Annotated in this window: 45 protein-coding genes (2 of these 45 running past the window's edge); 23 read left to right on the forward strand and 22 right to left on the reverse strand. The window is 72.3% G+C overall.

Going from position 1 to position 57,671, the window contains the following annotated elements; all coding sequences use genetic code 11:
* Together J421_RS23830 and J421_RS23835 are read right to left on the reverse strand one after the other, a co-directional pair.
* Positions 1 to 301, reverse strand: partial view of a hypothetical protein gene (locus J421_RS23830; protein ID WP_025413625.1) — the 5' portion only. It extends 74 nt beyond the left edge of the window; the window shows 301 of its 375 coding nt (coding positions 1-301); the start codon lies at positions 299 to 301; its stop codon lies beyond the left edge, outside the window.
* A 107-nt stretch (positions 302 to 408) separates the two neighbouring features.
* Complete coding sequence (locus tag J421_RS23835; protein ID WP_025413626.1) at positions 409 to 1,200, reverse strand: hypothetical protein; 792 nt, start codon at positions 1,198 to 1,200, stop codon at positions 409 to 411.
* A gap of 58 nt (positions 1,201 to 1,258) precedes the next feature.
* Here J421_RS23835 and J421_RS23840 point away from each other — a divergent pair, with 58 nt between their 5' ends.
* Together J421_RS23840 and J421_RS23845 are read left to right on the forward strand one after the other, a co-directional pair.
* Positions 1,259 to 3,010: an AMP-binding protein gene (locus J421_RS23840; RefSeq protein WP_025413627.1), complete on the forward strand. Its 1,752-nt coding sequence runs from the start codon at positions 1,259 to 1,261 to the stop codon at positions 3,008 to 3,010.
* A gap of 50 nt (positions 3,011 to 3,060) precedes the next feature.
* On the forward strand, positions 3,061 to 4,032 hold the full coding sequence (locus J421_RS23845) for a threonine ammonia-lyase (RefSeq protein ID WP_025413628.1): 972 nt from the start codon (positions 3,061 to 3,063) through the stop codon (positions 4,030 to 4,032).
* On the opposite strand, the gene J421_RS23850 is transcribed toward J421_RS23845, so the two are convergent.
* From J421_RS23850 to J421_RS34105, 3 genes are read right to left on the reverse strand one after another with little or no spacing between them, the layout of a single operon-like run.
* Positions 4,015 to 5,037: a hypothetical protein gene (locus tag J421_RS23850; protein ID WP_025413629.1), complete on the reverse strand. Its 1,023-nt coding sequence runs from the start codon at positions 5,035 to 5,037 to the stop codon at positions 4,015 to 4,017. The genes J421_RS23845 and J421_RS23850 overlap by 18 nt on opposite strands.
* A gap of 21 nt (positions 5,038 to 5,058) precedes the next feature.
* Positions 5,059 to 5,865: a CHAT domain-containing protein gene (locus J421_RS23855; RefSeq protein WP_236646370.1), complete on the reverse strand. Its 807-nt coding sequence runs from the start codon at positions 5,863 to 5,865 to the stop codon at positions 5,059 to 5,061.
* Positions 5,841 to 8,165, reverse strand: a complete 2,325-nt coding sequence (locus tag J421_RS34105; RefSeq protein WP_025413631.1) for a hypothetical protein — start codon at positions 8,163 to 8,165, stop codon at positions 5,841 to 5,843. Before J421_RS34105 ends, J421_RS23855 begins: the two co-directional genes overlap by 25 nt.
* 245 nt (positions 8,166 to 8,410) lie before the next feature.
* On the opposite strand from J421_RS34105, the gene J421_RS23860 reads away from it, so the two are divergent.
* Positions 8,411 to 11,563 carry a SusC/RagA family TonB-linked outer membrane protein gene (locus tag J421_RS23860; protein WP_025413632.1) on the forward strand — a complete coding sequence of 1,051 codons (3,153 nt, stop codon included), beginning with the start codon at positions 8,411 to 8,413 and terminating at the stop codon, positions 11,561 to 11,563.
* A gap of 23 nt (positions 11,564 to 11,586) precedes the next feature.
* The gene (locus tag J421_RS23865; RefSeq protein ID WP_025413633.1) at positions 11,587 to 13,089 is read left to right on the forward strand and encodes a SusD/RagB family nutrient-binding outer membrane lipoprotein; all 1,503 of its coding nucleotides are present in this window, start codon (positions 11,587 to 11,589) and stop codon (positions 13,087 to 13,089) included.
* 113 nt (positions 13,090 to 13,202) lie between these two features.
* Here J421_RS23865 and J421_RS23870 read toward each other — a convergent pair whose 3' ends face one another.
* The 3 genes from J421_RS23870 to J421_RS23880 form a co-directional block, all read right to left on the reverse strand.
* Positions 13,203 to 13,646: a hypothetical protein gene (locus tag J421_RS23870; RefSeq protein ID WP_025413634.1), complete on the reverse strand. Its 444-nt coding sequence runs from the start codon at positions 13,644 to 13,646 to the stop codon at positions 13,203 to 13,205.
* Positions 13,647 to 13,657: 11 nt separating this feature from the next.
* Entirely contained in the window at positions 13,658 to 14,410 is a 753-nt protein-coding gene (locus tag J421_RS23875) for a DUF4159 domain-containing protein (RefSeq protein ID WP_025413635.1), read from the reverse strand.
* Positions 14,411 to 14,616: 206 nt separating this feature from the next.
* Positions 14,617 to 15,882: a multidrug effflux MFS transporter gene (locus J421_RS23880; RefSeq protein WP_025413636.1), complete on the reverse strand. Its 1,266-nt coding sequence runs from the start codon at positions 15,880 to 15,882 to the stop codon at positions 14,617 to 14,619.
* A 245-nt stretch (positions 15,883 to 16,127) separates the two neighbouring features.
* Between J421_RS23880 and J421_RS23885 the strand changes: the two genes are divergently transcribed.
* From J421_RS23885 to J421_RS23895, 3 genes are all read left to right on the forward strand, one after another.
* Positions 16,128 to 17,012 (forward strand): LysR substrate-binding domain-containing protein, encoded by an 885-nt coding sequence (locus J421_RS23885; RefSeq protein ID WP_025413637.1) that lies wholly within the window; start codon positions 16,128 to 16,130, stop codon positions 17,010 to 17,012.
* 26 nt (positions 17,013 to 17,038) lie between these two features.
* Complete coding sequence (locus J421_RS23890) at positions 17,039 to 17,533, forward strand: DNA polymerase ligase N-terminal domain-containing protein (RefSeq protein WP_025413638.1); 495 nt, start codon at positions 17,039 to 17,041, stop codon at positions 17,531 to 17,533.
* Positions 17,534 to 17,620: 87 nt separating this feature from the next.
* On the forward strand, positions 17,621 to 18,592 hold the full coding sequence (locus tag J421_RS23895) for an alpha/beta fold hydrolase (protein ID WP_104023227.1): 972 nt from the start codon (positions 17,621 to 17,623) through the stop codon (positions 18,590 to 18,592).
* 249 nt (positions 18,593 to 18,841) lie between these two features.
* Here J421_RS23895 and J421_RS23900 read toward each other — a convergent pair whose 3' ends face one another.
* Together J421_RS23900 and J421_RS23905 are read right to left on the reverse strand one after the other, a co-directional pair.
* Positions 18,842 to 20,005, reverse strand: coding sequence for a DUF2911 domain-containing protein (locus tag J421_RS23900; protein WP_025413639.1), 1,164 nt, complete (start codon positions 20,003 to 20,005; stop codon positions 18,842 to 18,844).
* Between the two features lie 252 nt (positions 20,006 to 20,257).
* On the reverse strand, positions 20,258 to 22,525 hold the full coding sequence (locus J421_RS23905; RefSeq protein WP_025413640.1) for a transferrin receptor-like dimerization domain-containing protein: 2,268 nt from the start codon (positions 22,523 to 22,525) through the stop codon (positions 20,258 to 20,260).
* A 128-nt stretch (positions 22,526 to 22,653) separates the two neighbouring features.
* Here J421_RS23905 and J421_RS23910 point away from each other — a divergent pair, with 128 nt between their 5' ends.
* Together J421_RS23910 and J421_RS23915 are read left to right on the forward strand one after the other, a co-directional pair.
* Positions 22,654 to 23,334, forward strand: a complete 681-nt coding sequence (locus tag J421_RS23910) for an SGNH/GDSL hydrolase family protein (RefSeq protein WP_025413641.1) — start codon at positions 22,654 to 22,656, stop codon at positions 23,332 to 23,334.
* A gap of 186 nt (positions 23,335 to 23,520) precedes the next feature.
* A complete protein-coding gene (locus tag J421_RS23915) occupies positions 23,521 to 24,405 on the forward strand; it encodes a hypothetical protein (RefSeq protein ID WP_025413642.1) in 885 nt (294 codons plus the stop codon).
* A 281-nt stretch (positions 24,406 to 24,686) separates the two neighbouring features.
* On the opposite strand, the gene J421_RS23920 is transcribed toward J421_RS23915, so the two are convergent.
* Positions 24,687 to 25,730, reverse strand: a complete 1,044-nt coding sequence (locus tag J421_RS23920) for a serine hydrolase domain-containing protein (protein ID WP_236646356.1) — start codon at positions 25,728 to 25,730, stop codon at positions 24,687 to 24,689.
* 44 nt (positions 25,731 to 25,774) lie between these two features.
* Entirely contained in the window at positions 25,775 to 27,757 is a 1,983-nt protein-coding gene (locus J421_RS23925) for an alpha/beta hydrolase domain-containing protein (RefSeq protein WP_025413644.1), read from the reverse strand.
* 147 nt (positions 27,758 to 27,904) lie between these two features.
* Between J421_RS23925 and J421_RS23930 the strand changes: the two genes are divergently transcribed.
* From J421_RS23930 to J421_RS23945, 4 genes are all read left to right on the forward strand, one after another.
* Entirely contained in the window at positions 27,905 to 28,618 is a 714-nt protein-coding gene (locus J421_RS23930; RefSeq protein ID WP_025413645.1) for a dienelactone hydrolase family protein, read from the forward strand.
* A 200-nt stretch (positions 28,619 to 28,818) separates the two neighbouring features.
* Positions 28,819 to 29,196 (forward strand): PadR family transcriptional regulator, encoded by a 378-nt coding sequence (locus J421_RS23935; RefSeq protein WP_104023228.1) that lies wholly within the window; start codon positions 28,819 to 28,821, stop codon positions 29,194 to 29,196.
* Between the two features lie 20 nt (positions 29,197 to 29,216).
* Positions 29,217 to 31,904, forward strand: coding sequence for an ABC transporter permease (locus tag J421_RS23940; protein WP_025413647.1), 2,688 nt, complete (start codon positions 29,217 to 29,219; stop codon positions 31,902 to 31,904).
* 258 nt (positions 31,905 to 32,162) lie between these two features.
* On the forward strand, positions 32,163 to 33,056 hold the full coding sequence (locus J421_RS23945; RefSeq protein ID WP_025413648.1) for a DUF5602 domain-containing protein: 894 nt from the start codon (positions 32,163 to 32,165) through the stop codon (positions 33,054 to 33,056).
* A gap of 118 nt (positions 33,057 to 33,174) precedes the next feature.
* Here J421_RS23945 and J421_RS23950 read toward each other — a convergent pair whose 3' ends face one another.
* Entirely contained in the window at positions 33,175 to 33,966 is a 792-nt protein-coding gene (locus J421_RS23950) for a 3-keto-disaccharide hydrolase (protein WP_025413649.1), read from the reverse strand.
* Between the two features lie 333 nt (positions 33,967 to 34,299).
* On the opposite strand from J421_RS23950, the gene J421_RS23955 reads away from it, so the two are divergent.
* The 3 genes from J421_RS23955 to J421_RS23965 are packed head-to-tail and all read left to right on the forward strand — an operon-like array spanning position 34,300 to position 38,574.
* Positions 34,300 to 35,985 carry a GMC oxidoreductase gene (locus J421_RS23955; RefSeq protein ID WP_025413650.1) on the forward strand — a complete coding sequence of 562 codons (1,686 nt, stop codon included), beginning with the start codon at positions 34,300 to 34,302 and terminating at the stop codon, positions 35,983 to 35,985.
* A 53-nt stretch (positions 35,986 to 36,038) separates the two neighbouring features.
* On the forward strand, positions 36,039 to 37,718 hold the full coding sequence (locus tag J421_RS23960; RefSeq protein WP_025413651.1) for a GMC oxidoreductase: 1,680 nt from the start codon (positions 36,039 to 36,041) through the stop codon (positions 37,716 to 37,718).
* A gap of 43 nt (positions 37,719 to 37,761) precedes the next feature.
* Entirely contained in the window at positions 37,762 to 38,574 is an 813-nt protein-coding gene (locus J421_RS23965; protein WP_025413652.1) for a gluconate 2-dehydrogenase subunit 3 family protein, read from the forward strand.
* Between the two features lie 135 nt (positions 38,575 to 38,709).
* On the opposite strand, the gene J421_RS23970 is transcribed toward J421_RS23965, so the two are convergent.
* A complete protein-coding gene (locus tag J421_RS23970) occupies positions 38,710 to 39,255 on the reverse strand; it encodes a GNAT family N-acetyltransferase (RefSeq protein ID WP_104023229.1) in 546 nt (181 codons plus the stop codon).
* Between the two features lie 228 nt (positions 39,256 to 39,483).
* Complete coding sequence (locus J421_RS23975; protein WP_025413654.1) at positions 39,484 to 40,317, reverse strand: sugar phosphate isomerase/epimerase family protein; 834 nt, start codon at positions 40,315 to 40,317, stop codon at positions 39,484 to 39,486.
* A gap of 152 nt (positions 40,318 to 40,469) precedes the next feature.
* On the opposite strand from J421_RS23975, the gene J421_RS23980 reads away from it, so the two are divergent.
* Positions 40,470 to 42,476 (forward strand): serine/threonine-protein kinase, encoded by a 2,007-nt coding sequence (locus tag J421_RS23980; protein WP_104023230.1) that lies wholly within the window; start codon positions 40,470 to 40,472, stop codon positions 42,474 to 42,476.
* 90 nt (positions 42,477 to 42,566) lie between these two features.
* Complete coding sequence (locus tag J421_RS23985; protein ID WP_025413656.1) at positions 42,567 to 45,140, forward strand: protein kinase domain-containing protein; 2,574 nt, start codon at positions 42,567 to 42,569, stop codon at positions 45,138 to 45,140.
* Between the two features lie 17 nt (positions 45,141 to 45,157).
* Here J421_RS23985 and J421_RS23990 read toward each other — a convergent pair whose 3' ends face one another.
* The 3 genes from J421_RS23990 to J421_RS34110 form a co-directional block, all read right to left on the reverse strand.
* Positions 45,158 to 45,916, reverse strand: a complete 759-nt coding sequence (locus tag J421_RS23990; protein WP_104023232.1) for an amino acid ABC transporter ATP-binding protein — start codon at positions 45,914 to 45,916, stop codon at positions 45,158 to 45,160.
* A gap of 210 nt (positions 45,917 to 46,126) precedes the next feature.
* A complete protein-coding gene (locus J421_RS23995; RefSeq protein WP_236646357.1) occupies positions 46,127 to 46,783 on the reverse strand; it encodes an amino acid ABC transporter permease in 657 nt (218 codons plus the stop codon).
* Entirely contained in the window at positions 46,714 to 47,640 is a 927-nt protein-coding gene (locus tag J421_RS34110; RefSeq protein WP_104023371.1) for a substrate-binding periplasmic protein, read from the reverse strand. Before J421_RS34110 ends, J421_RS23995 begins: the two co-directional genes overlap by 70 nt.
* Before the next feature lie 46 nt (positions 47,641 to 47,686).
* On the opposite strand from J421_RS34110, the gene J421_RS24005 reads away from it, so the two are divergent.
* On the forward strand, positions 47,687 to 49,351 hold the full coding sequence (locus J421_RS24005) for an ABC1 kinase family protein (RefSeq protein WP_025413658.1): 1,665 nt from the start codon (positions 47,687 to 47,689) through the stop codon (positions 49,349 to 49,351).
* A gap of 174 nt (positions 49,352 to 49,525) precedes the next feature.
* Here the strand turns inward: J421_RS24005 and J421_RS24010 are convergent, their stop codons facing one another.
* From J421_RS24010 to J421_RS24025, 4 genes are all read right to left on the reverse strand, one after another.
* Complete coding sequence (locus J421_RS24010) at positions 49,526 to 51,007, reverse strand: potassium/proton antiporter (RefSeq protein ID WP_025413659.1); 1,482 nt, start codon at positions 51,005 to 51,007, stop codon at positions 49,526 to 49,528.
* Positions 51,008 to 51,047: 40 nt separating this feature from the next.
* The gene (locus tag J421_RS24015) at positions 51,048 to 51,317 is read right to left on the reverse strand and encodes a hypothetical protein (RefSeq protein WP_148306512.1); all 270 of its coding nucleotides are present in this window, start codon (positions 51,315 to 51,317) and stop codon (positions 51,048 to 51,050) included.
* Positions 51,318 to 51,378: 61 nt separating this feature from the next.
* Complete coding sequence (locus J421_RS24020) at positions 51,379 to 51,741, reverse strand: hypothetical protein (protein ID WP_025413661.1); 363 nt, start codon at positions 51,739 to 51,741, stop codon at positions 51,379 to 51,381.
* A 222-nt stretch (positions 51,742 to 51,963) separates the two neighbouring features.
* Entirely contained in the window at positions 51,964 to 52,728 is a 765-nt protein-coding gene (locus tag J421_RS24025) for a 5'-methylthioadenosine/adenosylhomocysteine nucleosidase (RefSeq protein WP_025413662.1), read from the reverse strand.
* 368 nt (positions 52,729 to 53,096) lie between these two features.
* On the opposite strand from J421_RS24025, the gene J421_RS24030 reads away from it, so the two are divergent.
* From J421_RS24030 to J421_RS24045, 4 genes are all read left to right on the forward strand, one after another.
* Entirely contained in the window at positions 53,097 to 54,899 is a 1,803-nt protein-coding gene (locus J421_RS24030; RefSeq protein ID WP_025413663.1) for an ABC transporter ATP-binding protein, read from the forward strand.
* A gap of 181 nt (positions 54,900 to 55,080) precedes the next feature.
* Entirely contained in the window at positions 55,081 to 56,880 is a 1,800-nt protein-coding gene (locus J421_RS24035; RefSeq protein ID WP_236646359.1) for an ABC transporter ATP-binding protein, read from the forward strand.
* Between the two features lie 25 nt (positions 56,881 to 56,905).
* Positions 56,906 to 57,091: a hypothetical protein gene (locus J421_RS24040; RefSeq protein WP_025413665.1), complete on the forward strand. Its 186-nt coding sequence runs from the start codon at positions 56,906 to 56,908 to the stop codon at positions 57,089 to 57,091.
* Positions 57,088 to 57,671, forward strand: the beginning of a protein-coding gene (locus J421_RS24045) for a WD40/YVTN/BNR-like repeat-containing protein (RefSeq protein ID WP_025413666.1). It continues 2,851 nt past the right edge of the window; 584 of the gene's 3,435 nt are visible here — the first part of the coding sequence; the start codon lies at positions 57,088 to 57,090; its stop codon lies off the right edge, out of view. The genes J421_RS24040 and J421_RS24045 overlap by 4 nt, the downstream gene beginning before the upstream one ends.

A 57,671-nucleotide genomic window follows, 5' to 3' on the forward strand; every position in this document is an offset into this window, starting at 1 on the left:
GCCCGGTGGCGGCGTCGCGCTGCAGCGCGTGCAACAGCGCGCCCAGAAGCATCGTCCCCGCATGGTCGGCGGGGGGCGCATCGTAGCGCAGGACGACGTCGCCACGCGCGGGGCTCGGTACGGCGTCCGGTGGGACGATCCACAGGCGGCCCGGCAGCCGCGCCAGCTCGGCGAGCGCGCCACGCCCCGCGGCGGACAGGGCGAGCGCGGCGAGCCGCAGCGCGACGGTCGCGTTGTACGCGCGGTCGAGGCGCGGGCCGCCGTCGATGAGGATGTTGGTGCCGAACCTGGCGACGCTCATCGTGTTCTCCGGAGTGGTCGGGTACCCTCCTTCTCGGAGAACCGTCCGGAGACCGGACATGTGCGACGTCGACGAGCGTCCGGCCGCGCGACGCGATCGATGCGCGTCTAGTAGGTGGTGCCGAAGAACAGATCGGCGAGCGTCGGCGTGGCGTACCGCGCGAACAGGTTCTCGGACACGTCGACGCGCGCCAGCGCGTTCGTCAGCGCGGGCATCTCCGCCATGGTGCCGAGGAGCGTGTGCCGGAACTCCGGCGTCCCCATGCTCGCCCTGTAGTTGGGGATGCTGTTGGCGTTGTGCCCGGCGCGGAGCGGACGCGTGCGCTCGACGTTGTACAGGTTCGCCACCGCGATCGCGATGAGCTCCTCGCGCGTGTCGTAGCCGAGCCCCATGGGTCGGGAGTGCCGAACGCCGAGCAGGTCGCGGTACGCGTGCACGAGCTCGTGCAGCAGCACCTCGCCGCGGTCGTCGCCCGGGGCGGGCGGCGGGTGTCCGGTCACCGTCTGCCAGATGCGGCGCGTGTCGTACGACCAGCCGCCAGCGTCCGACTCCCACCGTAGTGGCGAGTACCGGATGACGGCGTCGCTCCCCACGCCGGTGCCGCGCGGACCGACGACGGGACGGCCGGTGCCGTCGAGCGGCTGCAGCCCGCGCGGCGTGGCGTCGGGCAGGGACACGGCATCGGCGTCCGCGTTGAGCGCCTGCGCGGTCCACGGGACGATGCGGACGCGGCGGGGAGACGGCTGCCGGAACAGCGCCCAGATCGCGTTGATGACGATGCGTCCGGTCTCGAACATGAGCAGCTGGCGGAGCTGCTCGGAGACGTCCCGCTCGAAGGCCGCGACCTTCGGCGGGGGACCGCTGCCGACGACGTCGATGTTGTCCCCGAAACGGCTCATGGCTGCCTCCTGCGACGGGCTACATACTCCCGTACGCGAGTCTTTCCGGGGACCGATCATGAGCGACGCACACGAGTTCCTCGCCGCCCGCGACTTCCTGCTCGCGCACCGCGAGCGGTACGACGAGGCGTACGCCACGTTCCGCTGGCCGCGCCTCGCGCGCTTCAACTGGGCGCTCGACCACTTCGACGCGATGGCGCGCGGCAACGGCCGCACCGCGCTGTGGATCGTGCGCGACGACGGCGACGACGTCCGGCTGTCGTTCGCCGAGCTGTCGGCGCGCAGCGACCGCGTGGCGAACGCGCTGCGCGCGTTAGGCGCCCGCCGCGGCGACCGGCTGCTGCTCATGCTGCCGAACGTCGCGCCGACGTGGGAGACGCTGCTCGCGTGCATGAAGCTCGGCGTCGTCGTCGTGCCGGCGACGCCGCAGCTCGGACCGACGGACCTCGCGGACCGCTTCGCGCGCGGCGGCATCCGCCACGTCGTCACCGACGCCGACGGCGCGCCGAAGTTCGACGGCCTCGCCGGCGACTACACTCGGCTCGTCGTCGGCGCCGAGCGCGCGGGGTGGACGCGCTACGAGACGGCGTACGACGCGCCCGCCGCGCTCGATCCCGACGGCGAGACGCGCGCCGACGATCCGCTGCTGCTCTACTTCACGTCGGGGACGACGGCGAAGCCGAAGCTCGTGCTGCACACGCACGCGAGCTATCCCGTCGGCCACCTGTCGACGATGTACTGGATCGGCCTGCGCGCGGACGACGTGCACTGGAACATCAGCTCGCCCGGCTGGGCGAAGCACGCGTGGAGCTCCGTGTTCGCGCCGTGGAACGCTGGTGCGACGGTGTTCGTGTACGATTACGCGCGCTTCGACGCGCGCCGCGTGCTCGACACGATCGTGGGGCGCGGCGTCACCACGCTGTGCGCGCCGCCCACGGTGTGGCGCATGCTCGTCGGCGAGGACCTCGGCGCGTACGCGGTGCGGCTGCGCGAGGCCGTGAGCGCGGGCGAGCCGCTGAACCCGGAGGTGATCGAGCGCGTGCGGCACGCGTGGGGACTGACGATCCGCGACGGCTACGGGCAGACCGAGACGACGGCGCAGGTGGGCAACCCGCCGGGGCAGCCGGTGAAGCCCGGCTCGATGGGGCGCCCACTGCCCGGCTATCGCGTCGTGCTGGTCGACCCCGACGGCCGCGAGGCCGACGTCGGCGAGATCGCGCTGCCGTTAGGCGATCGGCCGATGGGCCTCATGGCCGGCTATCTCGACGCGTCGACGACCGCGCAGGCGATGGACGGCGGCTACTATCGCACGGGCGACGTGGCCGAGCGCGACGCGGACGGATACGTCACGTACGTCGGGCGGGCGGACGACGTGTTCAAGAGCTCCGACTATCGCATCAGCCCCTTCGAGCTGGAGAGCGCGCTCGTCGAGCACCCGCTCGTCGCGGAGGCGGCGGTGGTGCCGAGCCCCGACGCGATGCGGCTCGCCGTGCCGAAGGCGTTCGTGGCGCTGCGCGGCGATGCGCGTCCGTCGGTCGACGTGGCGCGCGAGATCTTCCGCTTCGTGCGCGAGCGGCTGCCCGCCTACAAGCGCGTGCGCCGGCTCGAGTTCGCGGAGCTGCCGAAGACGATCTCGGGGAAGATCCGGCGCGTCGAGCTGCGCGGCCTCGAGGAACGGCGGCACGGCGGCGGCACCCCGGCGGATCGCGCGCCGGGCGAGCACTGGGAGGAGGACTTCCCGGAGCTGCGAGATGGCGGGACTCGGGACTCGGGAGTCGGGACTCGGGACTCGGGACTCGGGACTCGGTAGCTTAACGGCGCCCGAGTCCCGAGTCCCGAGTCCCGAGTCCCGACTCCTTCATGACCACCCCCACCCTCGACGCGCCCACGCCACGCGAGATCCGCGACGCCGCCGATCGCGTGCAGGGGCTCGCGGTGCGCACGCCGCTCGTCCGCCTGCACGTGGATGCGCCGGTGGAGATCTGGCTCAAGCTCGAGAACCTGCAGCCGATCGGGTCGTTCAAGCTGCGCGGCGCGGCGAACGCGATGCTGACGACGCCGCGCTCGATGCTCGACCGCGGCGTGTACACGGCGAGCGCCGGCAACATGGCGCAGGGGGTCGCGTGGGTGGCGCGCGAGCTCGACGTGCCGTGCACGGTGATCGTCCCCGACCACGCGCCGGCGACGAAGCTCGCCGCCATCGAGCGACTCGGCGCGCGCGTCGTGAAGGTCCCGTTCGAGCGGTGGTGGCGCGTGCTGCAGGAGCACGAGTATCCGGGCATGGACGGCCTGTTCGTGCACCCGGTGTCGGACCGCCGCGTGATGGCGGGGAACGGCACGGTAGGCCTGGAGATCGTCGCCGATCTCCCCGAGGTCGACGCGGTGCTCGTGCCGTTCGGCGGCGGTGGGCTGTCGGTGGGGATCGCGGCCGCGCTGCGCACGGCACGCCCGTGGGCGCGCGTGTGGGCGTGCGAGGTGGAGACCGCGGCGCCGCTGCGCGCCTCGCTCGCCGCGGGCGAGGCGACGACGTGCGACTACGTGCCGAGCTTCGTGGACGGCATCGGCGGGCGCAGCGTGCTCGCGGAGATGTGGCCGCTCGTGCGCACGCTGCTCGCGGGGTCGATCACCGTGACGCTCGCGGAGGTGGCGGCGGCCGTGAAGCTGCTCGCGGAGCGCGCGCGGGTGGTGGCGGAGGGCGCGGGCGCCGCCGCGGTGGCGGCGGCGCTGCGCGGGGTGCCGGACGGGGCGCCGAAGCGGGTCGTGTGCGTCGTGTCGGGCGGGAACATCGACGCGGACAAGCTGGGGCGGATACTGTCAGGCGGGGTGCCGTGAGGCGTTAGGCCCCTCGGACGGGCCGCTCGCCGGCGCGTACGCATCGTACGCATCGATCGTGAACTTGCCCGACACTCCCGTGGGCCCGCAGTCATCCGGGTCGCCCGTTCTGGTCCGTATGCACTGCGGTACCGGAAGCAGGTTGCCCGCGAGCAGGTCGTCCCACGACCCGGTCCTCGGCTCGAACAAGTGGTAGAGCCACTTGAAGTCGAGGTCCTCGGTCGGCGACGTGTGCACCTTCAACGACTCCCACTCGAGCGGGTTGTTCGCGCACAGGTTCGCGATGCGCACGTTGATCTCGCCTCCCACCGGGCGAAGCGGCACGCTCTGACGCAGAGTGCCGTCGAAGTTCCGGATCATGAGCGTGATGATCGGTTGCTCGCCATCCGGCACATCGACTTCCAGCGTACGGACCCAGTTGCGGTAGCCCGACTGGTCGAACACGACGACTTCCTGCGGCTTGTTCTTGAGCGTGCCGGCGATCAGCCACTTCTCCTTGGATGTCGACGGCTCCAGCGTGCCTTCCTGCAGAACTGTGCGGCAGATCAGCTTCTCCTTGGCGGGACTCGACGTCACGGTCTGGTGCAGCAGGTCATCGATCAGCTTCAGGTCGGGGGCATAGTCGTCGGTGTACGGTGCGTTGATCACCGGTCGTCCGTCCGTGCGCGACGCCTTCGACACGGGAAAGCCGAAGTCCACGAACGCGTGGTCGAGCTCATACAACACCTCCCAGACGGGGCGTCCCTCACCGTCTCGCGAGATCGACCCCGCGGCGACGCGCGTGCCTCCGGCGAGCGCCAGGTTCGCGAGATCGACTCGGAGATAGCACGCGTGCGGCACGCCGTGGGACTTGTCCGGATGCTCGGACCACCGCTTCCACTCTGCCTCGTCGGCACGGTGCCGCGCGTCGGGGAACAGCACGGCCACCTGCAGGTAGTCTTCGTGTGGGACGTACACGGCGAGACCCGTGATCGTGACGCGCAGCGTGACGCAGACTTTAGGCATGCTCTAAGGATTGGTGGTGGCTCAGGGCCCGGAGTACACGAACGCCGCCCACACCCGCGGCGCCCGCGTCTCCGGTCGGTCGGACTCCAGTGCTTCGAGCTGCGCGGCGCGGAGCGCCTCCGCCGCGCCCATGCCGCCGGCGGCACGCCGGTGAAACGCCACGAGCAGCGGCGTCGTCGCGTCGTCGTTCACGTCCCACAAGGAGCTGAGCATCGCCGGCACGCCCGCGCGCAGAAAGCTGTACGCCAGTCCCGCGATCGGGCCCGCGTGCGTCGCGCGCGCGCCGAGCGTGTTGCACGCGGAGAGCACGACCATGCCGAGATGTGAGAGCCGGAGCGCGCCGATTTCCCGCGCGCGCAGCAGGCCGTCGTCCGCGCCGCCGGCGACGAGCGCGAGGTACGAGAGCTCCGGCTGCTCGGAGTTCGCGACCGCGTGCCCCGCGAAGTGGAAGATCGAGGACGACGGCAGCAGCGCGAGCACGCGCCGACGGTCGGCGTGCGCGCCGACGAGCAATCGCGCGCGCGCGTAGAGCCGCGCGACCTGCGCTGCCTCCTCCGCGGCGCCGCGCAGCGCGACCGCTCCACGCGTCGCCAGCGTATCGGCTGCCGGGTCGCCGACGACGAGCGCGCTGCCGCCGACGCCGTGTCGTGCCATGCCGGCCGCGCCGACGAATCCGGCGCTCGGCAGCGTGCGCACCGGATAGGCCTGCACCACGTAGCGCCCGGCGCGCCCGTCCCACAGCGCGGCGAACGGGACGCTCGACAGGTCGCGGTCCGGGACGACGACGAGCTCCCGCGCCGCCGTCAGCTCCGGGGCGACCGGGCGCAGGAGAACGTCGAAGAGTCGCGCGCGCGCGCGGCGGTCGCTGCCGGGTCGCCGAGCTCCGCGTGGAAGCGAGCGACCAGCGCCGCGATCGAGTCGCGCGGGACCGGCAGCGAGATGCTGCGCCAGGCGCTGCGCGACACGGCCCACACGATCACGCGCTCGCGCAGCAGCGCGTACTCGATGACGAGCACGCCCGCCGGAAGCCGCGTCCGCAGCGCGGGGACGCCGATCGGCGCGTCGCGCGCCGTACCCGCCCACACGGCGGCACGCGAGCGCTCCAGCAGCTCGAACGCCTCCGACGCATCGCCGCGCGCGAGCGACAGCTCGATCATCGCGTCGTAGACGTTCTCCGTCGTCTCGTAGTAGCTCGCGCGCACCTCCGCCGACGGGAACAGCGCGCGGCGCGACTCGATCGCGGCGACCGCCTCCGCCAGCGCCGCGCGGGCTCGTGCCGTGTCGCCGACCGCGCGCGCCGCGAGCGCCGCCTGGTAGAGCGCGTTCGGCAGGTTGATCTCGTCCCGCGCCGCGCGGTAGCCGCGAACGACGGCCTCCAGCTCGTCGCGCGCCGCCGCCGGGTCGCCGGCGAGCGCGACCTGCGCACGGACGAGCCCCACGTAGGCGGCGAGCCGATCGCGCGACACGCCGGGCGGGACGCGTGCCATCCATCGCTCGGCCTCCGTCAGATCCGCTCGCGCGACCTCCGCGCGGCCGGCGGCGAGGGCGGTGCGCGCGCGCTCGCGGTACGCCCACGCTACCGACTGCGGACGGCCCGACGACCGGGCGACCGCGAGCAGCTCGTCGGCCACGTCGAGCGCGGCGAGTGGCACCCGATCGGCGCGCGCGTACCCGCCGAAGACGCTGATGTGGTTCGCCATGAAGCTCGACGCGCGGAACGGCGCCAGCAGATGCATCCCGCGCAGCGCCTCGTCGTGACCGGCCGCGGCCTGCCCCGCGAAGTTCAGCGCCTCGGCGCGGAGCGACGACAGCATGCCGAGGTTCTCCGTCTCGCCGAGCCGCGCGAAGTACGGCTGCGCGTCTCCATACAGGCGCGCGGCGGCCTCGTAGGACCCGCGTCGGACCTGGTTGAGGCCGAGGGTCCAGAGGATCTTGCCCACCAGCGCCGGCTCGGCTGGTGTCGCATCCGCGAGCGCGCGTCGCAGCACCGCGTCGGCACTGTCGCGCGCCCCCCGGTTGAGCAGCGCGAGCGCGCGATACACCGCGGCCCACCGCGCCGCGGGCGTGCCGGCCTCGCGCATCGCGCGCTCCGCCCGCCCCAGCTCGCGCGCCGCGTCCTCGTACGCCGCGCGGCCGTAGAGCGCGAGCCCGTCCGCGAACGCCGCGTGCGCCGCCGCGAGCGTGCGCACGCGCGACGGCGTGCGCTGCGCTGCCTCGATCGCGCGTACCGCGAGCGCGACGCTCCGATCGGCGCCCGCCGCATCCAGCTCGGCGCCGAGCGCGCGCGCCGAATCGAGGTCGCGGCGGGCACCGAGCGAGTCGCCGAGGGTCACGGCCCGTCCCCAGGTGCCTAACGCGGCGAGTCCCGTCTCCCGCGCCGTCTGTGGGGTGCGCGGGCTGCCCGCCGCCAGCCGCGCCAGCCGCTCCCGATGCGCCGCCCCCTCCCGCCGCCACGCCGGATCGTGCTCCGCGGCGACGTACGCGTCCCATGCCCCGCGCGCCGTCTCCACGAGGTAGAGCCGCTCGAGCAGCAGCGCGCGGTTGAACAGCGCGACCGGCGACGCGTCACCCGCCGCGCGCGCCCGTTCCACCGCGTCGAGCGCCTGCAGCAGCGGCCGGAGCTGCTGGTCGCGCTCCGCGCGCGCGAGGTAGGCCACCGCGAGGTCGTTCAGCACCCGCGCATCGTCGGGCGCTCGGCTCCGTGCCCGCTCCAGCGCGGCGATGGCGCGGTCCACGCCCGCCGCGTCCGTGTCGCGCCACCGGAGGTCGACGAGTGCCGCGGCGCGCAGCACCGCCGGCGACGAGTCCGACCGGAGGCGCGGCAGCACCACGCGCGACGCGCGCCCGATCGCCGCGAAGCGACGCGACCCCGGCGCGGGCGGCGGCGCGCAGCGCAGACGGGGCACGAGCGCCGCCGTGTCGACGACCGCGCAGCCGCTCCATGCCGTCTGGCCCGCGAGCCGGCCCGCCGTGAAGCGCTCGCCGAGGAGCATCGACTGCAGCTGCCCGACGTCTCGTCCCACGTCGGTCGCGTCGGCGCGGGCGCCGCAGCCGGTGACACTCGACACGCCGGATGCGGTGAGGGCGAGCGCGGCGAGCAGGCGAGCCAGGCGGCAGGGCGGGCGCATGGCGGCCGATGATACGCGCCGTTCTCGCGCCGGGCGACGGCCAGGGTGACGAACGCGAACGTGGTGGGGTCACCCGTCACGATCGGTGACGGCCCGCGCGCTAGGCAGGACGAGCCGTACTTGCGCATGCGGGGACGCCCACCAGTATAGCCTCGTCCGCCCGACCTCGCGGCTTGCGTCCGGCCCTCTCCGCCGACCACGGAGCCGCATAGTCCTCACCCCCAGTCCCAGAGGACACCGTCCCCATGACCACTTCCTGGCGCCGACTTCTCAGCGCCGCGCTGACGGCCACCGTGCCCGCGGTGCTCGCGGCGCAGCAGGCCACCACGGTCTCCGGAGTCGTCCGCAGCGACGCGAGCACGCCACTCAATGGCGCGAGCGTCTCGATCCCCGGTCTGCAAGTCGGTGGCGTGACCAACGCCGACGGGCGTTACACGTTCACCGTCCCGGCGAACCGCGCGTCGGGCACCGTCACGCTCAGCGTCCGGCGGCTCGGCTACACGCCGCAGACGGCGACTGTGACGCTCGGCCGCGGGCCCGTGACGCAGGACTTCACGCTCGTGCAGTCGGCCAGCCAGCTCACCGGCGTCGTCGTCACCGCGCTGAGCCAGCAGCGCGAGAAGCAGACGATCGGCACGTCGCAGCAGCAGATCGGCGGCGAGGAGCTGACGCGCGTGAAGACGCCGAGCCTCGTCAGCGCGATGTCGGGCAAGGTGAGCGGCGTGCAGATCGCGCAGAGCGGCAACATCGGCGGGACCACGCGCATCGTGATCCGCGGGCAGGGCTCGATCCGCGGCGAGAACCAGCCGCTGTTCATCGTCGACGGCATCCCGATCTCGAACCGCGACTTCTCCACCGCGTCGGCGGGCGGCGGCCGTGACTACGGCAGCGCGATCCAGGACATCAACCCGGACGACATCGCGAGCATCACGGTGCTCAAGGGGCCGAACGCCGCCGCGCTCTACGGCTCGCGCGCGTCGAACGGCGCCGTCGTGATCACGACGAAGACGGGGCGCAACGCGGCGGCCGGGACGCGGATCACGCTGACGAGCCGCTACATGGCCGACAACATGTCGATCTTCCCGAGCTACCAGAACCAGTACGGTCAGGGGTTCGGCGGGGAGTTCCAGTACGTCGACGGCGCGGGCAGCGGCGTGAACGACGGCGCCGACGAGTCCTGGGGCCCGAAGCTCGACGGCCGCCCGATCGACCAGTTCAGCGGCAAGGCGCAGCCGTGGGTCGCGCACCCGGACAACGTGAAGCAGTACTTCGACGTCGGCCGCACGGTGTCGAACAACGTGAACGCGAGCGCGTCGGGGCAGAACATGGGCGCGCGGCTCTCCGTCACGCGTGATGACATCAACGGCATCGTGCCGAACTCGCGGCTCGGCCGCACGGCCGCGTCGCTGAACGGGAGCGGTCAGATCCGGAAGCTGAACCTGAACGGCTCGCTCAACTACACGACGAGCAACGGCAATCGCCCCGAGAACGGCTACACCGAGGGGAACCCGTGGATGACGTTCACGTGGTTCGGCCGCCAGGTCGACGTCGCGGGGCTGAAGAACAAGTACTACAACACCGCCGACAACCCCTACGGCCTGCCCGACGGCTCGCTCTACAACTGGAACGACAACTACCACCGGAACCCGTACTGGCAGGTCTACGAGAACACGGCGCCGGACACGCGTGAGCGCGTGATCGGGCAGCTCAGCGCGCAGTACGAGTTCGCGCCGTGGCTGCGCGGCACGCTGCGCGGCGGCTCCGACTCGTACCGCAACACCGCCGACGAGCACTTCGCGAAGGGGAACATCGACCGCGCGAACGCGTCGTACAACGGCGCCTTCACGAGCAACACGCTCCGCGCGCGCGAGACGAACTTCGAGGCCATCCTCACCGCGCAGAAGAGCGTCAGCATGTTCGACGTGACGCTCACCGGCGGCGGCAACAAGCGCCGCAACGACGGCTTCGCCGACGGCTACTCGACGCGCGGCATCCTCGTGGCGGGGATCTACAACCTGGCGAACGCGGGGATCACGCCGACGTTCACGAACTCCGAGGCGCACTCCGCGGTGAACTCGGCGTACGGCTCCGCCGTGATCACGACGCACAAGGTGTGGACGGTCGAGGTCACGGGGCGCAACGACTGGTCGTCGACGCTGCCGAAGGAGAACGCGTCGTACTTCTATCCGTCGGTCAGCTCGTCGCTGATCCTGAGCGACCTGGTCCCGGCGCTCCAGGAGCACACGCCGATCTCGTTCCTCAAGCTGCGCGGCGGCTGGGCGCAGGTGGGCGCCGACGCGTCGCCGTACCAGCTTCAGACGGTCTACAACGGCTCGTCGAACAAGTTCGGCGGGCTCGCCTTGTACTCGCTCGACAACTCGTCGGCGAACGCGGCCCTCAAGCCCGAGCGCACGTTCGGCACGGAGGGCGGCCTCGAGCTGTCGCTGTTCAACGACCGCGTGACGTTCGACGGCACGTACTACCTCAAGCGCACGCGCGACCAGATCATCCCGCTCACGATCTCGCCGGCGACCGGCTTCAGCTCGACGGTCATCAACGCGGGCCAGATCACCAACCGCGGCATCGAGGCGATGCTGACCGTCAAGCCGATCGACCGCGGCAACCTGCACTGGTCCACGACGTTCAACTGGACGCGCAACCGCAACCGCGTCGACGAGCTGGCGCCGGGCCTCTCGACGATCGTCATCGCGTCGCAGTGGCAGGCGAACATCGAGGCGCGCGTCGGGCAGCCGTACGGCATCCTCTACGGCTTCGGCTGGCAGCGCGACTCGGCGACGGGCAAGATCCTCACGGTCGACGGCCTGCCGCAGCAGGACAAGAACAAGAAGATCCTCGGCGACGTGAACCCCGACTGGGTCGGCGGCTGGGCGAACGAGATCCGCTACAAGCGGCTCACGCTCAACACGCTGCTCGACGTGCGGAAGGGCGGGAAGAACTTCTCCATCGGCAACTGGTGGGGGATGTACGCCGGCATTCTCGAGTCGACGCTGAAAGGGCGCGAGATCGACTGGAACAAGCCGGGGCTCGTCGTCGACGGCATCGACGCGTCGACGCACCAGCCGAACACGACGGTCGTCACGGCCGAGGATTACGGCCACAATCTGTACCCGACGCACGAGCCGGCGATCTTCAACACCGGCTTCGTGAAGCTCCGCGAGGTGCAGCTCTCGTGGAACGCGCCGCAGCGCTTCGCGCGCCGCGTCTACGCGTCGGAGCTGAACATCGGCCTCGTCGGCCGGAACCTGCTGACGTGGACGAACTTCCCGAACTACGACCCGGAGAACGCGACGAACGCGGGCAACGGTGGGCAGGGCTTCGACATGGGTGCGATGCCGACCACGCGTAGCATCGGCTTCAACATCTCGGTCACGCCGTGACCCCCACCCGGGAGACTGATTCCATGCGACTCACACGCATCTCGGTCGCCGCGGCGGTGGTGGCCGCGGCGATCACGGTCGGCTGCTCGAAGGACCTGACGTCATTGAACGTCAACCCGAACCAGCCGACCACCGCGCCCGCGTCGGCGCTGTTCACGAACGCGACCGTCTCCACGGTGCAGCGGTTCAACGGGTCGTTCAACACGCTGTCGATGACGGAGCTGTTCGCGCAGCACATCGCGCAGGTCCAGTACATCGACGAGGACCGCGGCCACATCCGCTCCACGACGATCGACGCGCTCTTCACGGACGCGTACCGGAACGAGCTCGAGGACTTCCAGAAGATCATCGACCAGGGCGTGGCGGCGAAGGCGGCCGGCATCTCCGGGCCCGCGCAGGTCATGCAGTCGTGGGTGTTCCAGCAGCTCACCGACCTGTGGGGCGACATCCCCTACAGCGAGGCGCTCAAGGGCGACATCCCCGGCTCGAGCTTCACGCCGAAGTACGACGCGCAGAAGGACATCTACTACGGTCTGCTGAAGACGCTCACCGACGCCTCGAGCGCGCTGAAGAGCGCGACCGACGCGGGCCTCGGCTCGGCCGACCCGATCTACAAGGGGAACGCCGCGCAGTGGGCGAAGTTCGCCAACTCGATGCGCGCACGGCTGGCGATGCGCATGAGCAAGGCCGACCCGACGAAGGCCGACGCCGAGCTGCGCGCGGCGATCGCGGCGGGGCTCATGACCTCGAACGCCGACAACGCGCAGCTCAACTATCCGGGTGACGGCGTGTTCGACAACCCGTGGTCGTCGAACTTCGCGGGGCGCGACGACCACCGCGTGTCGAAGACGCTGCTCGACACGATGAACACGCTCGCCGACCCGCGCGTGAAGATCTACGCGCAGCCGACGAAGGCGGACCCGAACGTGTACGCGGGGCTGCAGAACGGTCTCGACAACGCGACGGCGAGCGGCGCGCTGTTCAACACGACGTCGCGGCCGGGAGCGATCTTCTACCCGGGCACCACGACGTACGGCACGTTCGGCACGTCGGCGGGGCGCAAGACGCCGAACTACCTGCAGACGTACGCCGAGGTGCAGTTCATCCTCGCCGAGGCGGCCGAGCGCGGCATGGCCGGGCTGAGCGCGGGCGCGGCGAAGGGCTACTACGACGCCGGCGTGCGTGCGTCGATCACGCAGTGGGGCGGCTCGAACGCCGACGCCGACGCGTACCTCGCGCGCAACGGCGTCGCCTACCGCGGCGGCGCGCAGGGGCTCCAGCAGATCGGGCTGCAGAAGTGGATCGCGGAGTTCACGCAGGGCCTCGAGGCCTGGAGCGACTGGCGCCGCACCGGCAACCCGGCGTCGATCAAGCCGGGCCCGAAGCAGTACCCGGACGTGCCGGGCATTCCGCGCCGGCTCATCTACCCGAGCAACGAGCAGTCGGTCAACCTCAAGAGCCTGACGGACGCCATCGCGCGGCAGGGGGCGGACAGCTACCTGACGCACGTGTGGTGGGACAAGTGAGATCTGCTGCGTAGCTGCGTAGCTGCGTAACGACCGACGCCCTTTCCCGTTCGCTACAGGGAAAGGGCGTCGGTCGTTATGCAGCCACGCAGCACGCAGCCGCGCAGCAGCCGTTACATCGTCTTGATCAGGATCACCGGTCCCTCGTGCGCCGAGCCGCCGAACTTCTGCATCGCGGCGGCGGCGTCGAGGAAGCGGATCTCGGTGACGTTCGCGATGTGCATGGTGTTGATCTCGGAGAGCGACACCACCGGGTTCCCGTCGACCGATGCGTGCACCTTGCCCGACTCGGCGTCGTTGGCGCTGCACACGCCGAGGCAGCTCTGCGTGCCGCGCACGTTGAGGAAGTTCGGGCGGAGCCGCCGGATCACCTCGAGGACGCTCTGCGCCTGCAGGTCGGGCGCCGCGAGCTCCTCACGCGTGATGAGGTAGCGGTCGCGGCGCGCGGGGCGCGCGTCCTTCACCGTCTTCGTGGCGGAGTCCTGCGCGGCGGTGGGGCGCGCGGCGACAGGAGCGGCGACGAGCAGCGCGAACAGCGCGAGTCGGTGCGGGGACACGGGTCTCCTCCTCAGTGTGTGAGTCCGTAGATGATGTAGTCGATCGCGATCTTGTACGCATCGTTCGTCACGTTCACCGGGAACCAGCCCTGCCCGGACCACTCCATGAAGTCGCCGACGTCGGTGTTGTAGTCGATCACCACCATGAGGCGCTTCGACGGGTCGTTGTCCTCGTAGATGCCGTAGAACTCGCCCCGCAGCTCGGTCGCCTGCGGGTGGTGCAGCGTGAGCGAGTCGATGTGGAAGAACGCGTTGTAGATCGGGTGCGACGGGTCGAGGCGCACGAACCGCGCGTCGGGGAGCACGAGGCGGATCTGGCGCTCGAACTGGACCCACTCGTCGCGCATGAAGTCGTCGACCCACAGGAAGCCGCCCTTCGCGAGATAGTTGCGCAGCCCCTCCGCCTCCTTCGGGTTCAGGTACCACCCGCCCGGCTCCGACAGGTACGCGATCGGGAACTTCAGCAGCTCCGGATCGTCGAACGTGTGGATGTTGCTCTCCTCGGTGTGCGGCCGCAGCGTCGTCAGCTCGTCGGTGAGCTTCATGAAGTTGCGCTCCATCGCCGGGTAGTCGAACTCCCACCCGCTGCGCCAGCGCACGATGTACTTCACGCGCACGAACGTGAAGCGCCCGTCGTACGCCACGTTCGGATCGAAGCGCATGTAGCGCTGCGCGCCGAGGGGGCGGACACGGAGCACGCCCACGAGGGCAGCGACGACGATCGTGACGGCGGCCGCGAGCAGGGCGATGCGGCGGGAGCGCATGGCTCGATGATACGCCGGGGACCGCGGGCCGGCAGGGGGGGCGCGCGCTCGGGACTCCACGTACGAGTTTCTATAGGACTGAAGCAGGACTGAAGGAGGACTGAAGAAGGACCAACAACACTTTGTTGGTGTTTCCTCCTTCAGTCCTCCTTCAGTCCTGCTTCAGTCCCACGCACACACGTACGTGGAGCCCCGCCGGGCGCACCTCAGGCCGCCGCCACCTCGGCCCCACCGACGCGCGGGTCGTCGAGCGGGACGCGGTGCGGGTGCGGCAGCCGTTGCTCGGCGGGGCGCACGACGAGCGCGTAGATCGATGCCGCGCCGACGGCGCAGACGACCATCGTCGCGGTCATGGCGCGCGCCGAGTGGCCGTCGAACAGCGCGGCGGCGATCGCGCTCGCGCCGGCGCCGACGAGCATCTGCAGGCCGGTGAGCACCGCGCTCGCCACGCCGGCGATGTCGGGCATCGGCTCCAGCGCGCCCTGCGCGGCGTTCGGGCGCACGACGCCCTGGCCGATGTGGCTCACGACGATGAGCGGCACGAGCAGCCACGCGCGCAGCAGCCCGGTCGCCGCGAGCGCCAGCGCCACGATCGCCGTCGCGACGATGGCCACGAGGCCGGCGGAGATCAGCCGCGCGTGCGGCACGCCGCGGCGGCTCAGGCGCGCGTTCGTGAGCGAGCCGGCCATGAGGCCGAGCGCCGTCGTGGCGAACAGCACGCCGTACGTGCGCTGCGAGACGCCCATCAGCCCGATGAGCACGAGCGACGAGCCGGAGACGTACGCGAACAGGCAGCCGAAGTTGAGCGCGACGACCGACGCATAGCCCATCGTGACCGGGTGGCGCAGCACGCGCGCGTACGAGCGGAGCGTGCGGCCTAACGACTGCGCGCCGCGCGCGGGGGGCGCGGACTCGTCGAGCCCGAACGCCGCGGCACACAGCAGCGCGACGCCGGCGCCGGCGAGCACGCCGTAGATCGCGCGCCAGCCGCCGAGCGCGGCGACCCACACGCCGGCCGTCGGCGCGATGATCGGCGCGATGCCGGCGGCGAGGTTCACGTACGACTGCTTCGCGCGCGCCTCGGCCCCGGTGAAGTGATCGCGCACGGTGGCCAGCACGAGCACCTGGGCGGTGCCGGCGCCGGCGCCCATGACGAAGCGCCACAGCAGCAGCAGGTCGAGCGAGCGGGCGAACGCGCCGAGCGCACCGAACAGCGCGAACACCGCGCACGCCGCGAGCAGCACCGGCCGCCGCCCGCGCCGGTCGGAGATCGGCCCGAAGACGAGCGGCCCGAACGCGAACCCGGCCATGAACACGCTCATTGTCAGCGCCGCCGTCGCCGGCGTGACGTGCAGCGACGCCGCGGTCTGCGCGAGCACCGGCAGCCCCATGTCGGTGGCGAACGACGCCAGGGTGACGAGGGCGCCGAGCAGGAGCGTGAAGGCCGCGGAATGGGGGTTCAGACGTCGCATTCCGGAGGTTACCGGGTTCCGGGAATCGAGTCCAAGACTTTATGGCGACGCTGTGATATCTGTTGCTTATCATTCCCACCGCAGGGGGCCGCAGAGAACGGCAACTTCAACTGCTTTTTACCACAGAGGACACAGAGGACGCAGAGGAGAACCCTTTCAAGAAGTTGGTGTCCTCTTGTCCTCCGTGTCCTCTGTGGTTCGATCCAAACAGGCAGTCCTCTGCCGGCTCGAACGCATCGCCAAGGATGGAGCTCCGCCACCTCCGCTACTTCGTGGCCGTCGCCGAGGAGCTGCACTTCGGGCGCGCGGCGCAGCGGCTCCGGGTCGCCCAGCCGGCGCTGAGCCAGCAGATCAAGCAGCTCGAGGCCGAGCTCGGCGTCACGCTGCTCGCCCGCACGCGGCGGCGCGTGGCGCTCACCGAGCCGGGGCGGCTCTTCCTCCCCGAGGCGCGGCGCACGCTGGCGCACGCCGCCGCGGCGGCCGAGGTGGCCCGGCGCGCGGCGGTCGGCGAGGCCGGGCGGCTCCGCATCGGCTACGTGGACTCCGCGCTCTGGGGATTGCTGCCTGCGGTGCTCGGCGCGTACCGCGAGGCGCACCCGGCGGTGAAGCTGACGATGCTCGAGCGGCTGCCGGCGCAGCAGATCGTGGGGCTGCGCGCGGGCGACCTCGACGTCGGCGTGGGACCGCCGCCGCCGCCGGTGCGCGAGCTCGCGACCGAGCCGATGACGGAGGAGCGCATCGTGCTCGCGCTCCCCGCCGCCCACCCGCTCGCCGCGCGCGACGCGATCGACCTCGTGGACCTCGCCGACGAGCCGTGGGTGCTCGTGTCGGCGCGCACGCCGAGCCGGCTGCGCGACGCCGCCGTGGCGGCGTGCGTCGCGGCGGGGTTCACGCCGCGCGTCGCCCAGGAGGCGCGGCAGCTCGACGCGCTCGTCGCGCTCGTGAGCGCGGGCCTCGGCGTGACGTTCGTGCCGAGCACCGCCGAGCGGATGCCGCGCGCCGGCGTCGCGTTCCGGCCGCTGCGCGGCGTCGACATCCCGTTCCGACTCGTGGCCGCGTGGCGCCGCGGCGACATGCCGCCCACGGTGCGATCGTTCCTCGACGTCATGCGCACGGTCGTCGGGCGGTAACGCTCTCTCCTCGACAGGTGACACGGATGCCCCTCGTCTTCGTCGTCCAGAAGCACGACGCCAGCTCCCTCCACTTCGACTTCCGCCTCGAGATGGGCGGCGTGATGAAGAGCTGGGCGGTGCCGAAGGGACCGAGCCTCGATCCGTCGGTGAAGCGGCTCGCGATGGAGGTCGAGGATCATCCCATGAGCTGGAACGCGTTCGAGGGGACGATCCCGGCGCGCCAGTACGGCGGCGGCACGGTGATGCTGTGGGACCTCGGCACCTACACGGGCGCGAACGGCGCGGACGAGCGTGCGCTGCTGCACGCTCACGCCGAGGGGCGCGTGGACTTCGTGCTCGACGGCACGCGGCTGCGCGGCGAGTGGACGCTCGTGCGCATGCGCCGACCCGGAAAGCCGCAGTGGCTGCTCATGAAGCGCGCCGACGAGCACGCGACGCCGGACGTCGACGTGGTGGCGGAGCACATGACGTCGGTCGCGACGGGACGCACGATGGAGGAGATCGCGGCGGATCGGTGACGCGCCCCGCGGACACGACTCGTCCCGCCGTGGCGCGACGCGCACCGCGCGGGATGCGCTCCGCCGCGCCGTCGCGCATCGTGGCGCATGCGTTCACTCCCGTTCGTTCTCGCCGCCGCGCTGCTCCTCCCGCCTAACGGCGACCCGACGCCGCCGGGACGCCTCGTCGACATCGGCGGCCAGCGCATCCACCTGTACTGCACCGGCCGCGGCGCGCCGACGGTGATCCTCGAGTCGGGGCTCGGCGACGCGTCGCCGATCTGGTCGCTCGTGCAGCCGTCCGTCGCGGCGACGACGCGCGTGTGCAGCTACGATCGCGGCGGCTACGCGTGGAGCGATCCGGGCGCGCGTCCGCGGTCGTTCGCGCAGCTCGCGCTGGAGCTGCACACCGCGCTCGTGCGCTCGGGCGAGCGGGGTCCGTTCGTGCTCGTGGGGCAGAGCTACGGCGGGCTCGTGGTGCGCGGGTTCGCGGCGCGCTACCGCCGCGAGGTCGCCGGCATGGTGCTCGTCGACGCGGTGCACGAGGACGAGCACATCGTCTACGGCGGCGCGCCGCACCGCATCCGCGACGGCGCGCGCGGCCGCGTCGCGCCCCCGCCGCGCATCGCGCTCGACACCGCGACGCTGCACGCGAAGCCGGCGGCGACCATTCCTGCCGACGTGCCGCTCGAGCCGCCGCTCGACCGCCTGCCGGCATCGGCGCAGCGCGTGCTGCGGTGGGCGCTCGCTCGGCCGGCGCTGCAGGCGACGTGGGCCGCGGAGACCGACTGGTCGCCCGAGGAGCTCGCGCGGTTCCACGCCGAGCGCCTAACGGATCGCGCGACGCTCGGCGGCGTGCCCCTCGTCGTGCTCGCGCGCACGCACGGCGGCTACGAGAGCGGCATGGCCATCTCCGCCGACAGCCTGGAACGCGAGCGCCTCGCGCTGCAGCGCGACCTCGCCGCGCTGTCGCGGCGCGGCCGGCTCGTCGTGGCGCCGAACGCGGGGCACAACATCCACGTCGAGGACCCCGGGCTGGTCGTGCGCGCGATCGCGGAGGTCGTGACGCGGGCGCGATGACGTGCGTGGCACGCGGCGGCGCGGAGGACTGAAGTGGCTGTGCATTTGAACCGCAGAGGGCCGCAGAGGGCCGCAGAGAACGGCAACTGCTTCAACTGCTTTTTCACCACAGAGGACACGGAGGACACGGAGGAAACCAAACAAGAAGTGGCTCTCCTCCGTGTCCTCCGTGTCCTCTGTGGTTCAATTCAAGAGGCCAGTCCTCTGCGGCCCTCTGCGGTCCAAGTGTCGTCGCCGTGCCCGTTGCGCCTAACGCCCCGCCGGCGCGATCGGCACCTCGTAGCCGCCGTCGTCCCACAGCATGCGGAGCCGCCCGCCGTCGACGAGCACGCGGAAGCGCTCCTCGCGCGGCGCGACGTTCGTCACGCGCGCGACGGGGATGCGCACGAGGTCCTGCGACGCGTCGTACATCGTGCCCCACTGGCCGGTCTGCCGGTTCACGATGAGATACGATTGCGCGGCGCTCGGCAGGAGCCACAGCGAGTAGGTGCCCGCGGGAACGGTCGTGCCGCCGATGTCGAGCGCGGCGTCGGTGCGGAACTGCGCGGCGGCGTTCGCGCCGAAGCGCCAGACGGTGTCGAGCGGCACGAGCGCGCCCCAGATGGCGCGCCCGCGCTTCGCCGGGCGGCCGTAGTCGAGCCAGAGCTGCGCGCCGCCGACCGTCGCCGTCACCGTGTCGCGCGTCGAGGGCACGCCCATCCCCTGGCCGCGCGCGTCCATCGCCGCCCATGCCGTCGCGATCGCCGCGAGGTCCGCGCGCTCCAGCGGCTCGATGACGAGCTTCACCGTCGTGCGCGCGCCGTCGCCGCGCACGATGCGGCCGTCGCGCGCGACGCGGTACGCGCGCGGGAAGCCGCCGGCGACGATCTCCACCGAGTCGGCGCCGATCCGTCTCACCGGGATCACGCTCGCCGTGTCCTGGCCGGCGGCGAACCCGATGAAGCGGAAATACGGCGTGCCCGCGCGGCGCGACTCGGCGATCGCGAGCTCCTGCCAGTACGGTGACGTGCCGCCGACGGCGGGAAGGGTGCCGCGCGGCGCGAAGCCCCGTCGCTCCACGACCGCGCCGCCGCGCGTCACGCGGCGAATCACGCTGTCGCCGACGAAGCGCATCGACAGGCCGGTCTGGGCGGTGCCGTCGGGCGCATCGGGCAGCGGCGAGCCGTCGGCGCGGTACACGCCCTCGTCGTAGCTCGCGACGGTGCCGTCCGGGTTCAGCGCGAGCGTGTAGCGGAGCACGCTCGTCGCCGGCGTGTGTCGCACTACGCGTCCCTCGACGACGTTGCCGTGGCGCGCGATCCACTCGACGGCGACCGTGTCGACACCGAGTCGCGCGATGTAGCCGCGGGACTGCGCGGAGAGAGGCGCGAGCGGGAGAAGGCTCGCGGCCAGGATGAGGAGGTGAGGTCGCATGCGGCGACGATGGCGGCTCGGCCGCCGGCCGTCGCCGTCGCTGGGCGGACCCGCGATCAGGCGGATGCGAACCGTGGGGCGCGCCGGCTCACGGCTCCTCGACGCGCGGTGCTCCCTGAGTACTTGGACGCGGATTTCGCGGACACATCCGGATAGGAGTCAGTGAGGATGTGTCCGCGAAATCCGCGTCGAAGAACACGGCGGCCCTGTCGGAGGAGGAGTCGCGCCCGGCGCGCCGAGGCGTGGCGCGCCTCACCGCCCCCCGCCTAACGCATTCGCCAGCTCGGCGACGAGCGTGGCCTCGCGCGTGAGCGCCGCCGCGACGCGCGCGAGCTCGGCGTCGGCGTCCGCCCACCGGTCCTCCTCGATCGCCTCGCGCGGGCCCGGCATCGTCTTCACGCCGTAGCCGGTGTACCAGCCCGGCGCGTACAGCAGGTGCGTGAACCACGGCCGCCGCGCGAGCCCCTCGGGCGCCGTGAGCGCGCGCTCGGCCTGCACGAGGCGCGCGTTGATCGCCGCGAGCCCGTTAGGCGCCGAGCCGCCGTCGGTGGCCGAGGCGCCGCGCTCCGCGAAACGCGAGTACGCGCGCTCGTAGCGCGCCGCGGCGTGCGACAGCGAGTCGAGCGCGTTGTCGAGCGCCGCGAACTCGAGCCGCGGCGGCGCCGCGAGCACCGGCGGCGCGACCGTCGGCGCGCGCGGATCGCTCGACGCCGCGTACACGCCGTCCTCGACGTCGCGCCGGCGGTCGGCGAGCTGCTCCGCGCGGCGGTCGCGCAGCGTCTGCAGCTCGCGCGTGTAGCGCTGCGCGGTCTCGGCCAGGTTCGTGAACGCGAACGGCAGCAGGTCGGCGCTCCCGAGGCGCATCACCGCGGTGCCCATCGTCTGCGCGAGCGCGCGGCCGTAGACGAACGACGTGTCGCTGAAGTGCGTGTACCAGTAGAAGTCGTCGTAGATGGAGTGGTAGATGCCGCCGTCGTCCTCGCCGCCGAACCCGAGGTTCATCGACGCCACGCCGAGGTGGTCGAGGAACGCCGTGTAGTCGGACCCGCTGCCCAACGCGCCGATGCGCAGGTCGCCGCGCTCGCGCGCCTCGCGCCGCGCCTCGGGCGTGCCGCCCTGGAGCGCCGCCGCCTGCTGGCGCTTCCACACGCTCACGTGTGCCTCGGGATCCTCGACGTCGCGCGCGACCTCGTTCACGAACTTCTCGAGCGTGTGCGACCCCTCGACGCCGAGGACGCCGCGGCCGTTCGTGTCGGTGTTGAGGTACGCGACGGCACGCTGCCGCAGCTCGTCGGCGTGCGCCTCGGCCCACTCGGTGCTGCCCAACAGCCCCGGCTCCTCACCGTCCCAGGCCGCGTAGACGATCGTCCGCTTCGGCCGCCATCCCTGCGCGTACAGCGCACCGAGCGCGCGCGCCTCCTCCAGCTCGGGGACGAGGCCCGAGATCGGATCCTCGGCGCCGTTCACCCACGCGTCGTGGTGGTTGCCGCGGATCACCCACTGGTCGGCCTCGGTGGTCCCCGGCAGGCGCGCGATGACGTCGTGCAGCGGCTTCAGGCCCCACTCCGACTTCACGACGAGGTGCACGCGGGCGGGGCCGGGACCGAAGCGGTAGGTCTGTGGCAGCCCGCCGCGCCATGGCCCGGGGACCACCTGGCCGCCTAACGCGGCGAGCAGCGGCGCGGCGTCGGCGTACGAGATGGGGAGCACGGGGATCGTCGTGAGGACGCCCGACTCCTCCTTCGTGAGGCGCTTCGCGTCCTTCGTCGCGCCGATGCCCGGGGTGAGCGGGTCGCCGGGGTGCGTCGGCATGTCCATCACCGAGCCGCGCTGCACGCCGTCGGCGGGACGCATGGGACCCGCGGGGAACACCGCGCCGCCCGACCAGCCGTCGTCGCGCGGGTCGGAGTAGATGAGGCACCCCACGGCCCCGTGCTCGGCGGCGACCTTCGGCTTGATGCCGCGCCACGACGCACCGTAGCGCGCGATGACGATCGCGCCCTTCACCGACACGCCGTGGTGCGCGAGCTCCTCGTAGTCGGCGGGGATGCCGTAGTTCACGTAGACGAGCGGCGCGGTGACGTCGCCGTCGGCGGAGTAGGCGTTGTACGTCGGCAGCTGCTCGTCGTGCTGCGCCGTCGTCGGATCGCCGGCGACCGTCGGCTCCTGCAGCCGCGCGCGGAAGCGGCTCGGTGCGACGAGCTCCACGACGCGCTCGACCGGCGTGGGGAAGAGCACGTCGAACGTCTCGATCTCCGCCTGCCAGCCGTACGCGCGGAACTGGTCGCGGATCCACTCGGCGTTCGCGCGGCCGGCGGCGGTGCCGACGTGGTGCGGACGCGCGGCGAGGAGGCGCATGTGCTCGCGCATGCGCGCGGGATCGGGGATCGCCTGCAGCTTCGTCTCCCACGCGCGCTCGGCGCGGCTCGACTCGGCGGTGAAGCCGCGGATCGGTGCCGGGTCGGCGACACGCGCGGTGGCGAGCATGCCGGTGGCGAGGACGAGAAGCGGTGCGCGCATGGGAGGGCTGGTGGGGGTGACCGGGCGAATCTCCGCGCGCGGCGAGCGCATCGCCAGGGGCGCCGCGCCGCGCACGCGGCGTCCACCCGGCGCATACATTCCCGCATCCCTCCAGCACGGACACGCTCATGCGCCGCCGCTCGCTCCGCCTCGCCACCGCTCTGGTGCTCGCCGCAGTCGTTAGGCATCTGCCCGCGCAACCCGCGCGCGCGGACACGGGCCGCTTCGAGAGCGAGATCCGGGCGTTCGAGGCGCACGACCGCGAGACACCGCCGCCGCAGAACGCGGTGCTGTTCGTCGGCAGCTCGACGATCCGCATGTGGTGCACGCTCGACCGCGACTTCCCCGCGCTGCGCGTGGTCAATCGCGGCTTCGGCGGATCCGAGATGAGCGACCTGCTGTTCTACGCGCCGCGCGTCGTGCTCCCGTACCGGCCGCGCACGATCGTGCTGTACGAGGGGGACAACGACCTCGCGGCGGGGAAGACGCCGGCGGACGTGCGCGACGCGTTCCGCCGCTTCACGGCGCTCGTGCGCGAGCGGCTCCCCGACACGCGGCTCGTCTACGTGTCGATCAAGCCGAGCCTCGCGCGCGAGAAGCTGCTGCCGCAGATCCGCGCGGCGAACGCGATGCTGCGCGACGACGCGCGGCGCGACGGGCGCATCGTCTACGTCGACCTGTTCGCGCCGATGCTGCGCGCCGACGGCAAGCCCCGGCCGGAGCTGTTCGGCGGCGACGGGCTGCACATGAACTCCGCCGGCTACGCGCTCTGGCGCGCGACGCTGCTGCCGGTGCTCGGCACGCGCTGATCGCGTCGGGCCCGGCTCGCCGCGGGTCGTCACCACGCGGCGTCGGCCGGTCATCGGTGGGTCGAACGACCCAGGCGCGGTGGAGCGAGGAAGTGCTTCTTGTGGGCACTTCGCCGCACGAACCACCGACCGCTTGGAGCGTCACGCCCTATGCAGCCGACCGTATATCGTCCGAATCTCCGTCCGGTGCCGCCGCGGCGCGCCGCTCGCTTCGTGCCCGCCGCCGCGGGTGCCGCGCTCGTGCTCGGAGTGGCCGCCACCGCCGTCCTCGCCGCGCGCTACGAGGCGAACGCCGCCGCCGCCGTTCCCGCGCGCGTGCTCGACGTGACGGCGCGCGACTACGCGTTCGACGTGGCCGACACCGTGCCCGCGGGGCGCACGCTCGTGCGCCTGCACAACGCCGGCCCGGAGCTGCACCACGTCATCCTCCTGCGCATCGACGGCGGCCGCCACCTCGGCGACCTGTTCGAGGCCGTGAAGGCGCCGAACGCGAAGCCGCCCGCCTGGGTGCACGACGTCGGCGGCCCGAATGCGCCGGCGCCGGGCGCGGTGAGCCAGGGCGCGGTGACGCTCGAGCCGGGGACGTACGCGATGGTCTGCTTCATCCCGTCGAAGGACGGCACGCCGCACGTGATGAAGGGGATGGCGAAGGAGATCACCGTCGTCGCGACGAGCCGGGCCAGCGCGTCGCGCGCCGCGTTCGCCGAGCTGAACGCGCCCGACGCGACGATCACGCTCGACGACTACTCGTTCACGTTCGACAAGCCGCTCGCCGCGGGACACCGCACGATCCGCGTGCGCAACGTCGCGACGCAGGCGCACGAGCTGTTCGTCATGCGGCTCGCGCCGGGCAAGACCGTGAAGGACGTGATGGCGTGGATCGCGACGCAGGACGGCCCGCCGCCGGGGACGCCGATGGGCGGCACGACCGGGATCCCGCAGAACGGCAGCAACGACATCGTCGTCGACGTGACGGCCGGAGAGTATGCGCTGCTCTGCTTCTACCCCGATGCGAAGGACGGGCAGGAGCACGTCAAGCACGGGATGTTCAAGCAGATCAGCGTGAAGTGATAGATGGGGGCCGGGGCTCGCGGGCGGTGGTATCTTGGGGGGTCCATCGTTCGCGAGTTCCCGCGTCTCCGAGCTGTCTGAATCGAACCGCAGAGGGCCGCAGAGGGCCGCAGAGGACTGCCCCTTCCTTTTGAACCACAGAGGACACGGAGGTCACAGAGGAGAACCACTTCTTATTGGTTTCCTCCGTGTCCTCTGTGTCCTCTGTGGTTAAGAAAATAGTTGCCGTTCTCTGCGGCCCTCTGCGGTTCACATACACGGCCGAAGTTCTCGAGGCGCGACTACCGGTACAGCTCCGCGATGCGCTGCGCGAGATCCCATGGCGCGCCGCCGGTGCGGTTGGTGAGGATCCACACCGCGAGCCGGCGATCCGGGTAGCGCACGACGGCGTTCGTGAAGCCGCGGCTCTCGCCGTGGTGGCGCACACGGAGCTCGCCGCTCTCGTGGTCGACGAACCACCCGAAGCCGTACCCGGCGCCCGCGAACGGCGCCGTATCGCCCGTCGGGAGCCGCGCCGGCGGCGTCCACGCGAGCCGTTGCGCGTCGGCCGAGACGAGCTGGTGGCGATCGAGCGCCGCGTCCCACTTCGCGAGGTCGCGCACCGACGTGTACACGCCGCCGTCGCCGAGCGTCGCGCTCGTGTTGCTCTGGTCGGTGCGACGCACGCCGGACGTGCGCACCGTGTATCCGTACGCGCGGCGCGGCACCGGCGGCCCGCGGTCCTCGCGCGCCAGGCTGCCCGACATGCCTAACGTCGCGAACACGCGGTCGCGCAGGAAATCGGCGAAGCGCGTCCCGCTCGCCCGCTCGACGACGAGCGCGAGCAGCACGTAGCCGGTGTTGCTGTACCGGAAGCGCGTGCCGGGCGCGAAGTACGCCGTGTCCGAGTGCGCGACGAGCGCCGGGATCTCGGCGTCGAGCACCTGGCGCGTCTGGCTGTCCGGCACGAAGTCCTCGTAGTCGGGCAGGCCGCCGGTGTGGTGCAGCAGGTGGCGCAGCGTGACGCCGCGCGCGTACGCGGGAAGGTTCGGCACCCACTTCGTCACCGGGTCGTCGTAGCGCACGCGTCCGTCGGCGGCGAGCAGCATGATCGCCGTCGCCGTGAACTGCTTCGTCAGCGACGCGAGCCGGAAGTCGGTCTCGCGGGTGACGGGCGTGTTCGCCTCGACGTCGGCGAGGCCGTAGCCCTTCTCGAGCACGACGCGGCCGTCGTGCACGACGAGCACCGCGGCGCCGGGCATGCCGGGCCGGGCGTACGCGGACATGATCGAGTCCACGGCGGCCTCGTTAGGCTGCGCGCCGGCGACCGACGCGACGGACATCATCAGGGCAAGGGCGACGCGTCGCATGTCTGTTCGGACGGAGCAGTTCACCGCATGATCCAATCCCACGTCGCCGCCAAGCGCGCATGCGCCGCCGCCGCGTCCTCGGGCAGCATGAACCGCTCGGCCACGAGGGCCCGCGCCGCCGCGTCGACGCGCGCGAGGTACGCGTCGCGCGACCCGTACAGCCGCTCGATGCTCGGCCGCGGGTCGCCGCGTTGCGCGCGCTCGGCCTCGGTGCGCGGCAGCGGAACGACCGTCCCCTGGAAGCTCACGAGCCGGTCGGCGCCGGCGGGCATGCCGAGTCGGAGCTGCCACGGGAAGTACGTCGCCAGCGCGGCGCGCAGCTCCACGGAGCGTATCCCACCGAGGTCGTTGCCCAGCGAATCGACGCGCGGCACGAGCACGGTGTACGGCGTCCCGACCGTCGGCGGCTCCTTCGCGAGGTCGAGCCGGTACGGCTGGTACGGGACGCGCGCGAGGGCCACGCCGGGGATCGCGGGACGGCGCAGCGAGTCGACGGGCATGAGCGCCCTCGCGGCGAGCGTCGGATACATCGACGGCGGCGGCTCGCGTCCATCCTTCACCCATTCGACGAGCGCGACGAGCAGGGCGCGCAGCGCGAGCCGCTGGTCGAGCGGGGAGCCCTTCCAGGCCGGGCCGGAGTCGAGGCGCGCGTTAGGCGGGAACGGCCCCGGGCTCGAATGCTGTGCCGAGTTGATGACGTAGCGCCGCTCGCTCGGCAGGAAGCCGACGTCCCGCGCGCCGTCGGGCGTCGTGTGCGCGAGCGAGGCCGCGCGTCCCCAGTACTCGTAGCCGCCGTCGACGTAGAACACCTTCGGCGCCGGGGCCGCGTCCTTCGTCACGGCGGCCGAGCGAAGCGCGCCGCGGGCGCCCGTCACCGGATCCGTCTCGGGCAGGCTCGTGAACGGGAAGACGTCGGTCGGATAGAAGAACGTGGAGTACGGCTGCGCGTCGCGCGACGGCTGCGCGAAGCGGTGGTTGAAGCTCCCGCGTCCGGCGCCCGCCGTGTGCGCGAAGATGCCGTCGAACGCGAGCCGCCCCTGCTCGTCGACGTCGAAGCCCTGGTACAGGAAGTGGCGCAGGAAGCGCCCGGTCTGCGACACGCCGTACGCGATCCCCCACCGCGTCGGCGCGAGGCTCGCCGGGTCGTGCTTCAGCCACGAGATCATGTCGCGGACCGCGGCGAGGCCGGTGCCGACGACGACCGGGTTCGCTGCGCGGTAGACGACCTCGTAGATCTTCCCGGGCGTGAACCCGCCGTCGAGCGTCACGGCCGTGCGGTCGGCGGTGAAGTGCCAGCGCGCGCGCGGCACGACGGTGCGCGGCGCCGTCGGTCCGTCGCGCACGGTGAGCACGTTCGACGCGTCGTCGGGGTCGGAGGCGGCGTAGCCGAGCGCCTGCGACGCGCCGACCCGGTGGCCTAACGGAATGGTGTCCGTCGGAGTGTCGACCGTGATGTCGCTCCGCACGAGCCCCGTGATCGGGTGCGCGGGGTCGCCGGCGACCGGCGGGTGGAAGTGCATCGGCCCGTCGCCCGGCAGGATGTCCCACTGCCAGCCCAACGTGACGACGGTGAGGCCGCGGCGCAGCAGCAGCGCGTCGCCGAAGTAGCCGGCGGACGTCGGCGAGGCGCCGCGCTGCGAATCGAGATGGAACACGCCGACGGTCATGTTGCCGCGGTTCACGACGTCGAGCAGCGTGACGCCGCTCCCGCGCGATGGATCCGCCGGACGCAGCATCGTGAACTCGGCCCACGCCTCCACCTCGCCGGCGGCGTTGCGCGGCGCGAGCGCGAGGTCGACGATCTGCCGGTCGTGCGGGTTGTTCGGGTCGAACGCGAAGAACACGCGGCCCACGAGCCGCTCGTACGCGCCCGCGCTACCGAACGCGGCGCCGTCGGCCACGGGCTCGCGACGGTCGACGACGACGCGGACGACGCGGGCCGCGGCGGCGCGCGGCGCGGCGAGACACAGCAGGACGACGGCGACGAGGCGGCGGAAGGGCATGACACGGATCTCGGCGTTGGAGGCGGCTCCCGAAGCCTAACTCCCGGCGGTGACTTGCGGCGGCCGTGTGGACGGCGCGAGCGTTCGGCCGTCGGTCCCGCGCGCGGCACCCGCCGCCGCGCCGACGTCCCGAGCCCGGAGCCGAGGATGACGCGCAGCGAGTACGTGGATCTGAAGGTCGACGACGGCACCGAGATGCGCGCGTTCGTCGTGCACCCCGACGGCGCGGGACCGCATCCCGGCCTGCTCCTGTTCCAGGAGGCACTCGGCGTGAACTCGCAGATCCGCGGCGTGGCGGAGCGGTGGGCGCGGCAGGGCTTCGTGACGATCGCGCCGGAGATGTTCCATCGCACCGCGCCGGGGTTCGAGGCGGACGTGCTCGACATGACGGTGCTGATGCCGCTGCTGAAGGCGCTCACGCCGGACGGCATGGTGGCCGACGCGCGCGCCGCGCACACGTGGCTCGTCGCGCGCTCCGACGTCGACGCGTCGCGCGTCGCGGCTGCAGGCTTCTGCATGGGCGGTCGCGCGGCGTACCTGGCGAACGCGGAGCTCCCGCTGGCCGCGTCGATCTCGTACTACGGCGGCTCGATCGCGCCGGCGCTGCTCGACCGCGCGGCGCGGCTGCACGGCGCGCAGCTGTTCTTCTGGGCGGGCAACGATCAGGGGATCCCGCCGGAGCAGCACCGCGCGGTGACGGACGCGGTGCGCGCGGCGGGGAAGGCGTTCGTCGACGTCGAGTTCTCGGGCGTGAACCACGGCTTCTTCAACGAGCAGATCCCAGGGCGCCACGACCCGGCCGCGGCGGCGCAGTCGTGGGCGCTCTCGGTCGCGTTCCTCGAGCAGACAGTCGGGCGTTAGGCGCGCCCTTTCAGGGCTCCACGTACGTGTTTCTGAAGGACTGAAGAGGGACTGAAGAGCGACTGAAGAAGGACCAACGACACGTTTTGTGTTTGGTCCCCCTTCAGTCCTCCTTCAGTCCTTCTTCAGTCCTACGAGCACACGTACGTCGAGTCCAGGAGGCGCACCACGTGCTCTTGCTTTCTAGAGGAGCGGCCCGCATGTTGGCTCTCGATTTCTACAGGAGAGCGCCAGTGGTCCCGCCGCCCGGCTCCGCCCAGTCCGACGCCCTCCGCGGCACCGTCGACCTCCTCGCGCTGAAGGCGCTCGTCCGCGGCCCGATGCACGGATGGGGCGTCGGGCAGCGCATCGGCGAGATGTCGACCGGCCTCCTCGACGTGAACCAGGGGTCGCTCTACCCCGCGCTCCAGCGCCTCGAGTACCGCGGCCTCATCGCGAGCGCGTGGGACGTGACCGAGAACGGCCGCCGCGCGCGCTACTACCGGCTCACCGCCGCGGGTCGCCGCGCCCTCGACGACGAGGTGGAGAGCTGGCGCCGCTTCGCCGCGGCGATCGAGCTCGTGCTAAGCGCGACCTGACACTCGACGCGGAGGTCCACATGGTCGACCGACTCCGGGGGCTCGCGGCGCGCGTCGCCGACGCGCTGGGCCTCCGCGGCGCCCGGCGCCGCGCCGACGAGGAGTTCCACTTCCACGTCGACATGGAGACCGAGAAGCTCGTCGCGCAGGGCATGCGACCGGCCGAGGCGCGGCGTCGAGCACGCGCCCTGTTCGGCAACATGGAGCGCCACCGCGCGGCGATGGGCGTGCCGTTAGGCCGGTGGTATCACGACCTGTTCGCCGACCTTCGCTACGCGGCCCGCGCCCTCCGCCGGGCCCCCGGCCTCGCGATCGCCGCCACGCTCACCCTCGGTGTCGGCATCGGTCTGAACGGGATCGTGTTCGGGTTCGTCGACGGGATGCTCTTCCGCCCGGTGCCGACCGTGCACCCCGAGCGGCTCGTCGGGCTCTTCACCACCGACCGCGGCGCACCGAACACGCTCGGCTTCGACGACTACCGCGACTTTCGCGACCGCAGCGGGATCTTCGCCGACCTCGCCGCGTTCGTCGGCGTGCCGCTCAACCTCGAGGCCGGAGCCGCGGCGGCGGACATGGTGTGGGGCGAGATGGTCACGCCGAACTACTTCGCCGTGCTCGGCATGCGCCCCACGCTCGGCCGGTTCTTCACCGCCGGCGACTCGGTTCCCGGCGCGAGCGCACTGGCGGTGCTGAGTCACGAGAGCTGGCAGCGGCGGTTCGCCGGCGATCCCACGGTCGTCGGCCGCACGGTGCGCGTCAACGGCAGTCGGTTCACGATCGTCGGCGTCGCGCCGCCGGGCTTCCGCGGGATGCGCACGTTCTCGTTCTGGCCGGAGCTCTGGACGCCGGCCGCGATGCACGACGTGCTGTGGCCGGGGAAGGAGCGCGTGACGCACGGTCGCAACGGTGGCTGGGCGACGACGTTCGGCCGGATGCGCGATGGGTGGAGCGCCGCGCGCACCGCGGAGGCGGCGCGCCTCTTCGCCCGTCGACTCGCGCAGACGTACCCCGAGACGAACCGCGACATGGGCGCGCTCCTCGTGCCCGCGCGCACGTCGTTCGACAACCCGACGTTCGCGCCGCCGCGCATCCTGACGCTGGCGTCGTCGCTCGCCGTCTTCGCGGTGTCGTGCGTGCTGCTCGTGGTGTGCGCGAACCTCGCGAACCTGATGCTCGCCCGCGCCGCCGCGCGGCAGCGCGAGCTGGCCGTCCGCCTGTCGTTGGGCTGCTCGCGCGGCCGGCTCGTGCGGCAGCTCCTGGCCGAGGCCGCGTTGCTCGCCGCTCCCGGCGCGGCGTTAGGCATGACCGCGCTGCTCGCCGGTCCGGCGCTGGAGCGCCGCATGGTGCCGCACCTCCAGTTCCGCGTCGGCATCGGCGCGGCGGTGGACCATCGCGTGCTGCTCTACACGGCCGCGATCTCCGTGATGGCCGTGCTGTTGTTCGGTCTCGCGCCGGCGCTGCGCGCGTCGCGTCCGTCGCTCGTGCCGGCGCTCAAGGCGGCGCGCGGTACCGCGCCCCGGTCGCACGCGCGCGGACGCCTCGGCATGCGCGCGCCCCTCGTCGTCGTTCAGCTCGCGCTCTCCGTCGTGCTGCTCGTCGGCGGCACGCTGTTCGTGCGCAGCCTGCGCGCCGCGCGCGAGATCGACCTCGGCTTCGACGCGCGCGACCGCGTGGTGGTGTCGGTGAACCTGGGGCTCCAGCGCTACGACGAGGCGCGCGCCCGCGCGTTCTACCGGGACGTGCTGGCGCGCGTCACCGCGCTCCCGGGCGTCGTCGATGCGAGCTGGGGGTTCCCGGTGCCGTTCGACACCTACGGCCGCGGGCTGCGTCTCTACGTGGACGGGATCGCTCGCTCGCCGGAGGACCAGACGATCGTGCTGGCGAGCAGCGCGGTCGCACCGGGGTTCCTCGCCGCGATGGGGATCCCGCTCGTCGCCGGGCGCGACCTGTCCGCCGACGACAGCAGCGGCGCACCGCTGCGCATGGTCGTGAGCCGCGCCGCGGCGGCGCGCCTCTGGCCGGGACGCGATCCGATCGGGCAGCGCGCCCGCGTCTCCGGCGCCGACGGCCCGGAGATCACCGTCGTCGGCGTCGCCGCGGACGCGAAGTACCTGTCGGTGAGCGAGGCGCCGCGGACGTACGCGTACGTGCCGCTCGACCAGCACTTCCGCGACCAGGAGACGCTCGTCGTCCACACCCGCCAACCCGCCGCAGCGGCGCTCCGCCAGATCCGTGGCGTCCTCGCGGCCGTCGACCCCGCGCTGCCGACGTTCGGCGGCGGGACGATGATGCAGGGGATCGACAACGCGCTGAATCCCGGCCAGTCGGCGGCGAGCCTCGGCGCCGTGTTCGGGCTCGCCGCGCTGCTCATCGCCGCCGTCGGCCTGTACGCGCTCGTCGCGTACGCCGTGGCCGAGCGCACGCGCGAGCTCGGCGTGCGCATCGCGTTAGGCGCGACGCCGGCCCGCGTGCGCGCCCTCGTGGTCCGCTCCGCGGCGCGGCTCGGCGCGTTAGGCCTCGCGGTCGGACTGGTCGGCGCGGCGGGGGTCGCGCGGGTGCTGCGCGGGGTGCTCTATGGGATCTCGCCGAACGACCCGGCGACGTTCGTGCTCGTGCCGGTCGCGCTGGGCCTCGTGGTGCTCGTGGCGAGCTACGTGCCGGCGCGGCGCGCGACGCGGCTGGATCCGTCGGCGGCCCTCCGGGAGTGAGGCCTTGATCCGGCGCTGATGGATCGGCGCTGGTGAGGCGGCTCTGATACGGCGGCTCTGATACCACGCGTTATCAGAGCCGCCGTTTCAGCGTCGATGGTTCAGCGCCGCCCCACCAGCGCCGCGTCATCAGCCGTTAGGTCGGATGACCCGGTTCGATCGACTCATGTGTTCGGAATCGCAGTTGGCGACCATGTGCGCGCGCCGAGCGACGAAGCAGCCGCGCGCATCACCGACCGCGACTCGAGGACATGACCGATGCCTAACTTCCGCCCCCGCCCCTGGATCCACGCCGCGCTCGCGCTCGGCGCGCTCGGCGCCGTGGCCGCCGCGTGCAACGACGAGAGCACCTCCCCGGCCGACGGCCAGCACCGCGTCTACGGCGCCGCGCAGGCCGTCGGCAACGGCACGGCGCGCACGTACGTCCTCACCGACGGCGACGCGACGCCGCTCGAGGTCGGGGTCGTGCTCGACGAGAAGGCGCTCGAGGGGCTGCAGGCGCCGATGCAGATGCCCGCCAGCACCGACCCGCACGCGCACGTCGACACGCACCCGTACGACCTCGCGATGCCGGCGCAGAACCCGACGCCGTACAAGCTCGTGGAGCTCGACTGGAATCCGGGCGGGCACGAGCCGCCGGGGATCTACGACATCCCGCACTTCGACTTCCACTTCTACACGATCACGAAGGCCGAGCGCGACGCGATCGACCCGGCGGCGCTCGGCGAGGCGCAGTACGTCGCGAAGTCCGTGGCCATGCCGCCGGCCGAGCAGCGCGCGCCGGGCTACGTGCCGCTCGCCGCGCCGGGGACCGCGCCGGTGGCCGTGCCGCACATGGGCGTGCACTGGTCCGACCTGAGCGCGCCGGAGCTCCAGGGCGCGTTAGGCCACCCCGAAGCGTTCAAGCCGTTCACCACGACGTTCATCCACGGCGCGTGGGACGGCAAGTTCATCTTCGACGAGCCGATGGTCACGCGCGCGTTCATCCTGGGCCGCAAGTCCGCCACGACCGCCGCGCAGCGCGACAGCCTGGTGCTGCTCCAGACGCCCACCCGCACCACCGCCGGCCTGACGCCGGGCGCCTACCGCGTGACGTACGACGCGGACGCGAAGGAGTATCGGATCGCGCTCACGCAGTTCGTGAAGAAGTGATCGGTACGTGGCTGCGTGGCTGCGTGGCTGCGTACCGGCCTAACGGTCACGCAGCCACGCAGCCACGCAGCCACGCAGCCACGCAGCCACGCAGCCACGCAGCCACGCAGCCACGCAGCTACTTCTTGACCTCCATCTGCACGTCGAGCGGCCGGATCCAGATGTTGCGGAACGAGATCGGCGGGCTCGGATCGCCGTGGGCCTGGAGCTTGATCGGCGACGGGCCGTGCGGCGTGTACTTCGGCGGACCGATGTAGAGCGTGGGCCCCTTCAGCGCGACGTGGTCCTGGATGAGGATCCCGTTGTGGAACGCCGTGACGTACGCCGGCGTCGCCACCGAGCCGTCGCCACCGAACGTCGGCATCGTCCACACCACGTCGTACGTCTGCCACTCGCCGGGCGGCCGCATCGCGTTGACGAGCGGCGGGAACTGCTTGTAGATCGAGCCCGCCTGGCCGTTCACGTACGTGGTGTTGTTGTACGAGTCCAGGATCTGGAGCTCGTACCCCGCGTCGCCCGCGCCGATGGAGGCGAGGAACAGGCCGCTGTTGCCGCGCGCCTGGCCGCTGCCGGTGATCTCCGGCGGGATGCGCCACTCGAGGTGCAGCTGGTAGCTCCCGAAGCTGCGCTTCGTCTGGATGTTGCCCGCCTTCTTGTTCACGGTGAGCGCGCCGTTCGCCACGGTCCACTGCGCGGGCCCGCCGTCCATCGACGCCCACTCGTCGAGGTTGCGGCCGTCGAACAGCACGATCGCGTCCGACGGCGGCGCGGCCGGCGTGGGACTCCCCTTGCTCGGCGTCACGACGCGCGGCACCGGCGTCCACTGCTCGGTGTCCTCGGGGCGTTGGGCGGCGGCGGTGGCCGCGCCCAGCACGATCAGCGCGGAGAGGGTGACGCGGAGAGCACGCATGGCGGATCTCGATGAAGGCGCGGTTGGGACGAACGGGGGCATCGTGCGCCAGGGCCCGGCGGGTGTCAAGCGAGTCGGCTGCGCCAGCGCCCAACGCCCCGGAGGAAAGGATCCCTCGTGTTCGGGCCGCGGATCGCGCGGATCGCGCGGATCAGACCCATCCGCGTGATCCGCGTGATCGGCGTGATCCGCGTCCAATCCTCGGGGAGCCCCGCGCTCGCCGGAGCCCCATGGGGCGCGAGAACGCCCGCCCGCGCATCGCGGACCGCGTGACCCGTGAGTAACTTCGCGGGACCGCTGACGCAGTCATCTCACTCGCGACGGGAGGCCGAGGTGCAGGCGACGAGTTACGACGCGATCGTCGTGGGATCCGGGATCTCCGGCGGCTGGGCCGCCAAGGAGCTCACCGAGCGCGGCTTGCGCACGCTGCTGCTCGAGCGCGGCAAGAACATCGAGCACGTGAAGGATTACGTGAACGCCACGAAGGCGCCGTGGCAGTACCCGCACCGCGGCGGCCGCACGAAGGCGATGGAGCACAAGTACCCGGTGCTCAAGCGCGACTTCCCGCTGAACGAGAAGAACCTCGACTGGTGGGCGAGCGACGAGGAGTCGCCGTACACGGAGGTGAAGCGCTTCGACTGGTACCGCGGCTACCACGTCGGCGGACGCTCGCTCATGTGGGGGCGCTGCTCGTTCCGCTGGAGCGACTTCGACTTCGAGGCGAACGGCAAGGAGGGTATCGGCACCGACTGGCCGATCCGCTACGCCGACGTCGCGCCGTGGTACGCGCACGTCGAGAAGCACGCCGGCATCTCGGGCTCGATCGAGCACATGCCGCAGCTCCCCGACGGCGAGTTCCAGCCGCCGATGCCGCTGAACTGCGCCGAGGAGATCATCGCGCGCCGCCTCGCCGAGAACTTCGGCGGCCGCCGCCGCATCATCCCGAGCCGCACGGCGAACCTCACGCAGCCGCTCCCCGGCCGCGGCGCCTGCCAGTACCGCGACGCGTGCTGGCTCGGCTGCCCGTACGGCGCGTACTTCAGCACGCAGTCGTCGACGCTCCCCGCGGCGGTGAAGACGGGGCGCCTCACGCTCCGCCCGTGGGCGATCGTCACCGAGGTCGTGTACGACAAGGACAACAAGCGCGCGAAGGGCGTGCGCGTGCTCGACGGCCTGACGAACGAGACCACGGAGTACAGCGCGAAGGTCGTCTTCCTCTGCGCGTCCGCGCTCAACTCGACGTGGATCCTGCTCAACTCGGCGCGCGACGTGTGGCCCGGCGGGTTGGGCAGCAGCTCGGGCGAGCTGGGTCACAACCTCATGGACCATCACTTCCGCGTGGGCGCGCAGGGCGTCGTCGACGAGCCGGGGCTGCTGGAGAAGGACCAGTTCGGGCGGAAGCCGAACTCGCTGTACATCCCGCGCTACCGCAACCTGTTCGGCGAGAAGCGCGACTACGTGCGCGGCTTCGGCTACGAGGGGAGCGCCGGCCGCGAGGGGTGGTCGCGCGCGGTCGCGGAGCTCGGCGTCGGCGGCGACTTCAAGGACATGGCGGCCGAGCCGGGGCAGTGGACGATGGGCGGCACCGCGTTCGGCGAGATGCTGCCGAACCACGCCAACACGGTGACCCTGGACGAGTCGAGAAAGGACAAGTGGGGGCTGCCGGTGCTGAAGATCGACTGCGGCCACGGCGAGAACGAGCGCCTCATGCGGAAGGACATGAAGAACGACATGGCCGAGATGCTCGAGGCGTGCGGGGTGAAGCACGTCCACACGTTCGAGCAGGAGTCGTTCCCCGGCATGGGGATCCACGAGATGGGCACCGCGCGCATGGGGCGCAGCCCGAAGGTCTCGGTGCTGAACGGCCACAACCAGGTGTGGGACGCGCCTAACGTCTTCGTGACCGACGGCGCGTGCATGGCCTCGACCGCCTGCCAGAATCCGTCGCTGACGTACATGGCACTGACGGCGCGCGCCGCCGCCTTCGCGGTGGACGAACTCAACCGACGCAACCTGTAACGGCTGCTGCGACGCACTGTTCACGGAGTCACGTACTCACACGGGAGGACGCAGTGCAGTCCACGGAATACGACGCGATCGTCGTCGGCTCGGGCATCTCGGGCGGGTGGGCGGCGAAGGAGCTGACGGAGAAGGGGCTTCGCGTCCTGCTGCTCGAGCGCGGCAAGAACATCGAGCACATCAAGGACTACGTGAACGCCACGAAGGGCCCGTGGCAGTACCCGCACCGCGGCGGGCGCACGAAGGCGATGGAGGCCGCGTACCCCGTGCTGCGGCGCGACTATCCACTGAACGAGAAGAACCTCGACTGGTGGGTGGACGAGCGCGAGTCGCCGTACACGGAGGTGAAGCGCTTCGACTGGTACCGCGGCTACCACGTCGGTGGGCGCTCGCTCATGTGGGGACGGCACAGCTACCGGTGGAGCGACTACGACTTCGAGGCGAACGCGAAGGACGGCATCGCGATCGACTGGCCGATCCGCTACGCCGACATCGCGCCGTGGTACGACCACGTCGAGAAGCACGCCGGCATCTCCGGCACGCGCGACGGGCTGCCGCAGCTCCCCGACGGCCAGTTCATGCCGCCGATCCCCCTGAACTGCGCCGAGGAGGCGGTCGCCGCGAAGATCCAGTCGGCGTTCGGCGGCAAGCGGCGCATGGTCCACGCGCGCGTCGCGAACGCGACGCAGCAGCTCCCCGGTCGGAACGCGTGTCAGTACCGCAACGCGTGCTGGCTCGGCTGCCCGTACGGCGGCTACTTCAGCACGCAGTCGTCCACGCTGCCGGCGGCGGTGAAGACCGGCCGTCTGACGCTGAAGCCGTGGGCGATCGTGACGGAGGTGCTGTACGACAAGGATCGCAAGCGCGCGACCGGCGTGCGCGTGATCGACGCGACGAACGATCAGACGACCGACTACAAGGCGAAGGTCGTGTTCCTCTGCGCGTCGGCGCTGAACTCGACGTGGGTGCTGCTGCGCTCCGCGCGCGACGTCTGGCCGGGCGGGTTGGGCAGCAGCTCGGGTGAGCTGGGCCACAACCTCATGGACCACCACTTCCGACTCGGCGCGAACGGACAGCTGCCCGGGTTCGACGACAAGTACTACTTCGGCAACCGGCCGGCGGGCTTCTACATCCCGCGCTACCGCAACCTGTTCGGCGACAAGCGCGACTACCTGCGCGGCTTCGGCTATCAGGGGAGCGCGAGCCGCGACGGGTGGTCGCGCGCGGTCGCGGAGCTCGGCGTCGGCGGCGCGTTCAAGGACGAGATGGCGCAGCCCGGTCAGTGGGGCGTCGGCGCCACCGCGTTCGGCGAGATGCTCCCCGATCACAAGAACACCGTGTCGCTCGACGAGACGAAGAAGGACAAGTGGGGGCTGCCGGTGCACAAGATCGACTGTGCGTTCGGCGAGAACGAGCGGGCGATGCGCAAGGACATGATGAACGACATGGCCGAGATGCTCACCGCCGCCGGCGCGACGAACGTGTCGACCTACGAGAACGAGTGCTTCCCGGGGATGGGCATCCACGAGATGGGCACCGCGCGCATGGGACGCGACCCGAAGACGTCGGTGCTGAACGCGAACAACCAGGTGTGGGACGCGCCGAACGTGTTCGTGACCGACGGGGCGTGCATGGTCTCGTCGAACTGCGTGAACCCGAGCCTCACCTACATGGCGCTCACCGCGCGCGCGGCCGACTTCGCGGTGCGCGAGCTGAATCGGCGCAACATCTGAACCCACCGCTGCTACGCAGCCACGCAGCCACGCACGGGATCCCATGTCAAATCACTCTGAGCAGGACCGGTTCATCGGCCGGCGCGAGGCGATCTTCCGCGTCGGCGGGCTGTTGGGCGGATTGACCCTGGTGGGCGGGAGCGCGCTGCTGGAGGCCTGTCAGCGCGAGCAGCCGCGCGCCGACACGACGGCCGCGGGCACGGGGCAGTTCTCGCCCCAGGACGTCGCGTTCCTCGACGAGGTGGCCGACACGATCCTTCCGACCACGGCGAAGTCGCCGGGCGCGAAGGCGGCGCAGACGGGCGCGTTCATGGCGCTCATGGTCACCGACACCTACGATCCGAAGGACCAGCAGACGTTCCGTGACGGCATGAAGAAGGTCGACGAGGCGTGCACGAAGATGCACGGCCACGGCTTCATGCAGTCGACGCCGGCGCAGCGGCTCGCGCTGCTCACGGAGCTGGACAAGGAGCAGAAGACGTACAGCGACGCGCGCGCCGCGGCCCGCGCGAAGCAGCCGCCGCCGGTCGTCGGCGTGCAGCCGGGCCACGCCGACACGGCGAAGGACACGTCGAAGAAGGAGACGCCGCAGCAGGGCGGCGAGGCCGAGAAGCCGCTCCAGGGCGACCCACGCCAGCAGAACGCGGTCGGCAGCGGCGCCGCGAATCCGGCGACGGCGATCACCGCGGATGCGCCGGCGCACTACTTCCGGATGATGAAGGAGCTCGCGCTGCTCGGCTTCTTCACGTCGGAGATCGGGTACACGAAGGCCATGCGGTACCAGGAGACGCCGGGGCGGTTCGATCCGTGCGTCGACTACAAGAAGGGGGATCCGGCGTGGGCGCCGCACGCGTGACGGCTTCTCGTTAGGCGTTAGGCATTGGGGGATCGGCGGGGCGAGGGGTAGGGGGTGGGCTCCCGACTTCGGCGAGGCGGAGCCGCGCGCTGCGTGCGGCGTCTCCGCACTCGCCTCAGTGGGGTCGCCCACCCCCTACCCCTCGCCCCGCCTCGCGCTCGTCGCGCCGAGCGGCCGCGCGAGGATCCAATCGGTCTGCGGGTCGGCGCCGAGCACGAACGTGTGCTCGCCCACGCGCTCGAACCCGTGCTTCCGGTAGAACGCCGCCGCCCGCGGGTTCCGCTCCCACACGCCGAGCCACAGGGTCTCGGCGCCGCGCGCGCGCGCGGCGTCCATGGCGGCATTCATGAGCGCCTGGGCGACGCCCCGCCCATGCCACGCGCTGGCGACGTAGAGGCGCTTGAGCTCCAGCGGGGCCGTGCCCTGCACCGCGGCCGGCGCCGGCCCTGACGTCAGGTGCGCGTAGCCCACGAGCTCCGCGTCGTGCTCGGCGAGCAGCACGGTGCCGGCGGGATCGCTGATCTCGGCCGTCTGACGCTCCGGCGTGAACGACGCCGCCAGATAGCGCGCCATGTCCTCGGGCGTGTTCTCGCCCTCGAACGTCTCGCGGAACGTGGCGGCGGCGAGCTGACTCAGGCGCGACGCGTCGGCGGCGGTCGCTGGCCGGACGGAGATGGACATGGCCGCATGTGTGCATGTGCGCTACGATCCCGTCTAGCCCCGTCGCGCGGCGCCTAACGCCCAAGGTGAGCTGCAAAGCCGCGAGGCTGCGGTGTTGGTCGTTCGGTCGGCGGCGGGCTGGGGGCCGTGGCGAGCGACCTGCGTGAAGCCGCTGCGGAGACGCGAAAGCGGCTCCGCGCTGCTAAACGCGGAGCCGCCACGGTCCCCAGCCCGCCGCGCCCGAAACCTCTACCCGAGCAGCGGCGCCAGGTACTGATAGTTCTTCCGTGCCGCCTCGAGCGGCGTCGCCGTGTACGACTCCTGCTCGATGTAGATCAGTGCCTCCTTGCGGTGGTGCATGCGCGCGATGAGGCGCTTGAAGTTCACGACGCCCTTGCCGAGCTCCACGTCGTGCGACGCGCCTAACGCGGGCGCGTCCTTCAGGTGGTACGACCAGATGCGGTCCGCGTACTTGTCGAGGTACGCCAGCGGATCGCCGCCGCCCACCGCGCAGTTGCCGGTGTCGAGCTGCAGGCGGACGAGCTTCGGGTCGGTGCGCTGCACGAGGACGTCGTACGGCACCACGCCGTTCACCGCCTTGAAGTCCTGCGCCTCGTCGTGGAAGCCGACCCACACGCCCGACTTGCGCGCCGCCTCGCCCGCGGCGTTCAGCCGGTCGGCCATGCGCCGGTACGCGTCGAGGTTGCCCGCCGCGGACCCCGGGAGGCTCGCGAGGATGATGGCCTTGTGGCCGAGCACGTGCGCGTCGTCGAGCGTGTGCTGCAGGTCGTCGAGCTCCGCGGTGCCGAGGTGCGTCGACGGCGCGCGCAGGTGCAGCCGGTCGAGCACCGCGCGGAGCTGCTTCGGCGGCATGCCGAAGTTCTTCATCGACTGCAGCAGCTCCACGTCGGTGTAGCCGATCTGGGCGATCGACGCGAGCGTGCGCTCGAGGTCCTTCCGCGCGTCGTCGCGGAGCGTGTAGAGCTGGATGCCGAGCCGCGGCTTCGGCTTCGCGGCGGCGGCGAGAACGTTAGGCGCGGCGGCGAGCGCGCCGAGCTGCGCGAGGAACGTGCGGCGATGCATGGAGCCTCCGGGCGGGGAGAGGAGCACGAGGTGCGCTACACCTTCGCGCGCGGCACCGGGCTCGGCAAGGCCGGCACGACGGTGTGACGCGCGTCACAGCACGGCCCGTGACGGCAGGCCCAACTTCGCGAGCGACCAAGGAGGGTCTGACGATGCTGGTGGTTGCCCGATGCACGGGCTGCGGCGTGGACGTCATCGGCGGCGCGACGCTCTGCCTCACATGCGAGGCCGCCGTCGCCGAGCACTCGGCCGTGCGCTACGACCCGTCGGGGACGGCGCTGCTCGAACGGCTGCAGGTGGCCACGCTCGGCGAGTACGCCTTCGTACGCGAGCTGGGGCGCGGCCGCATGACGGTCGCCTACCTCGCGCGCGACGTCGGGCTCGACCGCGACGTCGTCATCAAGGTCGTGCGGCCGGAGCACGCGCGGCACAAGGCGCTGCTGATGCGCTTCTGGCGCGCCGCGTCGCGCGCCGCCAGCCTCGGCGCGCACCCGAACGTGCTGCGCGTCTTCCGCGCGCCCGAGCGCAAGGGACTGCAGTTCCTCGTCATGCAGTACGTGGATGGCTGCTCGCTCGAGCGGCTGCTGCGCGACGGCACGCCGCTGCCGACCGAGCTCGCGCGCCACGTGCTCGCGCAGGTCACGGCCGCGCTGCGCTACGCGCACGACCGCGGCATCGTCCACGGCGACATCGAGCCGGGAAACGTGCTCGTCGACCGGCGCGGCGCGGTCGTGGTCGGCGACTTCGAGATCGCCGAGGTGGCGAACCGCTTCGCGGTCGGCGTCGCGGCGTGCGCGAGCCCGGAGCAGTGGCGCGGCGCGGCGCCGACGGCGGCGTCGGACCAGTACGCGCTCGGCGCGGTGGCCTATCGGCTGTTCGCCGGCACGCCCGCGTTCGCGGGAACGGCGGCGGAGGTGCGGCTCGCGCACATGGGCGAGGCGCCGTCGCTGCGCCGCGCCTGGCTCGACGCGCCGGAGCCGCTCGTGAAGCTCGTCGACCGCATGCTCGCGACGATCCCCGGCGAGCGGTGGCCCGACCTCGCCGCGGTGCAGGAGAAGCTCGTCGACCCCACGGGGCCGACCGCGGCGGAGTTGAGCGCGGCGCTCGCCGCACGCGTCGCGGCCGTGACGCCGAACGACACGGCGCGGGACGCGCTGCCGACGACGACGTCGTCGGGAGCATTGCGCGTCGTGCGTCCCGGTGCGCTCGCCGTCGCCGACGCCGCGCACGGGCCGCTCGTCGTCGATCGCGTGCGCGTGATCGCGTCACGCGTGCCGCGCAGGAGCCTCTGGTGGCGCGGGCTCGCCGCGGTCGGCGTGGCGATGATGGCGTTCGCCGGCGTGCGGATGATGGCCCGCGGCGGTGCGCCGAAGAGCGGGCGTCCCGCGTCGCCGGTCTCCGCACCGACGTCCGCGCCCGCATCGACGCCCGCATCGACGCGCGCATCGGCGCCCGCGTCGCCACCCGCATCCGCGCCCGCTCCGGCGCCGCGACCCGCGCCGGTGATCGTGGCGCCCACGCCGCCGCCGCCCGCGCTCGTGCTGGCGCCGGAGGTGCCGGCCCGCGAGGTGCCTAACGTCGAGCCGCCGCGCGCGGTGCCGGTCGCGAAGACGCACGTCGCGGCGCGGAACGGTCGGCGGCAGCGAGCCACGCACGTCGCCTCCGTCGCGCGCGGCCGCTCTGCGCGGACACGAGCGCTCGTCGCGAGCGCGTCGACGGGCGAGGCGGCGCCGGCCGACTCGGTGCTCGCCGACGTCCCGCGCGATGCGCACGAGACGGGCGAGGTGCATGAAGCGGCCGTGCGACGCGCCGCCGCGCGGCAGGCGATCGACGGCTTCGTCACCGCGCTCGTGAACCATCGCGCCGGGGAGCGCGGCCCGCGACTCGCCGAGTCGGCCGATGCACGGGCGTTCACCGCGTGGCTGCGCTCGGCCGACCGGCTCGAGGTCTCACCGATCATCATCGGGCCGCCGGTGGTCGCGGATGCGCAGCGCGCCGTGGCGGATTTCCACGTGTGGCTGCACTGGCGCACGCCCCTCGGCCGCGGGAGCGCGATCCGGCGCGACGCCGAGGCGCGCTTCCGGCTCGTGCTCACGCAGGCGAACGGCGTGTGGCGCGCCGCCGAGGTCCAGCTCGCGGAGCCGTTCGCCAAGCCGTGACGCGCGACGGGCGAGGGGCGGCGGGTCCCGTCACCCCGCAGCCTAACGCTGAAGCGCTGGCGTGCGGCAGCGCGGCGCCTATGTTGGCGCGTGGTCGATATCTCGCGCGTCACCGAATTCCAGCCTGGACTCGCGTTAGGCGGTCGCTACACGATCGACCGGGAGCTCGGTCGTGGAGGGATGGCGCGCGTCTATCTGGCGGCCGACGGGAAGCATGATCGGCAGGTCGCCATCAAGGTCCTCCTCCCCGAGCTGACGGCGACGATCGGCGCGGAGCGCTTCGCCCGCGAGATCCGCATGATCGCGCGCCTGCAGCATCCCCACATCCTGCCGCTGTACGATTCGGGCGAGACGAACGGGCTGCTGTACTTCGTCATGCCGTTCGTCGAGGGCGAGTCGCTGCGCGCGCGGCTCGACCGATCGGGCGCGCTCGCGTTCGACGAGGCGACCCGTGTCGTTCGACAGGTCGCCGACGCGCTGGACTACGCCCACGCGCGCGGGGTGGTCCATCGGGACGTGAAGCCGGAGAACATCCTGCTGACCGGCGCGCAGGCCCTCCTCGCCGACTTCGGCATCGCCCGCACGGCGACCGAGAGCAACGAGACGCTGACGTCCGTCGGCGTGACGCTCGGCACACCGGCGTACATGAGCCCCGAGCAGGCCGCGGCCGAGCCGCGTGTCGACCGCCGGAGCGACATCTACAGCCTCGCGTGCGTGGCCTACGAGCTGCTCGCCGGCGCGCCGCCGTTCCGGGGCGGCGCCGCCGCGGTGATGGCGCAGCACGTGATCAGCCCACCGCCGCCGCTCGTCGGAGCGCAGGGGCCGCTCCCGCCCGCTGCCGGTGACGCCGTGACGCGCGCGCTCGCGAAGGAACCGGACGAGCGCTTCGACACCGCGGGCGACTTCGCCGCCACGCTCGAGCGGGCACTCGTCGACGCCCGCGCGCCGTCGCCCGCCGACCTGCGGATCCGCGCGGTGGAGCGGCAGCACGCGGCCCGGCAGCGGATACTGGTGCTCGAGTTCGCGAACATCGCCGCCGCGGCGGATGCGGACTGGCTCTCGACGGGCATCGCCGAGACGCTGGGCGCGGATCTCAACAAGATCGCCGGCCTCAAGGTCGTCGCGCAGGACGCCGGCACACGACGTCGGATCGAGACGGTGCGGCAGGGGCGGCCCGTCGACACGGAGCACGCGATCTCGCTCGCCCGCTCCGAGGGGGCGCGTTGGGTCGTCTGGGGCGCGTTCCAGAAGTTAGGCACCCGGATCCGCGTCACGACGCATCTCGCGGGGACGGAGGAAGGCGTCGCGCTCTGGGAAGCGAAGCTCGACGGGGTGATGGACGACATCTTCGCGCTGCAGGACCGCATCGTCACGGGGCTCGCCGCCGCGCTCGACGTCGAGCTGACGAGCGGCGAGCTCGCGCGGATCCGGCAGCCGCAGACGACGCGCCTCACGGCGTACGAGCACTACGTGCGCGGCTTCCGCGCGCGCATCCAGTTCGGGCAGCAGAGCACGCGGGTGGCCGAGGAGCACCTGCGCGCGGCGATCGCGCTCGACCCGGGCTATGCGCTCGCCTACGCGGAGCTGGGCGCGCTGCGTGTGCCGATGTACGTGGCCTCCGGCCGACGCGAGGTGCTGGACGAGGCGACCGAGCTCCTCACGCGCGCGCTCGCGCTCGACGCGACGCTCGGCGGCTCGTGGGCGTGGCTCTCGTACATGCGAACGCGCCGGCACGAGTTCGACGACGCAGAGATCGCGGCGCGACGTGCGATCGATCTCGACCCTGGTGGGTTCGACGGCTGGTACATGCTCGGCGTCGCCCGGGTCGCCCGCGCGCTCGAGGGGCACGATCTGGCTGCCCTCCCCGGCGCGGTGTCCGCGCTGCTGCGCACGGTGCACCTGCGGCCCGAGCACTTCTCCGGGTACACCGTGCTGAGCTCGCTGTACCTCGTGCGCGGCGCGTACGGTCACGCCGTGGGCCCGCTGGACACCGCCGTGAGTCACGAGCGGGCGGTCGCCGGGGTCCGCTTCGTCGGCGCGCTGATCCAGCGCGCGGCACTGCATCTCGGGCAGGACGAGCTGGACGACGCGGCGCGGCTGCTGGATCAGGCGGTCGCGCGCTACACGGGCGCGGACCACGCGTGGGCGGATCAGATGACCACCTACGCACACTGGGCGCGCGGCTGCCTCGCCGAGCGGCGCGATGCGTCCGAGCGCGCGCGGGAGGAGTTCGCGCGCGCCGCGGAGGTGGCCGAGGCGCGCCCGCATCGCATCAACATCGGTGCGCACTGGGCGAAGGCGCGCTTCGGCCTGACGCGCGCGCTACAGCGCCTCGGGCGACATGCCGATGCCGAGCGCGTGTTCGTCGAGACGGACGGCCTGCTCGGCGAGCGCGGGCGGTTCGTGTGGAACTGGTTCGTCGGCGGCTCGGACGCCGAAGTGCTCTACGAGCGCGCGGCGGCGCTCGCCGTGATGGGACGTTCGGCCGACGCCGTCGACGGGCTGCGACGCGCCGCCGACGCCGGGTGGGCCGACGTCGCCTGGCTGCGCCACGACCCGGCGTTCGCGGTGCTGCGGGACGACGCGGCCGTGCAGCTGGTCTGCATCGACAGCGCGTCGCGCGTCATCCTCCCGCCGCCCGTGGGCAGCGGCGGCCTCGCCTGACTCGTCGCCCTCGCGCGTCACGCGTCACGCGTCGTGCTCTCGCCGTGCAGCAGCGCGCGCGTCGCCGCGTGCTGCGGGTTGCCCAACACCTCGCGCGCCGGTCCTTCCTCGACGACGACGCCGTTCGCGAGCACGATGGTCTCGTCGGCGAAGCCGCGCGCGAAGTCCACGTCGTGCGTGGAGATGAGCAGCCCGCGCCCGTTCGACGCCACCTCGCGCAGCGTCTCGCCTAACGCGGAGCGGCGCGCCGGGTCGAGCGCGGAGGTCGGCTCGTCCATGAGCAGGACGTTGGGGCCCGGCGCGAGCGCGCGGGCGATCGCGACGCGCTGCGCCTGGCCGCCGGAGAGCTCGCGCGGATACGCGTCGGCGCGCTGGTCCACGCCGAGCTCCGCGAGCAGCTCGTGCGCGACCCGTTCCGCCTTCTCGCGGGTCCAGCCGAGGACGTGGATCGGCGCCAGCGTCACGTTGTCGAGCGCCGTGAGGTGCTCGAACAACGCGTGCGCCTGGAACACGAAGCCGACCGTGCGCCGCAGCGGCTTGAGCTTCGACTCCGGCGGCAGCGGTCCCGGTTGCAGCGCGACGTCGCCGACCGTGATCGCGCCGGAGCTGAACGGCTGCAGCGCCGCCACCGCGCGCAGCACCGTCGACTTGCCCGCGCCGGAGAGCCCCATGAGCACGGAGATCTGCCCCGGGTTCACGTCGAGGCTCACGCCGCGCAGCACGTGCTGCGTGCCGCGCATGAGGTGCAGGTCCTTGATGACCAACGATCCGCTCATCGATTCATTCGCTCGGTCGTCGCACGCGGAGGCGCGGAGAACGCGGAGAACGCGGAGAACTACTTCTGGGGATCCAGAGGCGATTCGGAAGGGATCTCGAGATCTTCATGGTGTCGCCTTCGGATCCCCAGTGGTCGTTGCACAGAAGGCGTTTCTCCGCGTTCTCCGCGCCTCCGCGCCTCCGCGCCTCCGCGTGAGACACGAAAGGCATCATGCCAGGCTCAATCGCCGCTCGAGTCGGCGGGCGAAGCGCGACAGCGGCAGCGACAGCGCGAGATACGCGAGCGCGCACAGGATCCCGGGCACGACCCAGCTCCCGACGTTCGTCGCGTAGATCGCGGTCTGCTTCGTGAGCTCCACGACGGTGATCACCGAGACGAGCGACGAGTCCTTCAGTAGCGCGACGAAGTCGTTCGTCATCGGCGCGAGGGCGAGGCGGAGCGCCTGCGGGCCGCGCACGAGCCAGAGGCTCTGCCGCTCGGAGAGCCCCAGCGTGCGCGCGGCCTCGAGCTGCGCGCGCGGGATCGCCTCGAGCGCCGCGCGGTAGATCTCGGACTCGTACGCCGCGTAGTTCAGGCCGAGGCCGAGCAGCGCGGCGAGGAACGCGGGCAGCCGCACGACGTCGGACAGGCCGTAGTAGATCACGAACAGCTGCAGCAGCACGGGCGTGCCGCGCATCACCTCCACGTACACGCCGAGCAGCGCGCGCGACCACGCCGGCCCGTAGACGCGCCCCGCGGCGACCGCGCAGCCGATCGTGACGGCGAGCACCATCGACAGCAGCGACAGCGCGAGCGTCACGCCCGCCGCGCGCAGCAGCGCCGGCACGTACGTGAGCGCGGCGTTCGCCTGCGCGGCTCGCGGCACGGTGTCGGGGTGCGGCGCGGCGATCTCCGATGCCCCCGCCTGCGGCGCCGCAGCGAGCACGCGCCGGAAGTGCGCGGTCTGCGAGTCGTCCCACACGCCCCACGCGCGGAACGTGCGCTCGAGCGAGCCGTCGGCCATGCGCGCGCGCGCAGGATCGCGTTCATCGAGTCGCGCAGCGCGACGTTCGCGCGCGCGAGCACGCCGACGTAGTGCCCCGTCGCCACGGGCTCCGGCACGATCACGAACTTCCCGCGTCCGACGCGCCGCAGCGAGCGCTCGGCGATGATGTGGTCGAGCAGCACCGCGTCGACGCGGCCGGCGACGAGATCTCCGTACGGGTGCACGTCGTCGTCGTACGAGATCGGCACGAGGCCCGTCTTCGCCTGCGCGTCGAGGAGGATCTGATACGCGCCCGTGCTGCCGAGCGTCGCGACGCGATGGCCGGCGAGGTCGGCGAGCCGGCGATACCGCGCGGAGTCGGCGACGCGCACCGCGAGCACCTCGCGGAACTCGTAGTACGGCAGCGTGAGCGCGTGCTGCGCGGCGAGCTCCGGCCGCTCCTCGACGCCGGACAGCCCGATGTCGAAGTCGCCGCGCTCGGCCGACTGCGGGATCGACGCCCACGCGACCTGCACGAACTGCGGCGTGCGTCCGAGCCCGCGCGCGAGCATCTCCGCGATCTCGACGTCGAAGCCGCGCACGCGCGACGGGTTCGCGGGGTCGGCCTCGACGAACGGCGTACCGCCCTCCGCGTCGCCGCCCCAGCGGAGCACGCGTTGGGCGCCGGCGCTCGGCGCGCCGAGCATGGCGCCCAGCACGGCGAGCAGTGACACGATGAGCCGCCACGGTCTCGTCATGGGGCAGCAAGGTACACCGTCGACGCCATGCGCGCATTATTCGCCCATGCCCGCCGCGCACCGCCGCTCCCGCTTCCTCCGCATCTGGGCCACGACGGCTCGCGTGATCGCGAGCTACCTGTGGCTCCGCGTTCGCCGTCCGCTCATGCGCCGCGCGCGCTACGCGGCCGCGGTGGAGCGCACGCACCGCGCGAGCGCGCGCCGCATCCACCGCGCGATCCTCGACGCGGGAGGGCTGTTCATCAAGGTCGGGCAGTTGATCAGCATCCTCACGAACGTCCTCCCGCCGGAGTTCCGCGGGGAGCTCGAGGGGCTGCAGGACCGGCTCCCACCGCGCCCGTTCGACGAGATCGCGGCGCGCATCCGCGCGGAGCTCGGGCAGGACCCGTCGGCACTGTTCCGCGAGCTCGACACCGTGCCGGTGGCGACGGCGTCGCTCGCGCAGGTGCACATCGCGGTGCTCCCGGACGGTCGCAGGGTCGCCGTGAAGGCGCAGCACGCCGACATCGAGCGCGTGGCGCGCGAGGACCTGGACACGATCCGCCGGCTGCTCGCGGTGGTGCAGTTCTTCACCGGCGTGCGCGGCATCGAGTCGTACCACCCGGAGATCAGCCAGATGATCGCCGAGGAGCTCGACTTCGCGAAGGAGGCGGCGAACATCGAGCGCATCGCGGCGAGCTTCGCCGGCGACGCGACGGTCCGGCTGCCGCGCGTGGTGCCCGAGCGCTCGTCGCGCCGCGTGCTGACGACGGAGTTCATGGATGGGACGAAGATCACCGACTTCGACGGACTCGCCGCGCGTGGGCTCGACCGGCGCGAGCTCGCGGCGCGCGTGGTCTCGGCGTACTGCCGCATGATCTTCGTCGACGGGTTCTATCACGCGGACCCGCACCCGGGGAACATCCTCGTCGCTCACGATGGCGCGATCGTGTTCGTGGACTTCGGCGCGGTGGGCGTGCTGGCGCCGCACATGAAGGCGGGCATCCCGGCGTTCCTCGAGGCGATGATCCGCCGCGACGCGGACAAGATCGTCGACGCGATCCGCTCGATGGGTTTCGTGGCGCGCGACGCGTCGAGCGCGGACGTGGCGCGTCGCGTGATCGACTACGCCCAGCGCCGCTTCCTGGACGAGATCTCGGCCGGCGACTGGAAGCTCGCCGACCTGCAGATGGACATGCGCTCGAAGCTCGAGACGATGGCCGATCTGCGGAAGCTCGACGTCTCGTTCCGGCAGCTCACGGCGACGTTCCAGGTGCCGAAGGACTGGGTGCTGCTGGAGCGCACGCTACTCCTGTTGATCGGGCTCTGCACGGAGCTGGATCCGTCGTGGAACCCGATGACCGTGATCCGCCCCTACCTGGAGGACGTCGTGCTCGGCGAGGACCGCGACTGGAGCGAGGTGCTGCGCGCGTCGGTGATGCAGGTCGCGCGTCGGGCGATCACGATCCCGGAGAACCTGCAGCAGGTGCTGGAGCGCGCGCAGCGCGGCGAGCTGTCCATCCGCGTGCCGGAGCTGGAGGCGTCGGCGCGCTTGGTATACGCCGGCGCGCATCAACTGATCTACTGCGTGCTCGCGACGGCGTCGGGTGTGCTGGCGTACCAGGCGTACGACCGCGGGCACGAGACGTTCGCGCGGATCCTCGGCGGCGCTTCGGCGATCCTGCTGCTCGCGCTGCTCCTCTCCATGCGGCGCGCGTCGCGACTGCGGTGACGTGTGAGCCACGCACGACTCCACGTACGTGTTTCCGGAGGACTGAAGGAGGACTGAAGAGAGACTGAAGAAGGACCAAACACAAAAAGTGTTGTTGGTCCTTCTTCAGTCTCTCTTCAGTCCTCCTTCAGTCGTACAAGAACTCGTACGTGGAGTCGTGAACGGCGCGCCCGGTCAGCCCTGCTCGGTTCTCCCGAACAGCAGATGCAGCAGCGGCTTGTCCTCCTCGGACGTGACGACGTACGCGTGGTCCCCCGGCTGCAGCACCGTGTCGCCGTTAGGCGCGACGAGCTCGCGGCCGCGCACGATGAGCACCACCGAGGCGCCGCCCGGGAACGGCAGCTCGCGCAGCGTGGAGCCGCACGGGGCGAGCGTCTCGTCGATGTGGAACGACACCAGCTCCCCGACGAGCGGCTGCATGCTCTCGATCTCGAGCACCGCGGGCGGCGGCGGCGGCTCGGTCGACTCCAGGCCGAGCCGGCGCGTCACCCAGGGCACCGTGGCGCCGGGCAGCAGCGCGTTCACGACGACGACGAAGAACACGACGTCGAACACCCGCCGGGCGCCCGGTGCGCCGCTCAGCACGGGGTACGTCGCGAGGATGATCGGCACCGCGCCGCGCAGCCCGACCCATCCCACGTACGCGACGTCGCGCCGCGTGTACGCGCGAAACGGCAGCAGGCAGAGCGCCGTCACGAGCGGCCGCGCGATGAACGCGAGGAACAGCGCGAGGGCGAGCCCGGTGCCCGCGACCGCGAGCACCCGCGACGGGAACACGAGCAGCCCGAGCACGAGGAACATCGTGATCTGGCTCAGCCACCCGAGCGCGTCGTGCACGCGCAGGAGACTGAGGCGGTACGGCAGGCGCCCGTCTCCGAGGATCGCGGCGGCGACGTACACCGCGAGGAAGCCGCTGCCGTGCAGCAGCGTCGGCACGCTGAACGCGAGGAACGCGACGCCTAACGTGAGCGCCGGATAGAGTCCGCCCGCCGGGAGCCGCACGCGCGAGATCAGCAGCCGCGCGCCCCATCCGATCCCCGCGCCGAACGCGAGCCCGACGGCGATCTCCCACAGCACGTCGAGCGCGAGCCGCCAGCCGAGCGGCGTCGCCGGCGACAGGAGGTGGCGCGTGGTGGCGATCGTGAGGATGACCGCCATCGGGTCGTTGATCCCCGACTCCACCTCCAACGTGACGCCGACGCGCCGCTTGAGCTGGATCCCGCTCCCGCGCAGCACCGAGAACACCGCCGCCGCATCCGTCGACGAGACGATGGCGCCGAGGAGCATGGCGTGCGGCCACGCGAAGCCGAGCGAGTGCGCGGCCCACGCCACGAGGCCCGCCGTGCCCACGACGCCTAACGTCGCGAGCACCCCCGACGGCGCGATCGCGTCGCGCAGCGTGCCGAGCGGCGTGTTCAGCCCACCGTCGAACAGGATCAGCACGAGCGCGATCGTGCCGAGTCGGAACGCGAACGCGTAGTCGTCGAACGGGATGCCGCCGAGCCCCTGCGAGCCGGCGAGCATCCCGACGCCGAGGAACGCGAGCGCGAGCGGCACCGCGATCCGCTGCGACGCCCGGCTGAAGATCGCCGCGATGGCGAGCAGCGCGCCGAACGTCGCCAGGAGCGCCGCGGTGCCGAACGGCTCGGTGGTCATCGCGCGCCCGACAGCGCATCCCCGATGCCGCGGCCGCCGCTCAACGCGACGGCCGGCGCGGCTGGAAGGGGCCCTGCCGCAGCAGCAGCACCAGCGCGGCGACCATCAGCGCGCCGCTGACCACCATGAACGCGAGGTGGAACCGCTGCGGCGTGAAGAAGGCCACGAGCATCGGGACGTACGCCGCGAGCACGAGCGCGAGCCACGGCTCGCTGCGGTACCAGCGCCAGGCGGCGGGCGTGGCAGGGCGGCGCTCGGCGCGCGCGGGAGCGGCCGCCGGCGTCGCCGGCGGGGTCATCGTCGAGGTCATGCGAGTCTCCAGGGGTTGATCGGACGCGCCCCGGGCGGAAGGCCCGGCGCGAGACTGGGAATCAGCCCTGGAGAGGGGGAGCGGTCGGGTAGTACGGGCGGACGCCGCCCGACGCGGCCACGGCGTACGAGCGGCCGCACCCGGCCGGCGGGGCGCGCGCGGCGCGGTGCGCGAGATCGGGCTCACTCGCCGCGAGGCACGACCGGGATGGTGCGGGCGGCGCCGGCTGCGCGACGCGCGCCACCATCACGCGCGCCGCCACCCGCTCGGCTCGCAGCGCCTCGCTTGGCGCCTGGGTCTCCTGCGCCATCACGACGACAGCCGCCGCCGAGCGCGGCGCCACCGCGCCCCACGCCGGTCCGGCGATGGGGGCGGGCGCGAGCGCGTGCAGCAGCGCGAGCCAGAGGGCGGCGAGGAGGGTCACGGTCGCAAAGTAAACGGGCCCGGTGCTCTGGTGTTGAACCGCAGAGGGCCGCAGAGGGGCGCAGAGGACTGCCTGTTTGTATTGAACCACAGAGGACACGGAGGAGAGCCACTTCTTGTTTGGCTTCCTCCGTGTCCTCTGTGTCCTCTGTGGTTAAGAAAGCCGTTGCCGTTCTCTGCGGCCCTCTGCGGCCCTCTGCGGCCCTCTGCGGCCCTCTGCGGTTCAAAACGAAGCGCCGCCGCCGAGCATCCGCCGCAGGATCTCGTGCGAGTACGTGCTCGCCACCGCCTCGAGGAACGTCGTGAAGTCGACCGCGGCGTGGTCGCCGGCCGCGTCGGAGATCGTGCGCACGACGGCGAACGGGACCCCGTGCTCGACGCACACCTGCGCCACGGCGGCGCCCTCCATCTCCACGCATGTGGTCTCCGGGAGGTCGCGCCGCAGCTCGGCGCGCGCGGCGTCCGAGGCGAAGAAGCGGTCGCCGCTCGCCACGAGCCCCTCCACGACGCGCGGCGCCGACACGCCGACGGCCCGCAGCGCGGTGGCGACCGGCGTGTCCGGCGCGTTCGCCACCTCGGAGAGAAACGTGGCCGCCGCGTCGTGTACGGCCGCGCGCAGCGTCGGGTCGGCCTCGAGGTAGGTGCGGCCGAGCAGCGGGATCTCGTGGCGGGCGAACAGCGGGCGCGCGTCGAGATCGTGCTGCACGAGCCGCGTCGCGACGACGACGTCGCCCACGCGGAGCGTCGGATCCACGCCGCCCGCGACGCCGGTGAACAGCAGCAGCTCCGCTCCCAGCTCGCTCACGAGCGTCGTCGCCGTCATCGCGGAGGCGACCTTGCCCCAGTGCGAGAAGACGACGACCACGTCGTGCCCCCACAGCGTGCCGCGATGATACCGCCGGTTGCCGCGCGTGACGGTGCGCACGTCGCGCAGCGCGTCGACGAGGTGGCGGACTTCGTCGGGCATGGCGCCCATGATGGCGAGCATGAAGGATGGGTGAGGCGGGACGGCTGACGGCGGGACGGCTGACGGCGGGACGCCCGACGGCGCGACGCCCAACGGCGGGACGATGAACGGCGGGATGATGAACGGCGGGACGATGAACGGCGGGACGTCGAACGGCGGGCGCGGTCCCTAGGTACCAGGGGGGCTCCCCCCCCTTCGCCCAAGGTGCTATGTGCCAAACGCGATTCGGTACCAATCCGACGCCGACCGGATCCCTCCGAACGCACTACCAACCCCGCCGTCAGGCGTCCGCCGTGGGACGTCCCGCCGTTAGCCGTCCCGCCGTCAGCCGTCCCGCCGTCGATCGTCCCGCAGTACGACGTCCCGCCGTTCCTCATAGAATATCCCCCGTGCTCCATCGTCTGCGCGAGCGCAACGAGTGGAAGTTCTTCGCCGCCCTCCCACACGCGGCCCCCGGCCTCACCGTCGCCTGGTGGGCCGGCCTCCTGCTGCGCGGCCTCCTCCCCGCCGCGTTCACCGTCGCGATCGGCGTCGTCACCGGGGCGGTGCAGCGCGGCGACCGACTCGCGCTCCCCCTCGCGCTCGCGGGCACGGTCTTCGTCCTCATGCAGGTCCTCACGCCGATCCACCAGGCGGTGAGCGCGACGCTCGGTGACCGCACCGCGGCGTGGCTCTACGATCGGCTCACCGAGGCCTGCGTCCGGCCGCCGGGGATCGGGCACCTCGAGGACGCGCGGCTCGCCGGCGACCTCACGCTCGCGCGCGACTTCGATACGGGCATGACCGGGCCGCCGCTCAACATCTCCGTCGACTTCATCGCGCGCGGACTCGTCGACCTGATCGGCGGCGTCGCGTGCGCGGCGGTGCTCGCGGCGTTCGCGTGGTGGGCGCCGGTCGTCCTGGCCGGCGCGTGGCTCGCCACGCACTGGCTGCTGCGCGAGAGCGCCGTCTGGAAGGACCGCAACACGGAGCCCGTGCGCGCCGCCGAGCGCGATGCGGAGTACGCGTACCGGCTCGCCGTGCAGCCCGCGCCGGCGAAGGAGCTGCGGCTGTTCGGGCTCGCCGATTGGGTCATCGACCGCTTCGTCGCGCGTCGCACCACGCTGCACGCGCTGCAGTACGAGGCGACGCGATTGCGCGAGCGGCCGCTCGCCTGGAGCCTGGCGCTCGTGTTAGGCGCGAACGTCGTCGTGTTCTGGGCCATCGCGCACGCGGCCAGCGACGGCGCGCTCACGCTCGGCCGCGCGGTGGCGTTCGCGTCGAGTGCGGTCGGCGTGTCGATGATCGCGTTCGGCGGATTGAACTGGGCGCTCGACGGCGCCGCCGCGCCCGTCGCCGCCGTCCTGCGCCTCGGGCCCGCGATGGAGCGGGGCGGCGCGCTGCGCGCCGGTACGCGCTCGGCCGCGGCGATGCCGGCGCGCGAGATCCGCTTTCGCGACGTCACGTTCGCGTACGACGATGACGCCCCGCCGGTGCTCGACCGGTTCGACCTCACGATCCCCGCCGGCACGTCGCTCGCCGTCGTCGGGCAGAACGGCGCCGGCAAGACGACGCTCGCGAAGCTGCTGTGCCGGCTGTACGACCCGCAGTCGGGCACGATCGAGATCGACGGCGTCGATCTGCGTGACCTCGAGGTCGCGGCGTGGCGCGCGCGGGTGACCGCGGTGTTCCAGGACTTCACGCGCTTCGAGCTGCCGCTGCGCGAGAACGTCGCTCCCGCCGGCGCTCCGGACGACGCCGTGCGCGGCGCGCTCGCCGCCGCCGGCGCCGACGGGCTCGCGTCGCTCGACACCGTGCTCGCGCGCGGCTACGAGGGGGGCACCGATCTCTCCGGCGGCCAGTGGCAGCGCGTGGCGCTCGCCCGCGCGCTGTGTGCCGTGCAGCTGGGCGCCGGCGTCGTGCTGCTCGACGAGCCGACCGCGCAGCTCGACGTGCGCGGCGAGTCGGAGATCTTCGACCGCGTGCTCGCGGCGACGCGCCACTGCACGACGATCCTCGTCTCGCACCGCTTCTCGACCGTGCGCCACGCCGACCGCATCTGCGTCGTGGAGGGCGGGCGCGTCGTGGAGCTCGGCACGCACGACGAGCTGATGTCGCGCGGCGGGCGATATCGCACCATGTTCGAGCTGCAGGCGCAGCGCTTCGCCGCGGACGCCGACGAGGAAGGAGTCGCGTACGACGTGCTCGCTTGACGTGGCGTGCACGGCTCCACGTACGAGTGTGTGTGGGACTGAAGGAGGACTGAAGGAGGACTGAAGAACGACCAAACACAACGTCGTTGTTGTCGTCCTTCTTCAGTCGCTCTTCAGTCCTCCTTCAGTCCGACAGAAACACGTACGTGAGCCCTGAGACGCCCCTCGAGACTCGACCTCCGTGAAACCGACCGGCGACCCAGATCCGCTGCCCCCCGCGCTGTCGTCCATCTGGCGACTGTGCAAGCTCGGCTACCGCCACGAGCCGCGGATGATGCTCGCCGCGTTCGTGCTGTCGCAGCTCGCCGCGCTCCCCGACGCGCTGCTCGCGCTGTGGCTCGCCCTCTTGGGCAGGGGTGTGCTCGGCCACCGCCCGCGCCTCGTGCTCGCCGCCGCGATCGGGCTCGGCGCCACGGCGACCGCGACGTGGTTCCTGCGCACGGTGAGCACGCGCGTGCAGCGGCGCTTCCGGGACCGCGTGACGATCGCGCTCGAGTCGCACGTCGCGCGGCTGCAGGCGTCGGTGGCGACGATCGCGCACCACGAGCGGCCGGAGTACCTCGACCGGCTCGCGATGCTGCGCGACCAGGTGTTCGTGCTCGACCACATGTACATGTCGGTGTTCGAGACGTGCGGCTGGATCCTGCGCCTCGGCGTCACGGTCGCGCTGCTCGTGTCGATCCACCCCGCGCTCGCGCTGCTCGCGGTCGCCGCGCTGCCCACGGTCGTCACCGCGACGTGGCGTCCGGGCGTCGAGCGCGTGGCGCAGGAGCGCGCCGCGGCGCACGACCGGCTCGCGCGCCACCTCTTCACCGTCGCGACGACGGCGGCGTCGGGAAAGGAGGTGCGCGTGGCCGGCATCGGCGCGCAGCTGGTCGCGAGGCGGCGCGAGACGTGGGGCCGCGGGCATGCGCCGGTCGCGGCGGTGCGGTGGGCGTCGGCGGCGTGGCACGCGCTCGCGTGGGCGGTGTTCGGCCTCGCGTACGTCGGCGCGATCGCGTTCGTGGCGTTAGGCATGCGCGCGCCGGCGGCGAGCGTGCTGCTCGTGCTCGCGGCGGGCTCGCGGCTGTCGATGTACGTGGGCGCGACGGTGGGGGAGCTGGGCTTCCTGCGCGGCTTCTGGGTGTACGGTGCGCGGCGCCTCGCATGGCTCGAGGACTACGCGGCCGCGGCGCACCAGGCGGCGGACCTCCCGGCGCCCGATGCGCTCCGCGACGGCATCCGGCTGGAGCGCGTGTCGTTCGCGTACCCGGGCACCACGCGCCTCGTGCTCGACGACGTGTCGCTCGCACTGCCGGCCGGCGCGGTGGTCGCGATCGTCGGCGAGAACGGCGCCGGCAAGTCCACGCTCGTGAAGCTGCTCGCGAAGCTGTACGAGCCCACGTCGGGCGCCATCTACCTGGACGACGTGCCGCTCGCACGCGTGCGGCCCGACGCGTGGCGCACGCGGCTCACCGGCGCGTTCCAGGACTTCTTCCGCTTCGAGCTCCGCGCGCGGCACGCCGTGGGGCTCGGCGACGTTAGGCACCTCGACGACGCGGAGCCGGTGGGACGCGCGGTGGCGCGCGCGGGCGCGGACGACGTCGTGGCGCGGCTGCCCGCGGGCCTCGACACGCAGCTCGGCGCGGGATGGCCGGAGGGCGTCGACGTGTCGTTCGGGCAGTGGCAGAAGCTCGCGCTCGCGCGCGGGTTCATGCGCGACCGCCCGCTGCTGCTCGTGCTCGACGAGCCGACCGCCGCGCTCGACGCCGAGACCGAGCACGCGCTGTTCGAGCGGTACGTCGCGGCGAGCCGCGGCGCGAACGACGAGGGGCGCGTCACCGTGCTCGTGTCGCATCGCTTCTCCACCGTGCGCATGGCCGATCTCATCGTCGTGATGGACGGCGCGCGCGTGGTGGAGGTGGGCTCGCACGACGCGCTCGTGCGCCGCGGCGGACCGTACGCGGAGCTGTACGGGATCCAGGCAGCGGCGTATCGGTAGCGACTCCAACCCGGAGGATCGACGCATGAAGACGCCGAAGAAGCGCGACGGGCCCGATCTCCCACCCAAGCCGCCGGGAGGCGGCGCCGCCGCGCGGCTGCGCCAGCAACGACTCGAGCGAGGCCTCGACCCGGACGCTCCGGACGACGACGCCGCGGAGCCGCTTCCGGACGAGAAGACGACGGACGAGGAGCGAGGTACCGACCCGTGAAAGCTCCGGTCTCGACACCCCCTACCGGGCGCGTCGCGCCCCGCGGCTCGGCGCGTCCCCGCGGCAAGGTCCCCGGCGGCAAGGCGCTCGCGCGGCTCAACATGATGCTCGCCATGCGCGGCATCGCGCCCGAGCCGAAGCCCCCCGAGCCGCCCGCGCTCCCCGATGTGCCGACCCCCGAGCCGGCCCCCGGCGCCGTGCCCGAGCCGGCGTCCGCCGCGGCGGCGATCGTCGCCGGCTATCACGCGGTGCGGCATCAGCTCGCCGCCGCCGCGGCCGCGCCGTTAGGCGCCCCGCCGTTGGGCGCGAGCCGCAGCTGGCAGCCGCTCGGGCCGTACTTCATGCCGCACGGCCAGAGCTACGGCACCGGCATCGGCAGCCGTCCGCCGGTTGCCGGACGCGTCTCGGCCATCGCCGTCGATCCGCGCGACGACCTGCACGTGCTGTGCGGCTCGGCGGGCGGCGGCGTGTGGGAGACGCGCGACGGCGGTCTCACGTGGACGCCGCGCACCGACGATCAGCCGTCGCTCGCCATCGGCGCGCTCGCGTTCGATCCGTCGGATCCGCGCCGCGTGTACTG

Source organism: Gemmatirosa kalamazoonensis (assembly GCF_000522985.1).
Classification (GTDB): Bacteria; Gemmatimonadota; Gemmatimonadetes; order Gemmatimonadales; family Gemmatimonadaceae; genus Gemmatirosa; species Gemmatirosa kalamazoonensis.

Excerpts from the sequence above, each read along its gene's own strand:
- J421_RS23835 (WP_025413626.1), bottom strand. The coding sequence starts at position 1,200 with ATGAGCCGTTTCGGGGACAACATCGACGTCGTCGGCAGCGGTCCCCCG.
- J421_RS23840 (WP_025413627.1), top strand. The coding sequence starts at position 1,259 with ATGAGCGACGCACACGAGTTCCTCGCCGCCCGCGACTTCCTGCTCGCG.
- J421_RS23845 (WP_025413628.1), top strand. The coding sequence starts at position 3,061 with ATGACCACCCCCACCCTCGACGCGCCCACGCCACGCGAGATCCGCGAC.
- J421_RS23850 (WP_025413629.1), bottom strand. The coding sequence starts at position 5,037 with ATGCCTAAAGTCTGCGTCACGCTGCGCGTCACGATCACGGGTCTCGCC.
- J421_RS34105 (WP_025413631.1), bottom strand. The coding sequence starts at position 8,165 with ATGCGCCCGCCCTGCCGCCTGGCTCGCCTGCTCGCCGCGCTCGCCCTC.
- J421_RS23860 (WP_025413632.1), top strand. The coding sequence starts at position 8,411 with ATGACCACTTCCTGGCGCCGACTTCTCAGCGCCGCGCTGACGGCCACC.
- J421_RS23865 (WP_025413633.1), top strand. The coding sequence starts at position 11,587 with ATGCGACTCACACGCATCTCGGTCGCCGCGGCGGTGGTGGCCGCGGCG.
- J421_RS23875 (WP_025413635.1), bottom strand. The coding sequence starts at position 14,410 with ATGCGCTCCCGCCGCATCGCCCTGCTCGCGGCCGCCGTCACGATCGTC.
- J421_RS23880 (WP_025413636.1), bottom strand. The coding sequence starts at position 15,882 with ATGCGACGTCTGAACCCCCATTCCGCGGCCTTCACGCTCCTGCTCGGC.
- J421_RS23885 (WP_025413637.1), top strand. The coding sequence starts at position 16,128 with ATGGAGCTCCGCCACCTCCGCTACTTCGTGGCCGTCGCCGAGGAGCTG.
- J421_RS23890 (WP_025413638.1), top strand. The coding sequence starts at position 17,039 with ATGCCCCTCGTCTTCGTCGTCCAGAAGCACGACGCCAGCTCCCTCCAC.
- J421_RS23895 (WP_104023227.1), top strand. The coding sequence starts at position 17,621 with ATGCGTTCACTCCCGTTCGTTCTCGCCGCCGCGCTGCTCCTCCCGCCT.
- J421_RS23900 (WP_025413639.1), bottom strand. The coding sequence starts at position 20,005 with ATGCGACCTCACCTCCTCATCCTGGCCGCGAGCCTTCTCCCGCTCGCG.
- J421_RS23905 (WP_025413640.1), bottom strand. The coding sequence starts at position 22,525 with ATGCGCGCACCGCTTCTCGTCCTCGCCACCGGCATGCTCGCCACCGCG.
- J421_RS23910 (WP_025413641.1), top strand. The coding sequence starts at position 22,654 with ATGCGCCGCCGCTCGCTCCGCCTCGCCACCGCTCTGGTGCTCGCCGCA.
- J421_RS23920 (WP_236646356.1), bottom strand. The coding sequence starts at position 25,730 with ATGATGTCCGTCGCGTCGGTCGCCGGCGCGCAGCCTAACGAGGCCGCC.
- J421_RS23925 (WP_025413644.1), bottom strand. The coding sequence starts at position 27,757 with ATGCCCTTCCGCCGCCTCGTCGCCGTCGTCCTGCTGTGTCTCGCCGCG.
- J421_RS23930 (WP_025413645.1), top strand. The coding sequence starts at position 27,905 with ATGACGCGCAGCGAGTACGTGGATCTGAAGGTCGACGACGGCACCGAG.
- J421_RS23935 (WP_104023228.1), top strand. The coding sequence starts at position 28,819 with ATGTTGGCTCTCGATTTCTACAGGAGAGCGCCAGTGGTCCCGCCGCCC.
- J421_RS23940 (WP_025413647.1), top strand. The coding sequence starts at position 29,217 with ATGGTCGACCGACTCCGGGGGCTCGCGGCGCGCGTCGCCGACGCGCTG.
- J421_RS23945 (WP_025413648.1), top strand. The coding sequence starts at position 32,163 with ATGCCTAACTTCCGCCCCCGCCCCTGGATCCACGCCGCGCTCGCGCTC.
- J421_RS23950 (WP_025413649.1), bottom strand. The coding sequence starts at position 33,966 with ATGCGTGCTCTCCGCGTCACCCTCTCCGCGCTGATCGTGCTGGGCGCG.
- J421_RS23965 (WP_025413652.1), top strand. The coding sequence starts at position 37,762 with ATGTCAAATCACTCTGAGCAGGACCGGTTCATCGGCCGGCGCGAGGCG.
- J421_RS23970 (WP_104023229.1), bottom strand. The coding sequence starts at position 39,255 with ATGTCCATCTCCGTCCGGCCAGCGACCGCCGCCGACGCGTCGCGCCTG.
- J421_RS23975 (WP_025413654.1), bottom strand. The coding sequence starts at position 40,317 with ATGCATCGCCGCACGTTCCTCGCGCAGCTCGGCGCGCTCGCCGCCGCG.
- J421_RS23980 (WP_104023230.1), top strand. The coding sequence starts at position 40,470 with ATGCTGGTGGTTGCCCGATGCACGGGCTGCGGCGTGGACGTCATCGGC.
- J421_RS23990 (WP_104023232.1), bottom strand. The coding sequence starts at position 45,916 with ATGAGCGGATCGTTGGTCATCAAGGACCTGCACCTCATGCGCGGCACG.
- J421_RS34110 (WP_104023371.1), bottom strand. The coding sequence starts at position 47,640 with ATGACGAGACCGTGGCGGCTCATCGTGTCACTGCTCGCCGTGCTGGGC.
- J421_RS24005 (WP_025413658.1), top strand. The coding sequence starts at position 47,687 with ATGCCCGCCGCGCACCGCCGCTCCCGCTTCCTCCGCATCTGGGCCACG.
- J421_RS24010 (WP_025413659.1), bottom strand. The coding sequence starts at position 51,007 with ATGACCACCGAGCCGTTCGGCACCGCGGCGCTCCTGGCGACGTTCGGC.
- J421_RS24015 (WP_148306512.1), bottom strand. The coding sequence starts at position 51,317 with ATGACCTCGACGATGACCCCGCCGGCGACGCCGGCGGCCGCTCCCGCG.
- J421_RS24025 (WP_025413662.1), bottom strand. The coding sequence starts at position 52,728 with ATGCTCGCCATCATGGGCGCCATGCCCGACGAAGTCCGCCACCTCGTC.
- J421_RS24040 (WP_025413665.1), top strand. The coding sequence starts at position 56,906 with ATGAAGACGCCGAAGAAGCGCGACGGGCCCGATCTCCCACCCAAGCCG.